Below are 57,671 nucleotides of genomic sequence, written 5' to 3' on the forward strand. Positions count from 1 at the left end.
CAAGCCTTTGTTCATATGGCAGTTACCGTCGGTTTGTTTCCGACAACTGGGCAACCTTTGCCACTTGTGAGCAGGGGAGGGACTGCAATTTGGATGACCTGTCTTGCTATCGGTATTGTTTTAAGTGCAAGCGATAAAAAGCAGGAAGACCCAAATGTTTTGAATATAGATGAAAATAATCCTTTAGAAGTATTAAGTGGGCAATTATAAATTCATAATTTCTGGAGGAGGCACAGGTGGGCATATTTATCCGGCCATAGCCATAGCAAATGAATTGAAAAGAAGATTTAAGGATGCTGAGTTTTTATTTGTTGGCGCTAAGGATAAAATGGAAATGGAAAAAGTACCACAGGCAGGATATAAAATTGAGGGCCTCTGGATAAGTGGATTACAACGGAAACTAACCTTTAAGAATTTAATGTTTCCTATAAAATTGATAAAAAGTTTGTTAAGAGCACGAAACATAGTGAAAAAGTTTCAACCTGATATTGCAATTGGCACAGGTGGATTTGCTAGTGGACCATTATTAAAAATGGCGGCTATTAGCAAAGTGCCTTATGTACTGCAAGAACAAAACTCTTTTGCAGGGCTAACAAATAAAGTGTTGGCAAAAAATGCTGAAGTTATATGTGTGGCTTATGATAATATGGAGCGTTTTTTTTCAAATGGAACTATAGTAGCTAAAACGGGTAACCCTGTACGTTCAGATTTAATAGAGATTAAAGTTGATAAGGACGAAGCCTCTGATTTTTTTGGACTTCATAACAACCAACCAATTTTACTAATTCTAGGTGGTAGTTTAGGGTCCAGACGTATAAATCAGTTTATAGAAAAAGAACTAAGTTTCTTTAAAGAACTAGGTGTTCAATTATTGTGGCAATGCGGAAAGCTTTACTACGAGGAATATAAGAAATACGATTCTGATATTGTAAAAGTAAAGTCTTTTTTAAATAAAATGGACTTTGCTTATTCCGCAGCTGATTTTATCATTTCTAGGGCTGGAGCTGGTTCAGTTTCAGAGCTCTGTTTGGTGGGTAAACCAACCCTTTTTATTCCATCTCCAAATGTGGCAGAAGACCATCAAACTAAGAATGGAGAAGCATTGGTAAAAGAAGATGCGGCAATACTAATTAAAGAGAAAGATTTGGATACAAGTTTTGAGGCCACTTTTAAAGCTCTAATGAAATCCAAAGAAAAACAACAAATTTTAGCAACAAATATTAAGAAATTGGCTTTGCCATATGCAACATTAGATATCGTTAATTTAATTGAAGGTATACTAAAACTCAATAAAATATTACAAAATAAAAAAAAAGAAGCCGCGATGCGTTGGCCAAGATTTAATAAATGGAGATTTTAAATCTAGTTTTAAGTCGAATTTTTAAAATAGAATAGGACACTAAATTTTGAATTTAAAAAACATACATAACGTCTACTTTATTGGTATAGGTGGTATCGGTATGTCTGCACTTGCCCGGTATTTTAGGTTCCTCAATAAAAATGTTGCCGGTTATGATAAAACTCAAACTCCACTTACAAATGAATTAATTGAACTTGGTATTTCAATACATTTTGAGGATGATATAAGTCTTATTACAGAATCTTTTAAAACAACCTACAATTCCTTAATTGTTTATACACCTGCTGTACCAGAAGAACATTCAGAATTACAATATTTCAAAGAGAATAATTATGAAGTCAAAAAACGTTCAGAAGTTTTGGGAATCATTACAGAGGATACTTTTTGTTTTGCTGTGGCGGGTACGCATGGTAAAACAACTACATCGAGTATACTTGCCCATTTACTTAAAGAAACGAACACACCACTAACCGCTTTCTTAGGCGGAATCTCCGAAGACTTTAATAGTAATTTTGTTCTTGAAGGAACAGAATTTTCTGTTGTTGAAGCTGATGAATATGACCGTTCTTTTTTACAGCTTTCCCCAAATGTGGCATGTGTTACATCCATGGATGCTGATCACTTAGATATTTATGGTACGGATAAAGCTCTTCAAGAATCATTTAAAGACTTTATAAATAAAATAAAACCGAGTGGAAAATTATTAATCAGGAATGGCCTTCCACTTGAAGGAACTACATACGGAATTGAGGATGACTCCGATTATGTAATCAATAATATTAAGATTGAACAAGGTACCTACATATTTGATTTGAAGACTCCGGAAGAAACGATCAGCAATGTGCGTTTCAATAAACCGGGTAAGCACAATTTGCTTAATGGATTAGCTGCTTTTGCAATGGCGGTACAGGTCGTTTCCCAACCATACCGCCTAGCTGAAGCTTTATCTACATTTAAAGGTGTTAAACGTAGATTTTCATATCAAATAAAGGAAAAAGATTTTGTTTTTATTGATGATTATGCACATCATCCAACTGAGATTAATGCAGTTTATCAAGCAGTTACCGAGATGCATCCTGATAAAAAGGTAGTTGCAATTTTTCAACCACATTTATTTTCTAGAACAAAAGATTTTATTGATGGTTTTGCAACAAGCCTTGCAAAATTTGATACCGTGCTATTACTAGATATTTATCCAGCAAGAGAAAAGCCAATAAAAGGGGTTAACTCCTCTTGGTTGTTGGAACAAATAGATAATCCTAATAAAAAATTAATCAAAAAATCAGAATTGATTAATGAGATTAATGAATGTAGGCCCGAAGTATTGATTACAATGGGTGCAGGGGATATCGGGCTTGAAGTGAATAATATTAAAAATGAATTGGCATATGCAAATTAATTGGAACTTTTTAAAATTTACAGGGTTGTTATTGACTGTAATAGCTCTATACGGATTTGCAGATTACAGAAGTAGGTCTAAAAATATTGAGACTATTTCTATTAAGTTTTTAGGAGACAACGATTTATATCTGACAGAAGATGCAGTTAATAAATTGTTAATACAAAATTATGGGGGCGTCAAAAATACGGCAAAAGAACAAGTAGTTTTGAATACCATAGAGACGATTATTGCGTCTAATGAAATGGTGAAAAGTGCCCAAGTCTATCTCTCAATAGAGGGAGAACTTATTTCTAAAATTGTTCAAAGAAAACCAATTGGTAGGGTAGAAGGAATCTCCAAATTTTATTTGGATGATACTGGTCGTCGCATGCCATTATCTCGTTATCATTCGGCAAGAGTGCCAATAATAACAGGTAAGGTTACAGGTAAGAGTTTAGAAGATGCTTATGTTATTTTGGATTATGTGAATAAAGATGACTTTTTACGAAAAAATGTGATTGGAATTCATATTGAAGATGAAGGAAAGTATCAATTGAAATTTAGGATTGAGAATTTTGTAGTGAATTTGGGTGGTGTAGAAAACCTTGATGAAAAATTTAAAAATTTTATGGCCTTCTATATAAAGGCAGCGAAAGATAGAACTTTAGAGAACTACGCAGTAGTAAGTTTAGAATTTGACAATCAGGTTGTTTGCACAAAAATATAACATATGGAACAGGGTAATTATTCAGTTGGTTTAGATATTGGCACTACCAAAATAGTGGCAATAATTGGTAAAGAAAATGAATACGGGAAAATAGAAATATTAGGTACCGGTCGCTCAAAAAGTCTTGGTGTTCACCGTGGAGTAGTAAATAATATTACGCAAACCATATCTTCAATTCAACAAGCCGTTGAACAAGCCGAGGTTAATGCTGGTTTACAAATTGGTTCAGTGGTAGTTGGCATTGCTGGTCAGCATATTAGAAGTTTACAGCACAGCGATTACATCACAAGGCCAAATGCTGAAGAAGTAATAGATGATGAAGACTTAGATAAACTATGCAACCAAGTTTATAAGTTGGTTATGCTGCCAGGTGAAGAAATTATACATGTATTACCTCAAGAATATAAAGTTGATGGTCAATCGGAAATTAAGCAACCTATTGGCATGTACGGTGGACGTTTAGAGGCAAATTTTCATGTTGTCGTGGGCCAGGTAACTTCTATTAAGAATATTGGGCGTTGTATCAAAAGCGCGGGGCTAGATTTAGCCAATATAACCCTTGAGCCTTTGGCATCTGCAGAGGCTGTTTTAAGTCAAGAAGAAAAAGAAGCTGGTGTGGCATTGATTGATATAGGAGGTGGTACTACAGATTTAGCCATTTTTAAAGATGGTATCATACGTCATACTTCTGTGATTCCTTTCGGTGGTAATGTAATTACGGAAGATATTAAAGAGGGATGTTCTATAATAGAAAAACAAGCTGAATTATTGAAGATGAAATTTGGTTCCGCTTGGCCAGGTGAGAATAAGGATAATGAAATTGTTTCTATCCCTGGTTTAAGAGGTCGTGAGCCTAAAGAGATAACACTAAAAAACCTTTCGAAAATAATTCATGCCCGTGTAGTTGAAATTATTGAACAAGTCTATGTAGAAATAAAGAACTATGGACATGAAGAACAAAAAAAGAAACTAATTGCAGGTATTGTTTTGACTGGTGGCGGTAGTCAATTAAAGCATTTAAAACAATTGGTTGAATATATTACTGGTATGGATACCAGAATTGGATACCCAAATGAGCATTTAGCTGGTGATTCAGATGAAGAAATTGCAAGTCCGTTATACGCTACTGCTGTTGGGCTATTAATGAATGCTTTAGAAACAAATTCAAAGAATTTTGAACTTGAAGAATCTTCTGAAGAAAAGACACTTGAACATGAAGAAGTTTTGGCAGGTCATGAAGGAATGCAGGCTAATTCGGTTTCAAGCGTTACCCAGAAAGAACGTAAATCCATATTTGACAAATGGTCTGAAAAATTAAAAGATTTTTTAGATAACGCAGAATAAAAACACCCACAATAAATAAGAGCACCATGAGTAAGAACAACGAATTTGAAAATATATCCTTTGATTTACCAAAGAATAAAAGTAACGTCATTAAAGTAATTGGAGTCGGTGGTGGTGGTAGCAATGCTATCAACCACATGTTTCGAGCAGGTATTAATGGTGTAGACTTTGTAATTTGTAATACTGATTCTCAAGCCTTAGAAAACAGTTCAATTCCAAATAAAATTCAACTAGGGGTTTCGTTAACTGAAGGTTTAGGTGCTGGTGCCGACCCATCGGTTGGTGAGCAAGCTGCAATGGAAAGTATGGAGGATATTAAGACCCTGTTGGAGCAAAACACAAAAATGGTCTTTATCACGGCTGGTATGGGAGGTGGTACTGGTACAGGAGCTGCTCCAATTATAGCAAAAACAGCAAAAGAATTGGGTGTTCTTACTGTTGGTATCGTTACAACTCCATTCCAATTTGAAGGTGCACATCGATGTGGTCAAGCGCAACAAGGTATTGCTAAACTTCGTGATAATGTTGATTCTCTAATCATAATCAACAATAATAAATTAAGAGATATTTACGGAAACCTAGGCTATAAGGCAGGTTTTTCCAAAGCAGATGAAGTGTTATCTACAGCTGCAAAAGGCATAGCTGAAGTAATAACTCATCATTATACTCAAAATATTGACCTTAGAGATGCAAAAACAGTACTCTCTGATAGTGGTACTGCGATAATGGGCTCATCTACCGCTTCTGGTTCTGCAAGAGCGAACGAAGCTATTACAAAAGCCCTAGATTCTCCATTACTTAACGATAATAAGATTACTGGAGCTAAAAATGTACTACTACTTATAGTTTCTGGAGGTCAAGAAATTACAATTGATGAAATAGGTGAAATCAATGATTTCATTCAAATGGAAGCAGGTCATTCAGCTAATATTATAATGGGTATTGGTGAGGATGATGAATTGGGTGACGCTATTGCAGTGACAGTTATTGCAACAGGTTTTAATAGTGATCAACAAGATGAAATAGTCAATACAGAAACAAAGAAGATAATTCATACTTTGGAAGATGAGCAAAAAGCAGTTCAAAACCTTGGAGGAGAAGAAACTGTAGATTCTTCTATCACACAGCCAATATTTGAAGAACCAGTCATCAAGCATCAATTAGAAGAAGAACTTGATGAACAAGAAGTACAGTTACCAGAATCTGATTTAATACCGACTACAAATTATATCAAAAATTTCAATGTTTTTTATGAGGAGGTAATTCCTGAAACAGTTGAAGAGGTTATTGCTACAAATGTTGAAGATGAATTTATTATTATTGAAGCAAAGAATATTCTTAACGATATTGAAGTTGTTGAACCAGAAGAAGTTTCTGCTGCTTCTCAAGAAGAAGACCAAATTGCGTTTTCTTTTGATATGCCTTTAAATAAAGATAAAACTGATGATAAAGTAAAAGAAAATACTATTGTATTTGATTTAACAGATGAAGCTCGAGAAGTTGATGTTAATGAGTATGTTGAGGTAAGCCCTGTATTAGACTTCAATAAGGAAGGTGAGACGCGCTATAACCTTGAAGAGTATATGGAGCTAGAATCTCAATTGACAGGAGCTAGGTCAGTAGCCGAGACTCATGAACCTAAACTAGTAGAAGATGAGTTGGTTTTTGAGAAAAAGACAATTAAAGTAGAAGCAGCAACTGGTGGAGAAAACTCTACAGGCAGCGCTGACCCGATGAATAGTTCTATAGATGATATGCTAAAAGATAGAGCTGACGAAAGGCGCAAAAAATTAAAAAACTTCAATTACAAATTTCAGAATAGTAGAAACAGTATTGATGAGATAGAGAAGCAACCAGCTTACAAAAGACAGGGTATTGATTTAGATGAGAATCCTACCGAGCAAAAAGTATCAAGAATGAGTTTAGGTGAAGATAGTAATGATGAAATTCAATTACGATCAAACAACTCTTTTTTGCATGATAATGTTGATTAGTAGTGTTTAAATTGTTTCCATTTTAATGGAATTGCTAAACCCGAAAGTGATATCAACTTTCGGGTTTATTTTTTATCTTCGCAGCCCTAAAACAAGAGAAAATGAGTTTGCAAGAAAAAGTTATGACTGAAATGAAGGCTGCTATGAAAGCTAAGAATACTGTAGCTTTAGAATCATTGCGAGCAATTAAATCAGCAATTTTATTAGCGCAGACTGATAAAGGTGCTGGAGGACAACTTTCAGAAGAAGATGAAGTGAAATTAGTCCAAAAATTGGTAAAACAAAGAAAGGATAGTGCCACCATATTTACAGAACAAGGTAGAGTTGATTTGGCAGAACCTGAGTTAGCGCAGGTTGCGGTGATAGAGCAATTTTTACCTGAGCAGTTAACAGCAGAAGAAATAGAAAAAGTAGTTTTACAAACTATTGATACTACAGGTGCAACCGGCATGAAAGATATGGGAAAGGTTATGGGTATGGTATCTAAAGAATTAGCAGGTCAAGCTGACGGTAAAACCATTTCTTCAATAGTAAAGGCTAAACTTAGTTCATAAAAATAAGGCCACGTAGCTCAGCTGAATAGAGCACTGGATTTCGGCTCCAGCGGTCGGGGGTTTGAATCCCTCCGTGGTCACAGAATAAATATTTTCATAAAAACGCCAAGTTTACTTGAGCGTTTTTTTGTTACTAATACTTTCAAATAGTAGATAATTAGAAAGGGATTTTAAATTCTTTGAAAATATTTCATAAAGTGTTGATATTGAATATTTTTTCAAATTTTTTAGGCAGCTCAGCGGTGAATCTTAGCTTTTCTTTGGTCATTGGATGGAGAAATTCCAAAGAGTAGGCAAATAAATACATTCCTTTACCCTTTAATATTTTACCTTCATCCCCATAAGTTGCGTCTCCTAAAATAGGATTACCAATACCTGATAAATGTTTACGTATTTGATGTTTTCTACCCGATTTAGGCTTTAGTTTAACTAGATTGAGCTTACCAAATCTTTTTGACAAAACCGAGTGACACACTTTAAAAGTGGTCTCTGATTTCTTACCATCAATATCATGTGAAATTAAGCCATTCATGCTCATTTCACCAATAGTGACCGCGTAATATGTTTTCATTACTTTTTTGTTTTCAAACTGCTCATTTAATAAACGAATGCTACTACTTGTTTTACCAATTAATAAAACACCGGATGTAGCATAATCTAAACGATGTATTGGTTGTGGTTTAGTAGTATCAACAGCATTACTTGGTTTTAAATTCTGTTCTAAGGCGTTAGCGATAGTTTTAAAACCATTACCACTAACCAGAATACCTGCTGGTTTATAGATAACTGCGAAGAAATCATCTTCAAATAAAATGTTAAGAGGTAATATCAGTCTTCGAGAAGAACTAATTTTTTTAGGAATGAATAACTCAATAGTTTCTCCTCCCTTAATCATTGTTGCCGTAGTGGCAACGAATCCATTAACAGTAATTAGTTGTTTTTTTAATACTTTCTTTAAGGCGGATTTAGTTTGAATAGCATTGAAGATTCCTACCCCATATTCTTGTAAACGTATAGGATTCGAAATTACTGGAGTAATATGTATTTCTGATTCAGGAATGTTTTTGATTTCTGATACTCAATTTATAGTATTTGATTTAGAATATCAAGACGAATAATATTTAAAAAAACACAAGAGGCTTGCAATCGCAAGCCTCCTGGTTTTCTATATTAAATTCAGAGTTTATTCTAATCGTAAGATTATAAATTCCGATCTTCTGTTTACATTATGTTTTTCGTTACTACATTCTGAAGAATTATTACACTCATTGACCAGTTGTTTTTCGCCATAACCAATAGCGCTTTCTATTCGGTTAGCTGCTATGCCATTTGAAATAATGTAGTCTCTTGTAGCCTTTGCTCTTCTATCTGATAGTCTCTCGTTATATGCATCATTACCTCTCGAATCTGTATGTGATTCAATTTTTATAATCATATTTGGATATTCTTTCATTAAGAAAACAATTTTGTTTAATTCAATTGATGCGTCGTATCTTATGTTGTGTTTATCAAAATCAAAATAAATCATTCCGATTTTAATTTTTAATAGGCCGCCTTCTCGGACAATAAGTGGATTTAACTTTTTAAGCCCTACAGGAACCTCATTTATGAAATTTGGTTCTATAGAAGTTTTAAATTGACTTTCTGAGTTCTCAAAACCTTCTTTACTTGCCTTAATTAAAAATATTTGCTCACAAGGCAGGTTTAATTCAAAATAATATTCACCTAAATTATCACTGGTAGTCTCAGCCAAAACTTTACCTGACTTATCCTCTATAGTAACCATGGAATACGAGAGAGGACGATTGTTTTCTTGACTTGTTACTTGACCAAAGACTGATTGAGTGCACGGTACTTCTATTCTTTGAAATGAATAAATATCATCATCTCCTTTTCCACCTTTTCGATTTGAGGAAAAGTATCCCTGTTGTGTTTGCTCATTCACCACATAGGCAAAATCGTCAAGATTGCTATTTAGAGGCTTACCTAAGTTAATTGGTTTAGAGAACGATTCATTTTGCAAGCTTTCAAAAACGTCCAAACCTCCCAAGCCGAGATGTCCATCTGAAGAAAAGTAGAATTTCCCTTCTGTTACATATGGAAACATTTCTCTTCCACTAGTATTTATTGTAGGACCCAAATTTTTTGGATTGCCATAGGTGTCGTCAGCCAATATGTCTACTACAAAAATATCTGTTGAACCGATTGAACCTGGCATATCAGATACGAAATATAGTTTCTTTCCATCTGGGCTCAAGGCGGGTTGACCCACAGAGTAATTCAAATCATTAAATGGCAACTCTATTGGAGTGCTCCATGCGTTATCAACCAATTTTGATTTATATAATTTTAAATGATTGGTACCGTCATCATCTCTTTTAAGGTCTTTGTTTGTGTAATTGTTACGTGTAAAATACATGGTTTTACCGTCCGGACTAAAAGCGACAATCGCCTCATGATATTTGCTATTTATGGTTTTTGAGAATGCTGTTACATTTTTTAAATCTAATCCACTACTTATGGTATCCGCAGTAAATAAATTTAAATAGGGTTGTTCGTTCCATTTATAAATTCGAGTATGAAGGTTCATCGTATCTCGACTGGACGCAAAAACAATTTGATTCTGGTAATAGGCTGCACCAAAGTCTGCCAGTTTCGTATTTATAGATAAGTTAGATACATAAAACTGTGGTTGCATTTTTAATAGCTTTTCTAATTGGTCTTTATTACTTTCTAAAGTACTAATATCGTATTCGGCTTCTTTTAAAACCTCTTCATATCTTTTCGTTAATAATTTTGCCATGCCATAATTGCCAACCCCTTTTAAAGCATGTATATATCTGAAAATATAGGCAGGTGCTAAAACTTGCTCATAGTTGCTGAATAGTTGCCCGTACCATTTAACCGCATTTTTCATATCGGTATTAAAGTAGTAGGCATCTCCAACTTTTTGAAGTGCCTCTTTAGAATCATCGCCTCTTTCCACCTGAGCTTGAAACTGCTTGGCTGCTTTAACATACCAAAGAGAATTAAAGCTTTTTTCGGCTGAGGTATTGGTGTTTTGAGCGAACAACAAGTTTGCTATAAGAACAATACTGTAAAAGAATATTTTTTTCATGCTAATATTTTAATAGAATCTTGGAGATTTTAATCTTTTATCTAGTGATTTAAGTTCAAATCTTACAAAGATTTCGTGGGTACCGTTATTGTAATTTTGTAATTCAGTCGTCGTAAAGTCATAAGCATAGCCTACATGAAATTTTGGAGAAATATCAATACCTAATAATCCTGAAAACGAATCGTCCCATCTGTAGGCTGCCCCAAGAGTTAAGGTTTCTTTTATTAAAAAATTAGCAGACAAATCAGCAATTATTGGTGCACCAGGCACCCATTTTACAAAGACAGCTGGTTTAAATAAAACATCTTGATTAAGCTCAAAAACACGCCCTCCGGTAATAAAATAATGTAGTCTCTCTGTTGCTATTTTTTGAACAGAGCCATCATAATGTTCCTCTGAAAAAAAGTTTGGTATAGCTATTCCAAAATATCCTTTATCAGTATGATAGTAAATTCCTGCTCCAATGGTTGGGAAGAATTTATTTTCAATATTATTTTGAAAGGCGACATCGGTTTGGTCTTCAAACAACCCTTTTGAAAAGTCTACGTTAAATAATCGGCCGCCACCTTTTAAACCAAAAGATAGTCTCTTGTCATCACCATTTAACCTAATAGTATAGGCAAAATTGGCGTCAAAAAATGTTTCGTTAGCAGGGCCTAATTCATCATTAGTTAGAATTACGCCAAGCCCAACGTTGTTACCTACCGGTCCGTCAATTGCTAAAACTTGACTTGTTGGTGCACCATTTAATCCAACCCATTGCGTTCTATACATTCCTAATATGGATAAATGACCTCTTGATCCTGCATAAGCCGGATTAACACTTAGGGTATTATACATGTATTGTGTAAACTGAGGGTCTTGTTGTCCAAACATGGAAGAACCAAAACCGGTACATATCATTAGTAAAATATATTTTAAATAACTTTTCATTATTGAAGCTTTTATTAAAATTATGTTATCGGTTTATCTGTTAATATATAGCCAGTCTGAAACTGGTTCTGAGCCGTCTCCTAAATCAAGTATGTAATAATAAGTGCCGACTGGTAGAAGTTCTTGATCACTTATTGTAGCTCGTCCGTTAGAGAGCCCATCCCAAGTATTATCATAGTTCTGTTGCTCAAAAACAATGTTTCCCCATCTATTATAGACTCGAAGTATATTATTTGGATAGCGAGAAATACAATCTATTTGAAAAAAATCATTCACGCCATCATCATTTGGTGAAAACTCATTGTAAATGGTCAAACAAGTTGGGTCAATAGAGGCTTGGCTTGAATCATTGCTTTCATTTAAATCAATTTGGTCCACAAATGCGAGACTTGCGATGTTGATATAGTCATCCTCTTCTAAAACTTCCACGGTAATGACTAAAGTGGCTGTTTCAGAATTTGCTAAGATTGCAATTTCCCAGAATCCATCAACTTCATCATATGTTCCGATAGAGGCCTCTGAACTTTGATAAGCATATCCGTTGGGCAGAACTTCTTCAATACCTATATTAGTGGCATCTGACATACCTGAATTACTTACGGTAATTGTAAATTGAATTTCATCTCCAATTTTAGGACGTTCATTACTTACCATTTTGTTTACAGCAATATCAACTGATTGCGGTACCACAGTAACACTAGCCTCATCATCATCAGTAATCCCATCGGCCAAATCATCAATAGTAGCATCTTCATTGACATTACTATCAGGGTCAGCTTGGTCGCTAGCAGTTATTTCAGCGATATTAGTATACTCATCAATTACTCCTGTCGGTGCATTGACTTGTAACAACACAATAAGGGTTTCAGTAGTACCATTTGGTATAACTCCATTGGTATTCCATACACCGGTGTCGGAGTTATATACCCCCGCTGTACTTAGGTGTGATTGATAGGTATAGCCAATTGGTACAATATCTGTAACAACGACTCCGGTTGCATCACTATCACCACTGTTGGTAAGGTTAATAGTGAATTCAACAATATCACCAACATTAGGGTTTAATTCATCTACCTCTTTTGTTAGGCTCAAATCAGCTAGGCCTGTAGGTACAGGGATTACAGTATCTTGATCATCTTCAGAGTTTAAATTGTTATCTGGTGATGAATCTGGGTCAAAAGTATCAAGTGCTATTAATTCCGCAGTATTGGAATAATCACCATTTGTTAGCACCGTGGCAACAATTTCTAAGGTTTCAGAATCCCCATTTAATAAGCTTGCAATATCCCAAGAACCGATTACTTCATCGTAAGTGCCTGCTGACGGAAATGCATTGACAAAATCATAGCCAGAAGCTAGAATATCTTCAACAACAAGACCAGTGGCATCACTTGGCCCATCATTGGTTACAGTAATTGTAAATGTTATTTGAGAACCAACTGATGGATTTAGATTATCAACGGTTTTTAATACCGATATATCAGTAATTACTCTTGGAATAGTTACTTGTTCATCTTGATCATCCTCATTGATGTCGTTGTTGTTAGGGGTTGAATTTGGATCTAATTCGTTAACTGCAATAACTTCTGCAATATTTGCATAACTTCCAGTAGTATTTATACTAACTATAATATTTAGTTCTATTACGGCATCGGCAGCAAGGCTCGTAACATTCCAAATTCCCGTACCTGGATCATACAGACCCCCGCTGTCATCAGAAATATAAGTATAACCTGAAGGTAATGTTTCATTGATTTGAACCCCTGTTGCTGCGCTTGGGCCTGCATTATTCAAGGTCAATGTAAAGGTTACATTGTCTGAAACATCCGGAAATTCGTTATCCACGGTTTTAACCAACGAGAGATTAGCTAATGGTATAGGTGTGGTGCCGGCATTATCTTGATCATCCTCCGAGGCAATATTATTTGCAGGTGTAGAATCAATATCATTGTTATCAGAATTTGTAATTTCAGCACTATTACTATAATTACCAGTAGGATTAACCAGAACTACAATGTTCAAGGTTTCAGTTGTTCCATTTGGAATTACACCATTCAAAGACCATAAGCCTGAAGCTTCATTATAGACCCCAGCTGTACTATTGTTAGAAACATAAGTATAACCATCAGGAAGTAAATCAACCACTTCAACGCCACTAGCGTCACTTGGACCGTTATTGATTAAACTCAAGGTAAATATGACTTCATCACCAACAAATGGTGTTGCCACATTTACTTCCTTGGTTAATTCCAAATCAGAAACCAAAACGGGTGATGGCTCTATAGTTTCTTGATCGTCTTCAGTATCATCATTATTAGATGGTTCTGAATCAATATCAAACTCGTTCAAATCGGTTAGCTCGGCAGTATTGGTATATGTGCCATTGGCTAAAACATTTGCAGTAATTGTAATAGTTTCGGTAATTCCGTTATCCAAATCTCCAATAGTCCATGAACCATTCAACTCTTCGTAAATCCCATTTGAAGGCGTAGCATTTACAAATTCATAGCCAGATTCTAATAAATCTGTCACAACGATATTAGTGGCATCACTTGGCCCATCATTGGTTACAGTAATAGTAAATTCAATTTGACCACCAATGTTTGGGGTCATATTATCTGCAATTTTTGTTACTGAAATATCGACCAATTGTCTTGGAGAAACTACAACATCATCTTGGTCGTCTTCACTCAGAATATCATTATTTGGTGTTGAATCAATATCCAATTCTGTATGTGAGATAATCTCGGCTACATTGGTAAAGACCCCCGTGGTATTGACGTTGGCAATAATATTTAATATAACTGTACTTCCTATACCAAGATTTCCAATATTCCAATTTCCTGTGGTATCATCATAAGCCCCTGCTGAGTCATCTGATACATAAGTATAGCCAGAAGGTAACTGATCTAATACTTGAAGATTAGTAGCCTCACTGGGCCCTTCATTGGTAATAGTTATTGTAAAAGTAACGTCTGTATTTACATCAGGTGTATCATTACTCACCGCTTTGTCTAAAGAAACATCTATGGTGTTTATTGGTGTTACTGTTACCTCATCTTGATCATCTTCCACCAAAATATCATTATCAGGTGTAGAATCAATATCAAAGACGTCTGAAGCAATAACTTCTGCTACATTAGTATAACTTCCTGTAGGATTTACTAATACATCAATAACTAGTGTTTCAGAGCCTCCGGCTGAAATATCACCTACTAACCAAATACCGGTGCTTTCGGTATATACCCCAGCAGTGGAACTATAAAGTATAAAATCGAAACCTGAAGGAAGTAAATCTCGTACTACGACATCATTAGCATCTTGAGGACCGTCATTGAAAACGGTAATTTCAAAACTGATTTCTGTTCCTACTTGGGGACTAGTATCTCCATCAACAACTATTTTGGTTAATGATAAATCAGCGACGTTAGGGGTAATATTTAAGGCATCTTCATCATCATCGTCACCTTGACCATTACCATCTTCATCGACCGTGTTGCCAGTAGTAGGATCACTATCTGGGTCAAATTGGTCAGATGCGGTAATACTGGCTACATTTAGGTATTCATCGACTGCTCCTGTAGGTGCATTTACAGTTGCTTCATAGGTTACTGAGGTTGAACCGCCATTAGCGAGTACCGTTAGACCCGTCCAGCTTGCAGTATTACCTGCTGATGAACCACCATTATTTACTGTAGTTAAAGTAAAGCCTGAAGGTAAAATATCTTCTAAAGCAACATTTGTTGCAATATTAGGCCCTAGGTTGTTAATCGTCAATGTAAATATTACAGTCTCTCCAACGTTTGGACTTGAGGTATTTGCGGTTTTAGTGAGGCTTAAATCTGCGACCTGTGGTGTAATTGAAATGGTATCTTCATCGTCTTCACTTTGATCACCATCATCGTTGTTTGGAGTGCTATCTGTATCAAATTGGTCAGCAGTGGTAACCTCAACTCGGTTTTTATACTCATCAACTGCACCGGTTGGCGCTAAAACTTGCGCATTAAATGTCAAGGATATGCTATTAGAACCTAATGGAATGTTTAACCCAGACCAAGAAACAACTCCAGCTCCAAACGAACCACCATTACTAATACTGGTTACATTGCTATAACCAGAAGGAAGAATATCTTCAACAGTAACCCCTGTTGCAGGTACATTACCTAAGTTGCTGACTGCTATTGTGAAGGTAACAACGTCACCAACATTTGGATTGCTTGTACTAACTGTTTTTTCAAGGCTTAAATCTATAAGTTGTGGTGTGATTTCAAAAAAGTCTTCATCATCCTCGTCTTGATCACCATCATCATTGAAGGGCTCACTATCTGGGTCTAATTGGTCGCTTGCCGCAACCTCCGCAATATTTAAATATTCATCAATATCACCAGAAGGTTGATTTACAGTAACTTCATACGATAAGGTAATGTTGCCAATTGGCAGTGAGGCAATATCCCAACTTAAGAAAGTACCTGCAATGGAAGTACCACCATCGTTGACGGTTCCTAAAGTGTAGCCTCTTGGCACCTCATCTTCAATAACTAAATTAGTTGCAGTGTTTGGACCTGCATTTGTTATTGTAAGTTCAAAAACCACGGTATCACCTATGTTAGGAGTCGCACTGGATCCAGCACTAATATCTTTCACTAAACTAAGGTCGGCGGATTGCAAAGAGAAAGGAGAAATTGCTTCATCATCTTCACTTTGGTCTCCATCGTCATTGTTTGGCGTACTGTCGACATCCGGTAAATCGGAAGCCGTAATTTCTCCGGTTGTATTATAATTTCCAGACCCATTTACGGTTACGTCGTATGTGAAGTTGGAAGTATCTCCGTTTGCCACATCAATATCGCTCCAAGTTATGGTCCCGCTACCGGGGTTGTACACACCGCCACCACTAATGCTACCTGGAACAATTGTAAACCCGGAAGGAACTACAACCACAATTTCCACTCCAGTGGCATCACCAGTTTCAATGGTGTCGTTATTGGTCAATGCTACGTTGTATGTAACGGTATCGCCCGCATTGCCCGAGGTAGGTACGCTTGAGATATCTAGTTCAAGGTCTACTTGTTCGAGAGTAATGCCAGAAGCGCTTTCATCATCCTCACTTTGGTCTCCATCGTCATTATTTGGTGTACTATCTGGGTCGGCCACATCACTTGCCGAAATTTCAGCGGTATTGTCATACTCACCTGTATTTCCGGAAGGAGTATTTACAGTGGCTTCAAAAGAAACTGAGGTAGATCCAGCGTTGGTTACGTTGAGACCTGTCCAAACAATTTCGTTGCCAGAAGCTGTTCCACCATTGTTAATAGTTCCGATGGTGTAACCATCGGGTACTAAATCGGTCACTTCAACTCCTGTGGCATCCGCTGTTCCTGCATTGGAAACAATTAGGGTAAATGTTACGGTTTCACCAACGCTAGCCGTTGTAGGGCTCACTGATTTAGCTAAACTTAAATCCGCGGTTTGTATGGTAAATGTAGCATTTGCTTCATCATCTTCACTTTGATCACCATCATCATTATCTGGTGTACTGTCTGGATCTGGAGTATCAGAAGCTGTAATTTCTGCAATGTTGGTATAATTTCCGCTCCCATTTACGGTAACGTCATATGTTAAATTCTGTGTATTTCCATTAGTAACCGCTAGATTATCCCATGTGATGGTCAAACTCCCTGCATTGTAGAATCCTCCATCGCTTATGCTGCCGCCAACAATATCAAACCCGTTTGGCAGTACATCCACAATTGAAACACCGGTAGCATCTCCGGTTCCATTGTTTGAAAGGGCGATAGTAAAAGTAACTGTGTCACCTAAATTACCAGTAGAAGAAGATGCTGATTTAGTCAATTCTAAATCCGCTGACTCTATGGTAATACCGGCGTTACTTTCATCATCTTCACTTTGATCTCCATCGTCATTATCAGGAGAACTATCAGAATCTGCTTGATCACTTGCCGTTACTTCGGCAATATTATTATATTCTCCGACCGATCCTGTTGGTGCATTTACAGTAGCCTCAAAAGAAACGGACGTTGAACCCCCACTAGTTACAGTAAGACCAGTCCATGTAATTTCATTCCCAATTGTAGCTCCACCGTCATTAATTGTTCCGATTGTATATCCTATTGGAACGATGTCAGCTATTGAAACCCCCGTGGCATTATCTGTACCTCCATTAGAAATTGCAAGGGTAAAAGTTACTGTTTCACCAACACTAGCCGTTATAGGACTAACTGATTTTAAAAGACTTAAATCTGCGGATTGAAGAGTGACTGATGTCGTACTTTGATCATCTTCGGAATCAATTGCATTGTTTACAGTTGAATCAGGATCTGGTTGATCACTTGCGATTATTTCAGCAGTATTATCATAGTTACCGCTCGCAGTCACAGTGGCATCAAAAGTAAGTTCAAGTGTTGATCCAAAAGTGATGCTTAGGTCAGACCAGATAATGGTTAGATTACCTGGATTATAAACACCACTATTACTTACAGTACCAGGTATTAAACTATAACCATCTGGTATAATATCTTCCACAGAAACTCCAGTAGCATCAGAGTTTCCGAAAGTAGAGACGTTATTATTAAAAATTGATATAGTAAAAGTTACCGTATCTCCTTCATTTACAACTGTTGGACTAACCGTTTTGGTAAGTTCAAGATCAGACATACCTATTATTGTGATTGTCATAGTATCCGAAACATCAGAACATATTCCATTGGAGATTGTCCATTCAAATTCATAAACACCAATGTCTGTTCCAAAAACACCCGTATTAAATGCATTTTCATCAACAAAACTTGCCGTTGTTGGCCCTGAAATTTGGGTCCATATTCCACTTCCTATTGAAGATGGTGTTGCTGCCAGCGTTATTGGCGAGAATTGCTGTATAATTTGATCCGGTCCGGCATCAGCAACCAATGGTTGTTCAATAATTTGGACTTCCATGGTGTCAGTAAAATCGCATCCACCATTAGTAGCGGTCCATGTAAATTCATAAGTCCCTGCCTCTAAATTTGAAACTAAAGTATTAGGATTATTATCGTCAGCAATTGTAGCGGAGTCTCCAAAATCTGTAATTCCTGGGCCTGCAGTTTGACTCCAAGTTCCGGTTCCAACAGATAGCGCAATAGCATCTAAGTTAGTTTCCGTCGCATTACAAAATTCTTGATCTGGTCCTGCATCTGCATCCGAAGGGGAAACATCCGTAAATGTTATTTCTACTGTATCTACTGATGGAGCACAAAGTGAAGGATTTGTAAATGTAGTGCCGTTCGTAACTGTCCAAGTAAGTTCATAAGTACCTAAGGTTGTTATATTTGATAAAGTGGTTGTAGGTGAGTTAGGGCTATCGATAATGGCTGTACCTGCTGATGGGTCATTAGAGAATGTCCAAGTTCCAATACCTGCTGTTGGTGGTACAGCATTCATCTGAACGTCTAACTGACAGGCATCGGTCTGATCTGTTCCTGCATCCGCCGTGGAAGGTGCCTCGAACACTTCAATTCTTAGAACATCGGCGGTATCTGAACAATTTCCTGATTCAAAGTTCCATTCTAAAATATATATACCAGGCACCGAAAGATTAGAGACTGTTGAGGTAGGACTATTTGGTGAGTCAATAGTAGCCACACTGCCAGAGGGTTCATTTGCAAAACGCCATTCTGCATTAGAAACATCCACTGGTGCGCTATTACCTGCCAATGTTGTTTGAAATGGTGCTCCGATATCGGCGGTACACAGAATTTGATCAGGTCCAGCTAAAGGGTCAATTGAAGGTGCAGCACTCGAAACTACTGTAATTTGGTCTGAAGTTATTGGACACGTTGAATAATCCGTTGTAAATTCAAAAACATAAGTATTTCCTGGTGTTATACTAACTTCAGCAACACTGCCATTAATAGGGTTTTGCGTGATTACTGCGTTCGGTCCAGTTGTACTTATTTGAGACCATGTACCTGTCGAACCAAATGTGGCTTCTAATAAAAAGTTGCTCACTTCACAAAGTTGGAGATCACTTCCAGCATTTGCTGGAACAAAGACATCAAAAGTAACATCAGCAAAGGTAGTTGGACAATTGGCGTCACCTGCTATGGTCCATCTGAACGTATAAGATCCCGATACTAAGTCCGTCACTGTGGAATTTGGATCATTAACATCTGTAATTGTAGGGGTGTTCGGAGCACCTGACAATAATGTCCAAAAACCATTTTCTGTATTATTATCGAAAGCATTGCCTGAGAGTACCGCATTTGTGGCATTACAAATAGTTTGATCTGCACCTACTGTAGCTACTGTTGCAGGAATGCCCACATTTAAAGTAATTTGGTCAGAATCTGTTGAGCAAGTTCCGCTTTCTACAGTCCATTCAAATATATATTGTCCAGAAAAGGTAAATGTAAATTGTGCGGTAGGGCTTGTTTCGTCATCTATTGTAAAGCCGCCAGGTCCTGAAATCTGTGTCCAAAATCCATTTCCGGTAGAACTAGTTGCAGCCATATTAACTGTTGTAGAACAGACTGCTTGATCTATACCGGCATCGGCAGTTGCTGCAGCATCTACTGTTATTTCAGCATCATCAGAAGTTGATTGACATCCAACTTTAGAAATAGTCCAAGTCAATATATAGCTTTGATCAATTGTGATGTTAGCTGTTGTGTTAGATTGTGTATTGTCAGCAAAACTGATACCTGTGTTTGGAATTGATGTCCATTCTCCTGTTTCTCCAACTCCAGGAGCATTTCCAGCAAGCGTTACCGAGCCAGTACCAGCCGAAAGACATTGGTCCGAACCAGCATCGGCTGTTGAAGGGCCTTGGGTCGAATCAGTTGTTATTGTCACTGTATCAGTACCCGGAGGAGGACAAGTATTATCATTAGGGTTGGCAACAGTCCATCGGAAAATATAAGTTTCATTAGCCACATCTAATCCGGAAACCGTGGTATTTGGATCATTTTCATCTTCAAAAACAATAGTTGCCCCCCCCGGAGCCGTATCTACAGACCATGTACCTACTAGATTAGGAGCAGGTGGGTCTTGTGCTGCCAATGCTACTGGTGCGCCAAAACACAACAAAGGTTGGTCAGGTCCAGCATCAGTTGTAATTGGTGCATCTGAAGATACTACTACACTTACCGTAGATTCGGCTGATGGAGAACAAGCATTACCCCCATTAATGGCATATTGAAAAATATATTCACCGGAGATTAGTCCAGTAACTGCAGTAGTTTGAGCATAAGGACTTCCTATGGTTGCCGCATTAGGGCCGCTTAATTGTGACCACAAAGAATTGCCTATAGATACCCCATTACCAGCAATTGATGTGGATGTTACGTTACATGCTAGCGTTTGTCCTGTTCCTGCATTTGCTCCTGTCGGGGTTAATGAAATATTAACATTAATAGCATCAGTAGCCACATCACAACCTGTTTGAACTGATCCACTAACTGCTTTTCTTAATAAAACAGTATAAGAACCCTCTACATCAAAGTCAATTGTTAATGGAGAACTACCAGTGTTATTAAAATCATTTGGGTCCACTAGAGATGAGGATGAAGGTCCGCTTATGATCGCATAGGTATTGGTACCGTCGCCACTTGTTGAAAAAGGAATATCAACCTGTGTTTGTCCGCAAGTTGCATTGATATCTGCGCCACCATTTGCCGAAATGGTGATGGGGTCTACAGAGTATTGTATGGTTACTGTTTCTGAATCATCACAACCTGTTGTAGCATTTGTAATAGTGTAGACAAATGTATAGGTGTTCGGAGAACTAAGACCAGAAATTTGAGTTGTACTGTTGATATCATCTAAAATTGATGCTGCTGGGCCACTAGTTTGTGTCCATTCTACAGTTTCGCCAGAAAACTGAGGTTGTGAACCTATTAATGTTGTAGTGGTAATACCAGAATCGCAAAAACGAATATTATTTTCTTGTACATTGGCTGTACTAATATCTTGTGTCGCTTCGTCGACCGTAATCGTCATAGTATCTTGACCCGATGCACAAGGACCGGTAACTGTCCATCGTAATACGTATGTTCCTTCTATTAAATTAGAAACATTAGAATTATTGCTGTTTGCATTAGAGAAACTCGGAGTGCTGGGTCCACTTACAAATGACCACGTTCCTTGTTGCCCATTAATATTATTACCACCAAAACTTGCGTTCAAATTTGTGGATTGCGTTACAGTGTAACAATTATCAAGACTTTGATCTCCTCCAGCGTCTACGGGTAACTCACCACCATAATTAGTTATAGTAATTGTGTCTGAAGATTCACAAGATTGTCCTGGGGAATATTCAGGACCAGTAATGGTCCATACTAAAGTGGTTGTGCCGGCGCTGGTATCCGCTAAATCTAAAGTTGTTGTAGCAGTAGTTGGAGAATTGATTGTAACCCCAGCATTATTAGCCCCATCAACACTCCAAACCCCATTTTCCCCCGCGTTGATAGGACTATTACCTGTAATGCTTATTGCACCAGTATTGTCAGGGCAAGAAGCTAAGTCACTTCCAGCATCTGCAATTGTAATTGGTTCAACTGTAATGTCAACGTCTTGAAATTGCGTAGTGCCATCAGTACAATCAGCAGAAAGTCGAAAAGTATAAATATTTCCTCCAATCAATCCAGTAATTGATGAATTTGGATTATTTGGATCATCGATGATTACTGAAGGTCCTGCTACTTGAGACCAAATGGGGCCATTTTGTATCAAACCTGATGAGGAACCAGATAAAGTAAAACCGCCATCATTAACACAAATGGTTTCGTTAATACCAGCGTTCACTGAACAGTTTTGTGCATGAATAGAATTGAAACCAGTGATCAGCGTAATTAGTGTTATACTTATTAGTATGCTTCTCTTTTTTAGTTGATACATTAAGAAAATATTTAAAAATTTGTAAGAAAATTCAAACATATAGTTATTGTTAAGTAAAAAGCCTTTTATGTTGCAGTTTGCGCAATACTTGTTGTGAATCAATGCTTTATTGTCATTTTTAAAACTTGGTGAAATTGCTTTTTCCATTTTTTTTGGACTTAAAACGGGTAAATAATAAAAGTAATCGGGGGAATTAATAAGTACTTTTAGATTTACCCGTCCACAAAACACCAAAATGAAAACAACCAGTTTTACATTTAATTATAAAGCTACCTCTGCTTTTGTTAATTGTAAGATTCGTAGAGTGAATTAGCGAGAAAAACATCGATTAAAAGTATATTTTTATCGACGAAATGTATTTTAACAAGAAAAAAGCTTAAAAAATTATGTTAAAATTGAATTACTCCTTATCGAGGTCTGCTAACTACACCTTTTTGTGGGTTAAATAAAGGTGTTAATTGCATTAATTAAATCTAATTTTGTAAATGGTTTGGTTAGGACAGTATTAATACCTGAGGAATAACATCTTTCGATATTTTTTTTATAAGCGTCCGCTGTTATGGCTATAATCGGGGTTTTGTTAGTCTTTTTATCAGGAAGATTTCGAATTAGGCTGGCGATTTCATAGCCATTAGTCTCCGGTAGATGAATATCAACAATTATAAAATCTAATGGTTCTTTTGTAATTATAGGATTTAAATCTTCTTTACCCGAAAACGCTTCAATTGAGTATTTTTTTTCTTCTAATAAGTACTTGAATAAGATTAATTGAGTTTGCTCGTCATCTTCAACTATCATGACACGCTTCTTTGCTTTATTTAATGCTGTACCTGTTGTTTTAGAAACACTTTTATTCAAATAAGTCGGGAGATTAATGTAGGATTTTCGAATACATGTTAGACTCAAATCGAAGTAAAATACAGAACCGCCTTTTGAGTTTGAGGTTACTTTTATATCACTTTTAAGAGCATTCAGTATTTTTTTTACTAATGGCAAACCTAAGCCTAAACCTCTATGTTCTTTGGCATTATCTAGGCGATGAAAATATTCAAAAATATGTGGTATACTAGTCTTTTCAATGCCTCCACCCGAATCGGAAACATGAAAGCTCAAATTAATATTTTTACCCCAGCGTTGATTCAGTATAACCTTTAAGACTATTTCCCCTCTATTTGTAAACTTAATGGCATTATCTAAAAGATTGGTTAATATTTGGAACAAGCATTTTTCGTCAGAGACTAATACCTCAGGTATATTTTCATTAATTTCCATTATTAAAACAAGACCTTTTTGCTTTGCTTTTAAACCATATACTAGGCGGAGACTCTCAAGAAGATTAACGATGCTAAAAGCTTCTTTTTTTATAATTAATTGTCCTGTATTAATTTTTCCAACCTCTAAAATATCTTCTACCATCGAAGTCAATTTATTACTTGAGCTTTTTATAAAATTGACGTAATCTCTTTGTTCTTGAGTTAAACCCGTATCAGAAAGAAGGGAAGTAAAAGAGATAATATGCATTAAAGGATTTCGTAATTCATGACTAAAATTCTGAATAAAATTCTCTTTGAATTGCTCTCTTTCTTGAAGAATGAAATTTTTTTCGCTAACTTTTTCTAAGCTGATATTTAATTCGTTCTTTTCTTGGGCAACTAATTGATAATTCTCATAATAACTTGTCAAATCTTGAATAACAATAGAAAGAATTTTCCTGCTTTTATTAATTTCAATATCAGCAACAATTTCTTGGTCTTCAATACACAAATTGACACAAGTAAATATTAGTCCGTTGTCACTTATTGGTAAAAATTCTATGTTGTAAAAAAAAGGGTGTTTTTCACTAATCAAGCTATTTTTTTGAAAATTATAGATAGCTTGATTGCTGTTAACGATTTTTCCATTTAAATCTGTAATAATATGTTGAATTCTCGGCCCCATTCTATTTACGATTTTGGGAGAATACAATTTTTTGCAAGATTTAAAAATGCAGTATTAACGTGTTCACCTGTTTTTGCGCTGGTTAGAAAATCATAAGTAAGCTGATTTTTTTTATCAAGTTGGTTTAAGACTTCTTTTTCAATCAAATCTAATTTGTTGCCAATGATTTGTATGCTTGCTTTAGGGCATTTTTGTTTAATTATTTTTAAATCGTCTTGGATATTTTCATAACTCTTAGGACGGGTTATATCAAAGACATATAGCACACCATCAGTACCCAATAGATAAGTATCTCTGACAGAAGTTAAATCTTTGGTTCCTTCTATATCCCATATAATAAGTGAAAGTGGACCTAGTGTTTCGATAATGAGTTCTTTTTTTGAAATATGAACACCAATGGTTACTTTATAAGATTCTGAAAAAGAGCTATTTACAAATTGCCTAATTAAAGAGGTTTTACCAACTCCAAAATGTCCCAGAAGTACAATCTTTTTAGATTTCTGCATTACTGAAATAACTTGCTAATTTTTTATTAAGGCTCTTTGTTTCTATTATACTAGTTTTTGTAAACTCTTCATAAAAGTCAAAAATCATGTTTTGTAATTTGTCTTTCGAAGAAGGATGATAATTTCCTGAAATTACAACTGCAATATAATGAGTCATAAAACTTTGAATATGTATTTTAAATAACTCATATTCAATGAGCTCCAGGTGTTGTTGTTTTTTTAGGTATGCGTCTTCAACAAACGATTTTATTGCTGTAAGCATTCCTGAAATCATTTCTTCATCAATGGTTAGTTTGTTTGAATAACTTCCAATCAAAATTCCGGACTCTTGCTCAATAAGTAAAACCTGTTCGATTTTAGTGGGGATTAAATGTTTTGGTGAAGCATTATTTTTAGTTCTAATGCTATTCTTAAATCTCTTTTTCCAGTTAAGTCGATCATTAATTTTGGCGGATAGAACTTTTATTTCTTGTGAGATATACTTTTTGATCATTTTCCCTAAAATGGGGTATAGGGCATCTACTACTTCATTACGTGAGTTTTTAATTTCTTTTTTGAGTGTTTCTGTGATTGTACTGCCTAATGTTTCGGGAATACTTCGAGTGTATTCGTTCAAACGCTCAGTAATTATGGGGTCGACTTTTTTTGAAAGCTTCTTTTGTTCGTTTATAGTCTTTTCAATTTGTTCAATTCTAATTGAAATTTTTTCTGCAAACTCTCGTTCGTCCGTTAAAAGAATTTCTTTGAATAATGTAAGCTTATCTTTCTCATTCATATAAAAGGGCTTTTATTTTTGGCCCTTGGCTATTTTCTCTCCTAATGATATTAAGAGCTGCCCTAGAGAGTTCTTATCAATCTTGTTGTTGTCTAAATCTTTGAGTTTATCAGAAAAACTATCTTCAATATCTGTTAGTCTTATATTGATGTCTGTACTTAAATTATCGATAGTAGCATCTAAATCATTTTTAATTTCGTTAATTAGATTCTCAAGTTCTACTTTTTTGCTTTGTATTTCGCTTTTTATTTTTTCAAATTCGGAATCATATTCTTGAATGTTCTCGCCAAAAATAATATCCTTTAATTGTTCGATTTTTGAATTGGTGAGCTTACCATTTTCCTGTGCCTTATCCTTTGGGGAACTAATTTGAGTCATTTTTATTCTGAAATTTAATTGTAAGGTAATTAAAATATGTTTCCTTGGTAATAAGTTTACAACCTTTATTAATTATTTGTTAATAAAAATTATTTCCGTAGTAATTTTGAATTTTTTTGAGCCGCAATAAATGATTAAATAACGCAAATTCCATTAATCTAAAATCCATTATTATGGAACAAAAGATGAGTCCCGAACAATCAAGTTTGTTTTAATTTCAACTGTTTTTGTAAGAAGGGTTTCTTTAGGATTTTCAATCTCATCAATTAAATAGCTAATTGCAGTTCTTCCAATTTTTTCGCCAGGCTGATCTACCGTTGACAGCGAGGGATTTATTATAGTTGAGTTAATATTATTACTAAAACCTACAACTGCAATTTCATTTGGTATTTCTACGTTAAATTTATTTAATGCTTTTATAGCACCAATTGCAGCACTATCAGTAATTGCAAAAATTGCATCTGGACGATTTTTAAGACTCAAAAGATTATTAGTAAGCATTTTTCCTTTATTAAGAGAAATGTCTTCTGTACTTAAAATGATTTTTTCGTCTATGGGTAAATTATGCTCTTTTAGTGCCCTTAGATAGCCTTCAAATCTTTTTCTAGAATTAAATGATTGTTCTGTTTCTTTAATTATGGCAATTCTTGTTTTTCCTGTATTTATTAAATGTTCAACCGCATTATATGCTGCTTCTTCATCATTGATTACCACCTGGGTGCACGGTATTTTATCTGATACTTTGTCAAAAAGAACTAAAGGAATACGGTTTTGAATTTGAAGAATACTATCAATTGATTTTGTCTTACGTGCCAATGCCATGAGTATACCATCGACTCCGAACTGAATCATAGTTTCCAACATTTCAGTTTGTTTGATTTCATCATTTTTTGATTCAGAAATAATCACTCGATATCCTAAATTTTCACTTTCTGAAAGAACACCCTTCAAAATAGTTGTTGTGAAGTAATGTGAAATGTTAGGCACAATTACCCCTAATATATGAGTTCGATGAGTTCTGAAACCCTTAGCGAAAAGGTTTGGAGTATAATGCAGTTTTGTTGCTAGTAGCTTTACTCTTTCTCTGGTACTAATACTTATATCAGGATGGTCATTTAAGGCTCTTGATACTGTTGAAATTGATAACTCAAGTGCCAGCGCAAGATCTTTTAATGTAGTGTTTTGTTTTTTACTCATTCTTTCAAATGTAAAATATTATTCAAACGATACTGTAAATAAAATCGCAAACGTTCTCGCAAACGTTTGCGTAGATAATTGATAAAAAAACAAAGTTTTCATTAGGATATTCAAATAAATTTAGAAAAATATTATAGATATCACATTTATAATGTAAAGCTCAATTAACAAATAACTAAATCATTATGAAAAATTTACTCTTTGCGGTAATAGTACTTTTTGGCTTAAGTTCTATTATAGCACAAACAGAAATTAGCGGAAACGTAAAAGATGCATCAGGTATTCCTATTTTAGGAGCCAATGTTTTAATTAACGGCACAACTGAAGGTACTACATCAGATTTTGATGGAAATTTTTTACTTTCAACAAGTTTAACAGGTACTCAAACTGTTCGTATTTCTTTTATAGGATTCACTCCTTCTGAACAAACTGTTGAATTAAACGGATCTCCTATTGTATTGAGTGTTGTTTTAACTGAAAGCGGGCAACAACTAGATGAAGTTGTAATAACAGCTTCCAGTACTTTTAGGTCTCAAAAACAAGCCCCATTATCTATTAGTTCTAAAAAAATGGCTGCAATTACAAAGTTATCTGCAAATAGTCAAGCAGATATCTTGAGAGATGTTCCAGGTATTACAGCAGAAGGTGGGGGTGGTGAAACGGCTACAAACTTATTCGTTAGAGGTTTACCATCTGGAGGACAGTATGTTTTTAATCCATTACAATATGATGGAATGCCATTAATGAGCACTTTTGGTTTGAATTCATCAGCACATGATGTTTACGCCAGACCTGATATTGGATTTAAAGGCGTAGAATTTGTTCGGGGTGGGGCAGCCGTACTTTACGGAGCTGGTTCAGTTGCAGGTATTATTAACTATACCAGTAAAACCGGAGATACAAACCCTGGAAATATTATTAATATGGAATATGGGTCGAGAGGAAGATTAAAAACTGATTTTTATTCTGGAGGTAAATTAGGTGGTGAAGATTCCAATACCTTTTATTCATTTACTGGCTTTGTACGTAAAGATGATGGACCAATTGAAACCGGTCTAGCGACAAGGGGTGTTCAGTTTAGAGGGAACATCAAAAAACGCTTTGAAAATGGTTCTTTCACTTTACACGGTCAGTTTATTAATGATCGAGCACAATTCTTTTTACCCTTACCGCTACAAGGGGGGTCTAGAGAGCGTATTGCTGGTAATGATGGCGAAGATGTTGAACAATTATTAAGTGGTGAGTTAGCAGAGACTTCATTTTTGACTCCAGGTGGTGTGTATAAAAGTCCTATAGAAGATGGGGTATATACTAAAGGTGGCTATTTAATGGGTGATTTTATTTATAATTTATCAGACAATACAAGGTTCAAAGCAAAAGTGAAATATGCAGATTATCAGCATAGTTTTGCCTTATATGTTGGTGGTAATGGAAGTTTTGGAAATCCTATTTCACTCAATGATTATGTTGCCGCAGTAGCTCCAGGAAATACAGCTTTTAATGCCCAATATCAAGGAGGCAGTGGTGAGCAAATAAATGGTAATGATTTGGTTGTTGAGAATTTACACGTAGATCGTTTAAGACCAATGATGGATTATTCTGGTGAAGCTAGTTTAATTTTTAAATCAGCCGATAATGCACACACGTATACTTTAGGAACTTATATGGCTAGAACAGAGGCAGAAGATGTCAATTATCAGTATAGAGTTCTTTCTGAGTTTAACAATAACCCAAGACTTGTCAATTTAAGTTATACGGCAGCTGGTGGTAATAACGTGATTTACTCTGATGGTGGTATATATAATAGAATTGGTATGGCTACTAATCGTTTTCTAACTCAAAGTAGAACAGCTTTTTATTTAACTGATGAAATGGTATTTGACCGTTGGAGGTTTGATGTTGGAGTCAGAATTGAATCTACAGCTGGAACATTTAATGATGGTAACCCAGGCTTGGAAGAAACTCAGGTTTATGATAACCCAGAACTAACACCAGAGTTAGCCAATGTAAGGTTTACAAACGGTAGCTTTGTTACCGGAACTATTAAGGATACCGATTGGGCCCTTTCTCTTGCAGGTCTTTATGAGCTAACAGAATCTACTAATTTGTATGCCAACTTTTCAAGAGGATTTTTCTTTCCTCAACAAAGAGGTTTTGCTCCGACTCCTGGCATTAGAGAAACTAACTATGAAGCTGAAACAATTATCCAAGGAGAACTTGGAGCAAAATTTGGAACTTCAAGCTTTTCAGGTTCTGTTGCCGGATATTTTGTTAATCTAAGTGATCGTATAAGAATTGATCAAGCCATATCTGGCGGACAATTAGTGGATCAGGCAAGAAGTGAGCAAACCACTAGAACCTTTGGATTGGAAGCCACAGGTAAATATTTAATTTCTGATGTATTTAATGTCAATGCTACAATTACCTATCAAAGTCATGAGATTACGCAGAATCAAACCACAGATTTGATAGCAAATACCACTACAACTATAAACGAGGGAAATGAGATTGCTAGACAACCTAATTTTTTAGGTAGCCTAGGTCTTAACTATGATGATAAAAGTTTTGATGCGAATTTTACCCTTAACCATACAGGGAGTAAGTTTACAGATGACACTAATAACGTAGAATTAGATGCTATTACAATAGCTAGATTAGGAGCTGGTTATACTTTTAAAACGCAAGATGTGAATTCATTGAGATTGGGTCTTTCTGTTTTTAATCTTTTTGACAGCGCTGGGCTTACTGAAGGTAATCCAAGAGCTGGTATAGCCGGTCAATCTGCAGACGGTGAGTTCTTTTTTGGACGACCTATACTGCCAAGAAGATTTTTCTTAACAGCTACATTTAATTTTTAATTAGCGCAAAAAATAGTTTAAGTTAGTTTTTTAGTTCAATGAATCATTGGTGGTTTACCCGCCAATGATTCTATTTATAATTATACTATTACTATGAAAGAGCAAATGATAGATAAGGCTATCCAAGTATTAGATAGCAACTTTCAAGATGGAGGTTTTACAATTCCAAGTAAAGGTTTATATCCTTTTCAATGGAAATGGGATTCTGGTTTCATCGCACTAGGTTTTGCTCATTACGATATTAGTAAAGCAAAAAAAGAGGTCGAAACAATTTTAGATGCTCAATGGGAAAATGGTTTCATACCACATATTGTTTTTCATAACGATAGTGACACCTATTTTCCTGGGCCCAATTTTCATGAGTCCAATTTACATCCTTTAGCATCAAAAAAGTACAGGTCAACAGGCATGACCCAGCCACCCGTATTCGGATTTATCTTAGAGCGTCTTTATGAAATAGCAAAGGATAAAGAAGACATGATGAACTTTATTAAAAAGCAAATTGATAAGGTTTATGAAAATCATGTTTATTTCTATGAAAACAGAGATTTAAATAATGATGGGTTGGTATATATCTACCATAATTGGGAGTCTGGTACGGATAATTCTCCGTTATGGGATGATATTTGGGAAACAATGAATCCACCCGAATATACTTTTGAACGCCGAGATACTTCGCATGTTGATGCATCTCAAAGACCTTCAAAAAGAGAATATGATCATTATTTATATATTATAGAGATTGCTAAAGAGCATAATTATCATGATGCGAAAATAGCAGAGCTTTCGCCCTTTTTAGTATTAGATCCGTTATTTAATTCTGTCCTTATAAGGTCCAATGAATCTTTAATTAGGTTATACGAGTCAATTGGAAATAATGAAGAAAAAGTTGATTATTTAAAACAACATCAACTTAAAAGTGTGCAAAGTTTAAACTCAAAATTATTTCATAAAGATTTAGGTGCCTATGTGCATTTTGATTTAAGAAACAACAGACAAATACCATATATCTGTTCTTCATCATTTGCTCCATTATATTCCAGTGCTCCGACTAGATTAATAGCTGAATCTCTTGCTAAAACTATGTTAGAAAAATTTGGTGATGCGGGTAGATACCTTTGTGCGTCTTTTGATCCTACACATGAAAAGTTCAATCCTAAGAAATATTGGAGAGGGCCGGTCTGGATTAATATGAATTGGATTTTATATCATGGATTGAAAAGACATGGATTTTACGATTTAGCAAGCAGAATAAAGTCTGATTCACTTGAGTTAATAGAAAAAAATGGATTTTTTGAATATTTTGATTCTAGACAATCAAATCCAGATGCAGATAGTAATGGTTATGGTGGGAATAATTTTTCATGGACTGCAGCCTTGCTTATTGACTTTTTAAAAGAGGAAGTTTAAATAAAAAAGTATGTCATTTGATTTTAAATCTAATTATATTCTGGAAAACAAAAGGGTTAGATTAGAACCACTACAAAAGAATCATTTTTATAAATTAAAAGACATTGCTCATGAAGAATATATCTGGACTTACTTTTTAGGTCGTTCAAATGGTAAAAAGAATTTTAAAGGATATGTCAATGAGGCTGTTGAATTTCGAGAAAAAGAAAAGGAATACCCTTTTGCTATTTATGATAAAATAACTCAGAGGTACGCCGGAAGTACTCGTTTATTTGAAATATCGAATGAATTTAATGTTGCGCGTTTAGGTTATACATGGTATGGCAAAGATTTTAGAGGAACTGGACTAAACAAAAATTGTAAGTTTTTACTTTTTGACTTTGCTTTTAAGCAAATACAATTTGAACGATTGGGCCTTGGCGCTCATGAAGAAAATGATGTTAGCCTTATGGCTATGAAAAGTGCTACTTGTTCTGAAGAGGGGAGATTAAGAAATTTATTTCCATCAATACACAAGAAAGGTAGGTCGGACGCTATTTTATTCGGAATTCTAAAAGAGGAGTGGTTAACTGTTAAACGAGAAATTTTAAAAAATAAATTATGAACTACTTAGATTATATAATCATCGTAGCCTATCTAATAGGATTTTTAGGGATTGGTTACTTTTTTAAAGAAAATAAGAGTTCAGGAGACTATTTTTTAGGGGGCCGAAGTATGGGCTGGTTGCCACTTAGTCTTTCAACAATGGCAACTCAATTATCTGCAATTAGTTTTATATCTGCTCCTGCATTTGTTGGTCTAAAAGAGGGCGGAGGACTTCAATGGCTTACCTATGAGTTTGGAGTACCCTTAGCAATGGCTTTTTTACTAATAGCGGTCATACCCACACTATATAAATCTGGGATAGTAAGTGTCTATGAGTATTTAGAAAACCGTTTTGATGCTTCTTCACGTTTATTGATAAGTTTTGTTTTTCAAATAAGCCGTTCTGTGGCTACGGGTGTTATGGTTTATACTATGGCATTAATTTTACAAGCAACTGTGGGGATAGATTTTTGGATATCAATCCTAATCATAGGGGTAATTACTTTAGTCTATTCATTTCAAGGTGGAATGAAGGCAGTGATTTGGGGAGATGTTATACAAATGGTAATTCTATTTTTTGGAATACTGATTTGCCTCTTTTATGGTATCAGTGAATTGGGTGGATTTGAAAATTTCCTTACTAATGTTGACCAAGATAGATTGACGGCTGTAGACTTTAGTAAATGGGGTTTTGATAACGCTGATGGTAAAGATGAGTTTGGATTTTGGCCTATGGTTATTGGAGGTTTCTTTCTTTATGCTTCTTATTATGGTACAGACCAAACACAGTCTCAAAGATTGTTGTCGGCTAAAGGAATGCCAACAATAAAAAAGTTGTTATTAGCAAATGGCTTGTTTAGATTTCCGTTAACATTAACTTATTGTATTATGGGATTGGTATTAGGAACACTTTTACTACAAGACCCAAGTTTTCAAAGTTTGATGGATGCTACATATCAGACAAACATTGGATCATTAGAAGGAAAAAAGGCGGATTTAATGGTTCCGGTTTTTATAATTAACTATTTACCTAATGGAGTTATTGGAATTTTGATTGTGGCTATTATGTCGGCGGCAATGTCTTCTTTAAGCTCAACTGTGAATTCTCTTTCTGCTGTTTCAATGGAAGACTTTGTGAAGAGATTTAAACCGAATATGAGTGATAAGAGTTATGTTATGAACTCACGTTTATTATCACTTTTTTGGGGTTTAGTCTGTTTGTTTTTTGCGTTTTTTGCAGGTAATATAGAGGGCACCGTAATTGAAGTCATAAATAAGGTAAGTTCTGTTTTTTATGGTCCTATTTTAGCTGCTTTTATTTTGGCTATTCTAACCAAAAAAACACATGCCTTGGGAGCAAATATTGGTATTGTCGCGGGTGTGCTATTTAATATGTATTTATGGTTGTATGTTCCAGAAATTTTTTGGTTTTGGTGGAACGCTATAGGTTGTTTACTTACAATAGCCGTAGCTTTAGTTGTAAGTAGTTTAATTAAGAAAAAAGCTAACGAGGGCCTCGAGGTTGTTTTTTATTCAGGAAAAAAAGAAGTTGTCATATTGGTAAGCTTTTTTATTACGATTATTCTAATAAGTCTGTCACTGCCATCCATGTTTAGTTAATTCAATAGCATATGAAGTTTGTCCTAGCTCCTGATAAGTATAAAGGTTCACTTAGTGGATTTGAATTTTGTGATGCGGTAGAAAGTGGTATAAAAAAAGTTTTCCCTAATTCGATAATTGTTAAAAAGCCTCTAGCGGATGGTGGAGATGGTACCTTGGAAGTAGTGAAGGAGTATCTTAAAGCTGATGAGGTTGAAGTATTGGTCAAGAACCCCATGTTCAAAGAAATTAATGCCAAGTATCTTTATTCTTATAAAAAGAAAACTGCGTTTATCGAAATGTCAGAAGCATCAGGTTATAAACTATTAACTAATGCTGAACTAGACTGCAAGCGAGCAACAACATTAGGGACGGGAGAATTAATTTTGGATGCGCTTGATAAGGGTGTCGAACAGGTCATTTTAGGTATTGGTGGCAGCGCTACTAATGATGGAGGAATGGGAATGGCGTCTGCCTTAGGTTATGAATTCTTAGATTCAAATCGTCAAGTTCTTAAACCTACAGGTGAAAATTTGATTCATGTTCAACATATTTCTGCTCAAAAGGTTAATAAAAGATTGTCTGATGTAGAGTTTAAAGTGGCTTGTGATGTTGATAATCCATTTTATGGTGCCAATGGTGCGGCTTTTGTTTATGCTCAACAGAAGGGAGCATCAAAAAATGATATTACTCTTTTAGATGATGGACTGGAGCATTTTGCTAGCATTATAAAAAAAGAGTTTGGAATTGATGTACAAAAACTCTCAGGGTCTGGTGCCGCAGGGGGAATTGGTGGTGGCTCAGTTGTTTTTTTAAATGCTATTTTAAAATCTGGGATTGAATTGGTTAAAGAAATTGCTGATTTTGATATGGCTATTAGTCAAGCAAATTGGATAATAACTGGTGAAGGAAAACTTGATAGTCAAACATTTTCCGGCAAAACGATTTTTGGTGTGGTACGGTCCGCTAAAAAAGAAAATGTTCCTGTAGCAGCATTATGCGGATCAATTGACTTATCATATGAAGAGCAGGAAGATATGGGACTTACTTATGCATGTTCAATCTTAAAAAATATTAGTTCTTTTAATGAAGCCCTTGCTTCTAGTTATGTGAACTTAGAATATGCGGCTTATAATTTTGCAAAAATTCTTAAAAGAGATATCACATTAGTCTAAATCACTTCTTTTTTCAAAGCTTTAATATCTATAATAAGTTGAGCAATTGAAGCCCTATTTAAACCGTTATAAATGCCCCGAATATGCTTGTTTTTATCAATTAATAAAAAGTTTTCGGTATGTAAAAAATCATCAACACTTTTTAGCTCACCTAAATCATTTTCAACAAAATAATGTTCTCGACCTAGCGTATATATTTCTTGTTTATTTCCGGTAACCAAGTGCCATTTGTTATTAATAACATCATATTTCTTTGCGTAGTCTTGTAATACAGAAACAGAATCTATTGTTGGTGTAACAGAATGTGATAAAATGGAAACTTCTGAGTCATTTTTGAATTCATCTTGTATCAACGTCATGTTGGCCGTCATTTTAAGACAAATTCCTGGACAACTCGTAAAAAAGAAATCAACTACCATTAGTTTGTCATTAAAGGTATCCAGAGTTACTTCTTCTCCAAGCTGATTTGTTAAATTAAATGGAGGAATTTTATGAAAATTCTTTTCTTGTTCGCTACCAGGGGTAAGCCATTTTGGTGTAAAAGTTTTATCTCCAAAATAGGGTAGACTCTCAACACGTGCAGTTTCAATTACTTTTCTTTTTTCCTTTTTGGTTTCTGATTTACAGCATATATTGCAAATCAAGAATCCAAAAAATACTAATTGTAAGCCTTTAATTTTTAGATGATATAACCACTTCATTTTCTAGTTTATAACATGAATTCGCTCGCCTCATACCAAAAATTCTTCCATTTTTGGCTTCGTAATTTACATACAATGTCCCATTTTTTAGCCATGCTTGTTGCATTCCTACTTCTTGTCCTTCTGATAAGTTTCGTGATTTAGACAAAACTCCATTTGGATACCATTCTTTTGATACTCCATCTATTTTTCCATTTTTATAAAATGACTTAGAAGCCAAATTACCGTTGTCCCACCAAGATTGATAAAGCCCAACTAAAGTATTCTTATTATAGTGAGATTGAACCTTTAGTACACCATTCGGATGCCATATTTTAGCAACACCCACTTTCTTACCATTTAAGAAACCAACCTTTTGTTGTAAAGTACTATTTGGGTAATACCTTACTGAATAACCGTTAAACAGTTCGTTTTTATAATACCAATTTCCTTCATTTCCGTTAAGTTGAATGCTATCTTTTAAAACTTCAATATTTGGAATAACAGCGATGAGATGATTAGTATCATTTGAAGTTTGCTTAGTCTCTTCACATGAGCTAAAAAGCAGAACTGAAAGAATGAAAATTAGAATATTCTTTTTCATTTAATAACCTTGAAAGGGACCGGCAAAAGCAATATAGGAGCCGGTTGTTGAATAAATCTCATTGATGATATGATAGTGATATTCTCCATCAGGATTGTGAGGTGTGGGTCCAAAATGACCACCAGATTCGTCTAAGTCTGCTGGGTATTCATTTGACGGATAATCTCGTCTTCCATAAAGGAAAACGCCATCTAACAATACTCCAACCAAATTATCATCATCATTAGTAAATGCCACAGGTTCCAGATGATAATGATATACACCCGGACCAATATGTGCTCCAGTCCAATCTAAGCTTCCGGCAGCTTGATCTAGGGTGCCACCACCTTCTTGGTCATTAAAAATAGCAGAGCCACTAACTGCTATCCCGATTGTTCCCAGCTGAGTTTGACTTGTGCTGCCAACCAAATTTGGAACGGCGTCAACTATTATGGTAGACGCATTGTTGTTACTGCTCATAATTGAAGGAGTAAGTCTTACGTCGGGTTCTTCTCTATACAAATCATTACCTTCTCCCCAGTATACGGTTTCGTGATTGGGTAAACCAGTGGTCTCAATCGTAACTGTTGTTCCGTTATTTGATAAGTAAATTTCCGTGGCCTCACTATTGAATTCTTCAAAAGCTGCATGTAACTCGGTTACGGCTACTTCATCATCGGTGGCATTTTCATCGTCGGTAATATCGTCACCATCGGAGCTGCAAGCAATAAATAAAGTAGTGAATATTGCCATTAAAGCGAAAAATGGAAAAGTTTTCATATTTCTTTTTTTAGTTAAAATTGAATTAATAATTAGATAAAATCAAAGCTCATATTTCATTTTTGATTGGTGAGCTATATCTTAAGATGAGGTATCGAGAAAAAACTTGCGCTCTTTTTCAAAAAATAATTAGGTTACTTTGTATTTGAAAAACTAAATAAGCTTTTGGACGAAAGGCAATTCTTGTTAGAACTAAAAAACCAAAGCCAAGCAGCTTATGGAAAACTGTTGGATGATTATCAAAAAAAAGTTTTTAATACATGCTTATCCTTTGTGCCGAATTTAGAAGATGCAGAAGATATAGCTCAGGAAGTTTTTGTTGAAGTCTATAATTCTGTTGGAAATTTTAAAGGTAATTCCAAGTTATCAACTTGGATTTATCGTATTTCTGTAAATAAATGCTTGGAGTTTATTAGAAAAAAGAATACCAAAAAACGATTTGGTTTTATGCAATCAATTTCTGGTAATGCCATACCTGTCGATAGGACTTTATATTTTACGGAATTCAATCACCCAGGAATTCAATTAGAAAATAAAGAGCAAAAGGAAATTCTTTTTAGAGCAATTAACGAACTTCCAGAGGCTCAAAGAATAGTGTTTACATTAAATAAAATTGACGGGCTTAGCTATAAAGAAATCAGTGAGATTACTAAGAAAAGTGTATCATCAATTGAATCACTATTATTTAGGGCTAAAAGAAAACTAAAAGAAATTTTAACTGTTTTTTATAAAAAAGAAGGATGGTAAGCAAGTTTTAGAACATTTTGACATCTAATTAAAACAAGACCATCATTAAAGACCATGAATGATAAAAAAAATACTTCGAAATTTATAGATGAACTTCTCGATACGCCTTTGGTGCTAGATAAAGTTAATACTCCAGCTTTTTTTAAGGATAAGGTATTGAATAAACTATCTCAAAGTTCAACTGAGAAATCTGCAACAGATTGGTTGTTTTGGTTTACGCCAAAATATCAAATTGCTGCAATGGTTTTATTTGTTATGCTTAATTTGATAGCGCTTTATAATTATAGTGCCTCTAACAAGGAAGTTGAACTTCAAAATTATGCCCAGGCTTATGGTCTTTCAAATACTATTCAAGACTCAATTTTAAATTAAACTAGAATGAAGAAAAATCTACTTCTAACAATATTTCTGGTTTTTTTGATGGTTATGAATGGTGTTTTATTGTATTTGTTTATTGTGAAACCAGAAGGTAATAATAGACCTCCTAGAAAGTTTATTGCAGAACAACTTAATCTTGATGATAACCAATTGCTAAAGTTTAGAGTGATTGATAAGGAACATCATCAGAAAATGCGGGAAATGGAAATGGATTCCAGAGAATTAAAAGGTTTACTTTTTTCAAATCTTGATAATCCTGCTTTCACAGAGAAAAAATTAGATTCTATTACAATTTTAATAGGTGATTTAGCCCATAACAAGGAAAAGGAAGTGTTCTCCTATTTTAAAGAACTAGAAAGTATCTGTAATGCCAAACAAAAAAACAAGTTGCAAAAAATTGTTTCAGGTGCTCTAAGACCTGGATTGGGTGCTGGTCACGGACCAAATCAAGGCGGTCCTCCACCTCCAAGATAGTTTGTCCAAAACAAACTTTTTATATATTTTTCAATATTTAGTATTTCGTCGTAATGTCGAAGTTTTTTACTTTAAATTACGGTAGTAAAGCTCTTGCTTTATTTTCGACAAACAAGTAAAACGACTAAAAGACCAATACGATGGGCAATAAACTAGTTGAAATTGCAAAGATTTCAGAACTTCAAGAGAAACAACCAGCATACGCACTTGTTAAGAATACTGATTTAGTAATTATAAAACATGAGTCTGGAATATCTGTGTTATATGGAAGATGCCATCATAGAGGAGCATTATTAGCAGATGGCCACATTGATGGTCATAACCTTATTTGTGGCGTTCATGGCTGGGATTATCGTTATGATACTGGTATTAGTGAATACAATAATGATGAACAGCTTCATAAATTTAAAGAACATATTATCGGCGATTCACTTCAAATTGATGAGAATGAGATAGCTGATTTTGAAACCCAACACCCACAACCTTTTGATAGAGAAGCTTATCTCGGTTCTTATCAAGATACACATCCGGAAGAAACAGAACCTTATACTGGGTATATAAAAGAACTAGCTGTAAATGGATTGAAAAACTTGGGACATCATGGATTTAGTGCTTCCATGGGTGTTGATAGAACTACTTTACCACAATGGAAAGACATTCAATTTCTTCCTGCTCAGTTAGCCTCACGACCCCTATTGGACAATGAAGACGTCGCCACCAAGGTAACCATTGGGTCAAAGGCTAAGAAACCTTTGGTATTAGATATTCCTTTGTTCGTTAGTGATATGAGCTTTGGGGCGCTTTCTAGAGAAGCCAAAATAGCTTTGTCTAAGGGAGCAGAAATGTCAGGTACAGGAATTTGTTCTGGTGAAGGAGGAATGCTACCAGAAGAACAAAAAAATAATTCAAAATACTTTTATGAATTAGCCTCAGCCCAATTTGGGTTTAGTTGGGATAAATTAGATAATGTACAAGCCTTTCATTTTAAAGGTGGACAAGGAGCAAAAACGGGCACTGGTGGTCATCTACCTGGTAGTAAGGTTAGTAAAGAAATAGCTGAGGTACGTGAATTGAATGAAGGAGAAACGGCTATTAGTCCGGCTACTTTTCCTGATTTTCATGTGGTTGATGATTTTAAAGATTTTGCGGCGAAAGTCAGAGAACGAACTGGAGGGATACCTATCGGCTTTAAAATTGCGGCAAGTCATATAGAAAAAGATATTCAATTCGCCCTAGATGTCGGAGTGGATTATATCATTTTAGATGGTAGAGGAGGAGGTACCGGTTCTGCTCCAACAATTTTAAGAGATAATATTAATGTTCCGACGATTCCTGCATTAGCCCGAGCAAGAAAATATTTAGATAAAGTTGGGGCAACCGATGTTACCTTGGTCATTACTGGCGGACTTAGAATAGCTGAGGATTTTGCAAAAGCTATGATGATGGGTGCGGATGCTATTGCGGTTTCAAATTCAGCAATTCAGGCAATAGGTTGTTTAGGTATGCGAGCTTGCGGATCTAATAACTGCCCAGTGGGCATTGCCACACAAAAGGAATCATTAAGGTCTAGATTAATTATTGATTCTTCTGCTAAACAGTTGGCTAACTTTTTTGGAGCAACAAATGACTTAATTAAGGTTATTGCTCGTGCTTGTGGTTATGATGATATTACTAAGTTTAATCATAATGACCTTTCTACTTTCAAAAAAGAAATGCATGAATTAGCGGGAATACCTTTTGCTGGACTTAGTTGATTCCAAGATATTGATGGAAGGCTTCATCAAGAAATTGTAATGCTTGTTTTTGAGTAGTGTTAGAGCTTGGTAATATGGCACCTTTAAAACCATTATTTTTCCACTCGCCGTGTGTTAATTTTGAGAAATTATCGGGGTTCAAGCTATTATGACCTTTGTATCCACTTATGTAAAAGTAATGGTCGTCAATTAAAGAATCAGGAATGGCCATACCCATTCCTATAGATTTTCCTGAGTCGTCCTTTAATACAAAAAAAGCTCCTGTATCTAAATGATGTGGCCAAATTCGAATATCTGATTCTAATTTTTGCTTATTTAAAAAGATTTTTAAAACATCTTGAGCTAAGATGCGTAGCTGTAATAAATTATTCAAAATCTCTTTATCTGATAATTCAAAAACATAGTTATCATTTTGATTAAAAGGCAGGTCATAGTGTAAATCGTAATTGTAGGGCTTGTCAATTTTTGAAGCAACGGCCATTTTAGAAATCCAACTTATAATATCTGCGTGAGATTTTCCTTTAAGTGCAAATGAAACTTTAGCCTCATCAGTGCCCCATTGCAAGGCGAACGAGTCAAAACTAAATGCTAAATATGTGCCCGAATTGTCCAACGACCATGTTCTTATGGTATTGTCCTCTTTAAAGAAGCCTAAATTTGTATGACTATCGTCATCCTTTGCTTCTAAAAAACTTTTGCCTGCCATGGCAAGATATTGCGAAGCCAAATGAAATTCTGCTAACACGTTCATATACTAATTTATGTAATTTAAATGACGAGATAAATAAAATGCAAAAATGGGTGGAAATTATTTGCTTATGTTTTCTAAAATTGAATCAAAAATTAAAGGAGCATGAATTCTTGAGTTTTCAATGAACCATTTATGCGTCTCCATTCCACCGCAAATGACACCAGCTAAATAGAGGCCCTTAATATTTGATTCCATCGAATCAGGGTTATAATTCGGTAAAAGCTTTTCGTCATCAGAAAGTTGGACACCTAATTTTTTAAGAAATTCAAAATTTGGCTTATAGCCCGTTAAGGCTAAAACAAAATCATTTTCTAAAGTAATAATTCCTTTATTGGTTTTAATATCAATTTCTGATTCTCGAATTTCATTGACCGTAGCGTTGTAATAAACTTTAATACTGCCCTCATCAATACGATTAATGATATCAGGTCTTACCCAATATTTAACTCGTTTTCCAACTTCAGAACCGCGAATTACTAGGGTAACTTCAGCTCCTTTACGATAACATTCTAAAGCTGCATCAATAGCAGAATTACTTGCTCCAATTACTGTTAATTTTTGACTAGCATAAAAATGAGGATCTTTGTAATAATGAGACACTTTGGGCAAATCTTCACCTGGTACTTCAAGCTTATTAGGTAAATCATAAAAACCTGTTGCTAGAATTAAGTTAGATGAGGTGTATGTTGATTTTGAGGTTGTAACCGAAAATAAATCTGTTTTTTTATGTACATCTTGAACTTTTTCAAACAACTTTATATTTAGTTTATTTGAATCAACTATTCTTCGATAGTACTCAAGGGCTTCATTACGTTTTGGCTTGGATTCATTGCTTATAAAGGGTATATCATCAATCTCTAGCTTTTCTGAAGAAGAGAAAAATTGCATATTAATAGGATAGTGGAATAATGAATTTACAATTGGCCCCTTTTCAATAATAAGATAAGAAAGGCCTTTTTTCTTAGCTTCTAAACCACAGGCAATACCAATTGGTCCACCACCGACTATAATCACATCATAATCTTGCATTAGGCAATGATTTGTTTTAGGCCTTGAATAGTTCTGGTAGGATGCTCACTTTTAAAAACAAAACTCCCCGCAACAAGCACATCTGCTCCGGAATCAACTAAACTTTTTGCGTTGTCAGAATTGACTCCGCCATCAATCTCAATAAGTGCATTGGAATTCTTTTTTATGATAAGGTCTTTTAAGTCAGAAACCTTTGGATATGTATTCTTAATAAAAGATTGTCCGCCAAAACCAGGGTTAACACTCATTAGGCATACTAAATCAATATCTTGAATAATATCTTCTAATAAATGAATGGGTGTATGTGGGTTCAGGGCCACACCAGCTTTCATTTTAGCAGCTTTTATAGCTTGTAAGGTCCGATGTAGATGTGTGCATGCCTCATAATGTACTGTTAGAATATTGGCGCCTAGTTCAGCAAAGGCATCAATATATCTATCAGGCTCTACAATCATTAAATGTACATCTAATGGTTTGGTAGCATGTTTTGCGATAGCCTTGATGACAGGCATGCCATATGAAATATTCGGTACAAAAACACCATCCATAACATCAATATGATGCCAGTCGGCCTCACTGTTGTTGACCATTTCAACATCTCTTTGTAGATTACCAAAATCTGCCGCTAATAAAGATGGAGCAATTAACTTTTGATTCATATAATAAAGCTATACTACAAAAGTACAAAATTGAAACTCGGATGACCATCGCAACCGTTACTGGAATTTAAGATTTAACCATTATTTTTTTTCTGAGGTATCGATAAGGCGAGCTGTTGGATTCCTTTTAAAAGTGGATAGGTTTGAGGTCATTATTCTAATATTTCTCCACTTTATTTTTTTGCCATTATTAATAGAATCCATGCCAATACTATGAACTTGAAGACCAATAAAACCTGTAGAGGTTGCATTATCTTTTAGGTTAGATGTATTAATATCATTTACCCAAATAGAAAGGTTATCCTCAACAGCCTCAATGCGATAGTGGTTCCATTCATTATTCTTAAAAGCTTTTTGACCTTTCTCGTTGTTTTTTAAATCATATAACCACCCTCTTTTTCCTTCCTCGTAGATTCCACCGCTCCATGCTCTGGTGCTAGGGTCTATTTCGGCTTGGTAGCCATGAACTTGGTTATTATTGAATTCAGGATAATTATTACTTCTAAATTGCACTCCCGAATTAATTGAAGTGTCAACCATGACTTCAAACTCTAAAATAAAATTATCGTAGATAGTCTTAGAACAAAGAAATGTATTCGGTGAATTTAGTATTGTTGTTCCCGTAATTTCGTTGTTTTCAACAGTATATGCAGCAAGCCCGTTTTTAACTTCCCAGCCTTCTAATGAATTGTTCTGAATGAGCTGAACCCATTCTTCAATAGGTCTTTGATTACAGCTCAATAGAAGTAGGCAAGAAATAACAATAAAATTAATTTTCTGTATAAGTTTCTTTAAGCTCATTTTCTGTGTACATTTTATCTAAAGGTCGTGGTAAATTTCTTAAACTATCAACAACCTGACTAGTTAAAGATTGTGGTGAGGTAGTAAAAGCATTTCTAATGTAATTTCCAATGTCTTTAATATTTTCATCAGATATATTTTTATCAATACCAATGCCTGGCATTGCATTTGACATATTGAATTTTTCCCCGTTTACTGAAATCGGTCCTTGTAATCCATAAAGTATAATGGAAGCTAATTTTCCAGGCTCTTCTGATACATATTCAGAATTTAATAAAGGCGGGGCTAGGCCCTTATTTCCTTTTCCATCTGGACCATGGCAAGTGGCACATTGCTTCATATAAAGAATTCTTCCTTTTGTTAACCCATCACTTTCATTTGTTGCAGGTTTTTGATTTTTAGCTAATTGCTTCAATAGCTCAATTTCAGCTCCAATATTTGTAAGGTTTTTATCGCTAGAAATACTGAATGTATTTTCACTTAATTCAATTCCTGAAAGTATAGGTTCTTTAAACCAATCTTCATTTTTATAGCGTCCTATAAGTTGACCTAGATGTGCTTCATTTTTTTTATTTAACCTTGCAGAAAGATAATATGCCAGGTGATAATCTATCATTTCATTTTTCTCAGCCATTAAAGCTTTTACTTGTTCATCTTTTAGTTCCGTATCCATTTCAACACATAACTTAATAATATGAGAAACCAATTTTGGTTGATGAAGTAACTTTGTTAAGTTGATATTAGACAACGATAATTTTTGAAGACCCTCCAAGACATAAAGAGCATGTAATTTACTAACTTCACTATCTCCATTTTCTACAACCTGAAAGAGTTGATCGGCGATTGAAATATCTTTTCTTGAAATAAGTAACTGTTGTGCTCTATTTCTTATCCAAATATTTTTTGATGAAAGGGAATCTATCAGATTTAAGGGTTTTAAAACCGAAAGGTCTATATTTTTATGTAACTGCTTTTTGTTAGAAACCTTTAATATTCTTCCCATGCCAACAATGGTATCAAGACCTTTTTTGATGTAGTTTTCTCTAAGGTAACTGGTCATATATGTTTTATGTTGAATAATGCCCTTGTGCATATCAACAATATACATGGCCCCATCTGGCCCATTATAAAGATTTACAGGTCTGAATGCTTCATCACTTGAACTAATAAATTCTTTACCCATCCAGGCTTGTCTTCCAGTAATCTTTAATTTGTTGAAATCTAAAATATTACGTTTAATAAGATTTGCTTCTGGTGCACAGACCATTACGTTACTTTGATAGTCGTCGGGGAATGATGTTCCTTCTAAATACACTGGTCCACAAGCACTTGTGAATCGTTTTAATTTACCATCTTCATGTAGCATATTTGGCAGGTAGCCTCTATTGACAGCAGTGGCGGTTAGGGGGTAAACATTTTGATTGCTAACCAAATTATTTCCAATAGCAAGCTTAGGTTGAAAAGCAGGATTTTGATTTAGTAGGTTTGGTGTTACCCAATCTCCTCTTATTTGATTTGAGTTATCATTATAAAGTAAACGTCCTGTGTCATCACTAGAAATACCCCATTGACCTCGAAAAGAGGTATTTTCAATAATCCAATTATCATCTTTAAGGCGATATCTCTTAGAGGCTTTTGCACTATAAATCCAATTATCAATATTGACTAAAAGACCATTAGGTTGATGTTCCACATTGCCGCCAACTGCATATGTGGAGTCTACTATAGTTGTCTTTCCAGGGGTCATGTCTGTATTAATCTGGGTAAAATATAAAAAGGGCGGCTCGGCATATAATAATCCACCATTAATATGAGCTAAGGCGCGTGCCAATTTTAGGTTATCTAAGAATACCTTAGAATGGTCTATTACGCCATCATTATCCTTATCTTCTAAAATGACAATTCGACCAATTGGGGCTTCTTCGTTAATACCTTCTAATGACTGCATATAACCTGTCATTTCTAAAACCCACATGCCGCCTGAATTATCAAAACTAAGAGCAATAGGAGCGTCAATTAGTGGTTCAGCAGCTAGGGCGTCTAAATAAAAGCCTTTTTCAATTTGATAACTAGAAAGGTCAACTATGGTTTCATGATAGTTATCTGCACAAGAACAGAATAGGATTGCAGGTATTAACCTTAATAAAAATTTCATCATACGATTTTATCTTTATCAATTTAAGAAACTCTGATGATTATTATAGCTTTTGAATTTAAATACTCATTTGCCTTAATCCTTCGTATACAACAATACTGACAGCATTAGCTAAGTTTAAGCTCCGAATATGTTTGCTATACATTGGGATTTTAAAAAGTTCTTCTTGATGGTTTGAAATAATTGAATTTGGCAAGCCAACTGATTCTTTACCAAAAACCAAAAACATATCATCCTCAAAAGGAATATTCCAGTGATTTTTAGCACCATGACTTGAAAGGTAAGCGAACTTTTTGTCACGATGTTTAGTCATAAGTTGATTGACATCTTCATAAATAATGACTGAAAGATGTTGCCAATAATCTAAACCTGCTCGTTTTAGTCGAGTGTCATTTAATTCGAAACCAAAAGGTTTTATTAAGTGTAAAGTAGATCCAGTGGCAAGGCTTAGTCTGCCAATATTACCAGTATTATTAGGGATTTCAGGTTCAACTAAAACTATGTTTAATGGCATCTTATTTTTTAATAGTTCTCAAATATAATTGTTCCACTTTTTCTCTTGCCCATGGTGTTCTGCGCAGAAATTTTAAACTTGATTTTATTGAAGGGTTGCTTTTAAAGCAATTAATATTAATTTGATTTGCAAGGTAATCCCAGGAATGTTCTTTTGTCAATTCTTCCATTATATCTGCAAGTTTAACACCGTGAAGAGGATTATTAGCTTGTTCCATCTTTTCTAAATTATATTGAACAAATAGTTTGTATTTCAAGAGTTTAACAAAGAAAAATACAAAGTTTATAAAATGAAAAACTCCGGTAATCAGCCGGAGTTTATTCATCAATCAAAAAACGAACAGTCATGATAAACTGTTGTAGTGAACTAAATTACAATATTCTTGCCAAAAAAACAATTTAAGGTTTATTTAACTGTAATTTGTCAGGGTTTTACCCTAAGTATGTTTTTAAAATCTTACTTCTAGAAGTATGTTTTAATCTTCTAATGGCTTTTTCTTTAATTTGACGCACACGTTCGCGGGTTAAATCAAAAGTTTCACCAATTTCTTCTAAAGTCATAGAATGTTGACCAGCAAGGCCAAAATATAATCTTATTACATCAGCTTCACGAGGCGTTAAAGTCTCTAAAGCTCTCTCAATTTCTGTGCGTAAGGAATCATGAAGTAATTCTTTATCAGGATTTGGAGATTCTCCACTTCGAAGTACATCGTAAAGATTTGAATCTTCCCCGTCAATAAGCGGTGCATCCATGGATACGTGACGACCAGAATTTTTCAAAGATTGTTTGACATCTTCTACCGTCATATCTAATTCTTTCGCAATTTCTTCAGGGGAAGGCATACGTTCGTGTGCTTGCTCTAAAAACGCAAAAGTCTTATTGATTTTATTTATAGATCCAATTTTATTCAATGGCAAACGAACGATTCTTGATTGTTCGGCCAAGGCCTGTAAAATAGACTGACGAATCCACCATACTGCGTATGATATAAATTTGAATCCTCTTGTTTCGTCAAAACGTTGTGCAGCTTTAATCAAACCAAGGTTGCCCTCGTTAATTAAATCCGGTAAGGTAAGTCCTTGGTTTTGGTACTGTTTGGCTACAGATACCACGAATCGAAGATTGGCCTTTGTAAGTTTTTCAAGAGCGATCTGGTCGCCTGCCTTGATGCGTTGTGCCAATTCTACTTCTTCATCAGCGGTAATCAAGTCAACTTTTCCAATTTCTTGTAAGTACTTGTCCAAAGATGCGGTCTCTCTATTAGTGACCTGTTTTGTAATCTTAAGCTGTCTCATTAAAAGAATTTAAGTTTAATTCGCATAGACTGCATATACTTATACGTATAAAAACGAAAAAAGTTACAATTTGGTAAAATTTATTTCAATTATTTTTTGTAAAAAGAAGCCCTTGCATGAAAATAACATACAAGGGCTTCTTAAATATTGAATAGAAAAGTACTAGTCTCTTCTTGGTTTTCTATCGCGATTGTCTCTTCCACCACGACGGTCACCGCGATCATTTCTAGGTGGACGTTCTACGTAACCTTCAGGTTTAGGTAAAAGTGCTTTGCGTGATACCTTTTCTTTTCTTGTACGTTTATCAAGTCCAAAGTACTTGACATCAAAGACATCACCCATGTTTACAACATCAGAAACATTTTCAGTTCGTTCCCATGCTAATTCAGAAACATGAAGTAAAACTTCATTGCCAGGGGCATCCATATATTCTACAACAGCACCAAAATCAAGCATCTTAATTACCTTTACTTCGTAAACGCTACCAACTTCAGGTTTAAATAATATAGAATCTATTTTTGCCATTACGGCATCAATACCTTTACTACCTACACCTAAAATTTCAACAATACCTTCTTCCGTAACCGGATCTTCGTTTATAACGATAGTCGTTTCCGTTTCTTTCTGCATTTCCTGAATTACTTTTCCACCAGGTCCGATTAATGCTCCAATAAATTCGTTAGGTATACGTCTAGATACCATTGTTGGTGCATGTTCTTTTACTTCTGCATTTGGAGCTGTAATAGTGTCAGTTAATTTTCCTAAGATATGTAAACGACCATCTCGAGCTTGATTTAATGCATTTACTAAAATCTCATAAGATAGACCTTTCACCTTAATATCCATTTGACAAGCAGTTATACCATCAGATGTACCGGTTACTTTAAAATCCATATCACCTAAGTGATCTTCATCACCTAATATATCAGATAAAACAGCATACTTACCAGAATCTGCATCAGAAATTAGTCCCATTGCAATACCTGAGACAGGTTTCTTTAATTGAACACCAGCATCCATTAACGCCATGGTACCGGAACAAACGGTTGCCATAGAAGAAGAACCATTAGATTCTAACACTTCAGAAACAACACGAACGGTATAAGGACAATCTTCTGGAACCATTCCTTTTAAGGCGCGTTGTGCTAAGTTTCCGTGACCAACTTCTCTTCTTGATGTTCCACGAATTGGTCGTGCTTCACCAGTTGAAAAAGGAGGGAAGTTATAATGTAAGTAGAAACGTTCTTCGCCTTCGAAAGATGGCATATCTATTTGGTTAGCCTCTCTTGAAGTACCTAAAGTTACTGTTGCTAAAGCTTGTGTTTCTCCACGTGTAAAAATTGCAGAACCATGTGTAGAGGGTAAATAATCAACCTCACACCAGATTGGCCTAATTTCATCAGTTTTACGACCGTCTAATCGTAAACCTTCATTTAAAGTAAGGTCACGAACTGCGGCTTTTTCAGCTTTGTAAAAATATTTTGAAATTAATCCGCCATATTCTTCTTGTTCTTCTTCAGAGAATGTTGCTTTAACTTCCTCCTTTATTTCACCAAAAGCCGCACTACGTTCATGTTTTGCTGAACCAGCTTTGGCTACGGCATAAACTTTGTCATAAGTTAGGTCATGAACTCTCTTTGCTAAATCTTCATCTTCTCTTTCCGGCTCGTATTCACGAACTTCTTTTTTGCCAAAAGCCTCTGCTAGTCTAATTTGTGCAGCACATTGAACCTTAATAGCCTCGTGAGCAAATTTGATAGCTTCAGTCATTTCTTCTTCAGAAATTTCATCCATCTCACCTTCAACCATCATTACAGAGTCAGCTGAAGCACCAATCATCATATCAATATCAGATTCTTCTAATTGTGCTCTCGTCGGGTTGATTATAAATTCTCCATTAACGCGACCAACTCTAGCTTCTGAAATTGCGCACTCAAATGGAAAATCTGATAATTGGATTGCAGCTGAAGCGGCTAAGCCTGCCATTGCATCTGGCATTACATCTTCATCATGAGACATTAATTGAATCATAACTTGAGTTTCGGAGTGATAGTCTTTTGGGAATAGTGGGCGTAAAACCCGGTCTACTAAACGCATAGTTAAAACTTCCCCATCACTAGGTCTTGCTTCTCTTTTAAAGAATCCACCTGGATAACGCCCAGCGGCCGCAAATTTTTCACGATAATCTACAGTAAGTGGCAGAAAATCTACATCAGCTTGTTTGTAGTTAGATACAACTGTACATAGTAACATACACTTGCCGGATTGTACAACAACAGAACCGTGAGCCTGTTTTGCCAATTTTCCTGTTTCGATAGAAATTTCTCTACCGTCACCGAGGTCTATGACCTCTTTAAAAGTTTTTGGAATCATAAAATTTTGTGTTGCCTTTTTATAAAAAAGGACTTGTTAAACATTTGGTCTACCGCCATCCGGACGGTCGGGTTGTGTTGTTGTGTTGGTGCGAGTAGCACTGTGACCAATGAAAAACTAAATGTAGCTTTTTGTGTTCGCCTGAAATTAAACTCAGGACTTTGCAAAAGTAAGGGGAAGCAATGCTTCCCCCAACAATTATTTTCTAATACCAAGCTCTTTAATTAGCTCACGGTATTTTACAATATCTTTTTTCTTTAAATAATCTAAAAGACTTCTTCTCTTACCTACTAATTTCACCAAAGAACGCTCTGTATTAAAATCTTTGTGATTTCTTTTTAAATGCGTAGTCAAATGGTTGATACGATGTGTAAATAATGCAATTTGTCCTTCAGTAGAACCCGTGTTCCCTTCTGATCCGCCGTGTTTCTTAAAGATTTCGGCTTTTACTTCTTTTGTTAAATACATTCCAATATTATTTTAAATGATTTTTATGTATAAGACTGTCTTTCAATCAAGCTGCAAAGATAATTCTTTTTTTGAAGAAAAAAATTTTAGCAAAGATTAAACCTTTTTGTTTTGAATTGGTCATACTATAGGACGTTAAAAAATTAACATTTAAGTGCTTACTAGATAAATACTAGTTCATTTGGTGATGCACTTATTTAGCCCCATTAAAAACAATTAAAATTTATTAAGATGAAAAAGAATTTAAAAAAAGTACAGAAGTTAATGCTAATTTCATTGGCATGTTTGACACTGTTCTCATGTGATAAAAATGAGGAAGAATCAGATGAAATTATATCTAATGAACTGGTTATTACCCAAACCGAGCTTCAATTTAGCGATGAATCAGAAATGATATCAGAGGAAATTACTGCTATTGCAGAAGATGTATACGCTACGGATGAAATCATATATACTTCTAAAGGAAGTTATTTTTCAGACTATTTACCGGAATGCGTTACAATCACTACTGTTGTTACCGAAACTTCTAGGGAAAAGACCATAGATTTTGGTGAAGGTTGTGAATTGCCAAATGGTAATATATTGGGCGGAATAATCAGTTTAAGTTATGCTAGAGATATGGAACTTGCTGAAAAAACTATAACCTTAAATCTCGAAAAATTTACCTTTAATAGTGTGTCAATTGAGGGTGGTGCCAACATTCTAAGGGTGCGTAGCAATGAAAATGGTAATCCTCAGAGTACTGCCGATGCTTCATTTAGTGCAGTTTGGCCTGAAGGGGAAACGGCTACTTTTGAAGGAGAAAGAACTCGTGAATGGATTGAAGGCTATGGCAGTGGATTTTGGGGAGATAATGTTTTTCTAATAACTGGAAAAAGAACCTTCAATAATAAAGTTGGAAATACTTTTGAAAAGGAAGTGCTTTCGCCGTTACGTAGAGAGCTTTCCTGCAGGTTCATCGTAAGTGGAGTCCTAAGTATTTCTAGAAATAATGCAAACGTAAGCCTTGATTTTGGCGATGGTGAATGTGATGCAAAAGGAACTCTAACTTATACTGATGGAAGTAGTGATGAAGTTTTTTTAAGACGATTTTTAAAAAATTAGTGGAGTGAAAGTATTTGCTAAAAAAAGAGCTTGTTTTAAACAAGCTCTTTTTCTTTTCTTACAGGTAAATTTTGAATTAAATCAATATAAAGATTAATCTTTTTCTTTAATTCCCTTCTGTGTGTTATAAAATCTAGGAAACCATGTTCTTTTAAGAACTCCGAAGTTTGAAATCCTTCCGGTAATTCTTTACCAGTCGTGTCTTTAACGATTCTTGGCCCAGCGAAACCTATTAATGCACCGGGTTCAGAAATATTAATATCTCCAAGCATAGCATAAGAGGCTGTTGTACCACCTGTTGTTGGGTCCGTACATAATGAGATATATGGCAATTTTGCTTCAGCTAGCTGTGCTAATTTGGCTGAGGTTTTAGCTAATTGCATCAACGAAAGTGCTGCTTCCATCATTCTAGCTCCACCCGATTTTGAAATCATTAGAAAAGGAGTCTTTTTCTTTATAGCCATGTCTATTCCTCTTGCAATTTTTTCACCAACTACGCTACCCATAGAGCCACCTATAAAACTGAAATCCATACAACAAACTACTAGTTGTTTTCCTTGGGACTTTCCTATTGCAGAACGAACAGCGTCATTGAGACCTGTTTTTGCTTTAGCAGCTTTTAAACGATCTGAATATTTTTTGGTATCCTCAAACTTGAGTGGGTCCTTTGAATTTAATTTTTCATCAAATTCCTCAAATTTATTATCGTCAAAAAGAATTTCAAAATATTCTTTACTACCAATCCGCACGTGGTAGTCATCCTCAGGACTTACATAAAAGTTCTTCGCAAGATCTTCAGATTCAACAATTTTACCTGTGGGCGACTTATACCAAAGACCTTTTGGTGTGTCTTTTTTTTCTTCTGTTGCGGTTTGAATTCCCTTTTCTTTTCTTTTGAACCAAGCTGTCATAAAACGAGGGTGTTTAGATTAAAGCGTGTTGATGTTGTTTAAATCTTCAAAAGCTTTTTTCAATCGATCAATAAATGTTTTTTCACCTTCTCGCAACCATACTCTTGGGTCGTAGAATTTTTTATTTGGAGAATCAGCTCCATCAGGGTTTCCAATTTGAGCTTGTAAATATCCTGATTTATTTTCTACATAATCACGAATACCTGACATGAAAGCGTATTGTAAATCAGTGTCAATATTCATTTTAATAACTCCATAACCAATAGCTTCACGAATTTCTTCTAGTGTTGATCCAGAACCACCATGAAAAACAAAATCAATATGATTATGTGCTACTCCATATTTTTCAGAAACGAACTCTTGAGAATTCTTTAAAATTTTAGGAGTTAGGCTTACATTACCAGGCTTGTAAACTCCATGAACATTACCAAATGCAGCTGCTACAGTAAATCTTGGACTTACTTTAGAAAGTTCTTCGTAAGCATAAGCCACCTCTTCGGGTTGTGTGTAAAGTTTTGAGCTATCGACATCAGTATTATCTACACCATCTTCTTCACCACCAGTAACACCTAATTCAATTTCTAAGGTCATGTCCATTTTGGCCATGCGCTCGAGGTAATTTTTGCAAATTTCAATGTTCTCTTCAATAGGCTCTTCTGATAAATCTATCATATGAGAACTATATAAAGATTTACCTGTTTCCTTAAAATGTTTTTCACTAGCATCTAGTAAACCATCAATCCAAGGCAGTAATTTTTTGGCACAATGATCGGTATGTAAAATTACAGTTGCCCCATATGCCTCAGCCATTTCATGAACATGTTTTGCACCAGCAATAGCACCTTTAATAGCTGCTTGTTGATTTTCATTAGAAAGTCCTTTACCTGCGTTGAACTGTGCACCTCCGTTTGAAAATTGGATGATAACAGGTGAGTTTAATGAAGCAGCTGTTTCTAAAACTCCGTTTATGGTATTGGAGCCAATTACATTAACTGCCGGTAAGGCAAATCCTTTTTCTTTAGCATATTGAAAAATAGCTTGTACTTCATCACCTGTGGCAACGCCAGGCTTAATATTATGAGACATATTGTTCGTCGGTTAAAGGTTTAAACAAGAAACAAAAGTAATAAAAATATTAGCTTAAAAAGGATAATTAATACCTATGTTATATACTGCTTTTCCAAAGTTATAATCTCTAAACCAACGTTTAGAACCTCTTAGTGACGGATCATGGGTTTTAAGTCCCATATCTAATCGGATTACGAAATAAGTGAAATCATATCGGAGGCCAAATCCTGTGCCTAAAGCAATGTCAGCTAAAGAATTAAACCCATTAAAAGTTGCTTCTTCATCTTCTACATTGTCAAAGACATTCCAGATATTGCCTGCATCAGCGAAAAGAGCTCCTTTTACATCTCCAACAATAGGAAATCTATATTCTAGGTTGAATGCTAATTTAAAATTAGCTTCATTAAAGTCATTGAGACTCTGAGTACGACCAGGTCCCAATGAATATACATTCCAAGCTCTATTATCATTGGCACCACCACCGAAGTAACTTCGAACGAATGGAATATTATCTGCATTACCGTAAGGCAAAGCTAACCCAACAAAACCGTGAAAGGCTAAAACCTGTTGATTGCCTGCACGCCAATGTCTTATATAATCAAAATCTGTTTTGAGGTATTGAGAGTATGGAACTCCGTATACAAGTCTTTGTCCATCTTTAGTTTCAAAGGGTATAATATTGGAAAAGGCTGATAAAAGATTTCCAGCACTTTCCACTCTTACGCGGTACTGATAAAAATTATTATCATTAATATCCTCACGATTGTTTTTTTGAAAAGTAAAATTAGAAGCAAAAATGAGGTTATTCTGAGTCAATCGAACTCTACGTTCTTCTATACTCGTAACAAGTCTTATAGTGTCATTATTAGCGGGAAGGGTGCCATTTAAAATACCGGTTATAAAATCACGTGTACCATTAAGACTATCTCTTTTTCTATTGGGGATTATAAGACTGGGGTTTTCTGACCCCTCACTTGTTATAAAAGCGTTGTCCAAACTAGGGAACTGACTGCCATTATCAAAAGGATCATTTGGGTCTAAATAACCATCATATCTATCCGCAATCCCATCTAAGTTATCGTAAGTATTATTATAAACACGAAAATAGTCTTCTGGATCTGTATTTCTTACAAACTCAATATTTATTAGTTCTAAAGTGTTTTTTGTGAAATTGGTAGGTGACCAGTTGTACGACAAAACAGTATTTACGGTTTGACGATCTAGACCAAGATTTTTTTGAAAGTTTGTTCCAGCAGAAAGCCTTGTTTGTGGGAGCATGTAATAAGGAATAATTTTCTCAGTGTTAAATGGAAACCAAATTCTTGGAAAAGTGAGATTGATATCTCCTCCTATTTCAGATGTAAAATCCTCATCATTTGTTGGTTCGTCTAATAAACCAACGGAACCTCTAGCTGAAACACTTAAAGTCTCAGCACCACCAAAAACGTTCCTAGTGATAACTGAAACAGAGAATGCGCTACCTATTTGTTGAATATTAGATCGAGATAATTCAAGTGATGTATCTAAGGAATACTTTGGTCTTGGTGCCAGAAATACATTGGCCACTAATAATGCATTTTCATTATTTTCATCGAATCTAATAGATGGATATTTGAAGGTATTAAGGTTGGTTATTTGACGATTTGTATTTACATAATCTAAATCTCTATAAATGCTATCTTTTTCAAAAAATATAGCATCTGTTAGTGCTTTAGGTTTATACTTTAATTTATCTTTAAAATAGATAGTATAATCCTTATATGACACGGAATCCAAAGCATTAACATCATCTGCGAATTGATAATCAGAAAATATTTTTATTTTTTCAAAACGATTGACTTCGTAATCCTTGCTTGGTAAACTATCATTAGAATTTAAAAGATTTTTGATATTCAATTGAATATCCATTTTTTGGTCATTTCCGGTAATTGAGGTGTCACGAGAAATATCATAACTTATGGAACTTTCTTGAAAATTATAAATACCTGAGTTTCTAAAAAGATTAGTTAATCGTTGCCTTTCTTTTGTAAAAGTTTCTAAATCAAATTGTGAATCTTGCTTAATTAAGACTTCATTTAGTTTATTTTGATAAATAGAATCTAAATCTTTTGAGGCAATTGTTTTAGTTATAGAATCTATCATGTAGGGCTCGCCTAATGTAACATTGTAATTTATTTCAGCCCTTTTTTTCTTCTTCAATGGAACTATGTTGTAGCTAGCAGAGTTGTTGAAATAACCCTTACTTCCATAATATCCTTTTAAACGTTCTATCGTTTTGTTTGTTCTTAGACTATCAATTACTGCGGGTGGTTCACCAATTCTTTTAAATAAATTGCTGTAACCTCTAACAACAAATGATTCTCCAAGTCTTTTAACTTGTTTTTCAGATAAAAAACTATTTAATCTTTTTTGGCGTCCTTCCTTTCTTGTTAGCCAGTCTTGGTACAAAGAATCAGGATTGTCTTTGGCAAGATTATATAAGTTAAGTCTAAGAGGGTAACCTAGTAAAGTACTATTAGGTTTTTGTGCTATAAGACCTTTTATTGCCTCACTGTTAGTTTTTTGACCATCAGCATAGACGGTGTTTTTTGTTAAAAGTAATTCGTCTTCGTTTACTTTTTTTATGGCATTGCATGAAGCTAGGACAATCATTGCTAATAATAAACCTATTTTTGCCCTAAATTTTTTAAGCACTAAAAGTAACTTCATAAAAGTCAAAATTACGTGATTTCATATGGTTAGCAAAAACCAATTAAAACTGATTAAAAGCTTACATCAAAAAAAGTACCGAAATCAACATGGTCTTTTTTTTGTTGAAGGACTTAAAACAGTCAAAGAACTTTTGAGCTCAGACTTTGAACCGGAATATATAATTGTAACCGATGAATTGAAAAAACATTTTGAGAATTATGAATTTTTATCAATTACCAATAATGAATTAAAAAAAATAAGTGCATTTCAAAACCCAAGTGGAGTACTTGCCGTTTTTAAAATACCAAAAAATAAACCGGTAGACTATGAGGATTGGATTGTCGCATTAGACGATGTTAGAGATCCCGGAAATTTAGGTGCTGTGATACGTTTATGTGATTGGTTTGGAATTTCAAATTTAGTTTGTTCAAAAGCAACTGTTGATTGTTTTAACCCTAAAGTTTTACAAGCAACAATGGGTTCTATTACTAGGGTGAATGTACAGTATACGGATTTAAATACCTTAGTGACTTCGGCCCACATGCCAGTTTACGGCGCATTTATGGATGGTGAATCAGTTTATACAGAAAATATTCCCAAGAAAGGAATTTTAATGATGGGTAATGAAGCTAATGGAATTTCTGATGATTTAGAAAATCTAATAAAAAATAAAATCAGTATTCCACAATTTGGAAATGTAACCACCGAAAGTTTAAATGTTGCCACTGCTACAGCAATTCTATTGAATGAAATAAGAAGAAGCTAAATTTAAAATATGTACTTCAATTTTTTATTATTCAAAAGTCAGATTAACAAAAATACCCCTGGTTCGCATACCTGCGATATTACCGGTCCATGGACTATTAGGGTCATCATCTCTAATTAATTCATCATTTAGTGCAAAAACCCCTCGGATAGAAGGTGTAAACTTGAAATATTCTGTGTAAAAATCAATACCAAATCCTAGTTCATAACCATAAACACTTTTTTTCATTCTAAATTCTCCGCTACTATTATCATCAAGACTATCTTCTTTTGCACCTAGATTCAAAGAAGTGTAAAACCCTCCAATAATAAAGGGTTTAATATTGTTAAATCTTTTCGTACTTACTTTAAGTAATAAAGGAAAACGGATATAAGTTGATCGTACTTCTCTTATAGCATCAGCTTCAGATGTAAATCCTGGAAAGCCCAGATTTCTTGAAGTATATAAGAGACCTGGCTCAAACCTAACATCAAGAAATTCATTTATTCTGACTTCACTTAAAACACCAACATTAAAGCCAAAACTCTTTTCTACTAGAATATCTTGGCCAATATCATTTTCATATTCAAATTGAAAATCATATTGATTAAAACCTAGATAATACCCAAAGTTAATTAGCTTTTTATCCTCGTTCTGAATGTTGAGAATGGGGTCTCTACCAATTTGTGCGATAAGATGATTACTAGTCAATATTACTATGACAAGCAGAAATAGGGCGTTTTTCATTTAATTACTTTGTAGCTACATAAATTGTTGCAACCCCAAATGTTTGGGGTTTGTGTTCTATAGCTATAAACCCGATTTTACTTAAAATATTGTTGAACTCCTGACCATAAGGAAATACTGCGGCCGATTCTGAGAGGTAAGTATATGCAGATTGGTCCTTTGAGAAAATTTTTCCAATGAGAGGAAGCATATACTTTGTGTATATTTTATATCCTTGTTTAAAAGGTGTTTTGGCAGGTACT

General features: G+C 35.0%; 46 protein-coding genes and 1 tRNA gene (2 of these 47 running past the window's edge). 20 read left to right on the top strand and 27 right to left on the bottom strand.

Annotation, left to right across the window (positions count from 1 at the left end):
* From RM542_RS05990 to RM542_RS06025, 8 genes are all read left to right on the top strand, one after another.
* Positions 1-210: the 3' portion of an FtsW/RodA/SpoVE family cell cycle protein gene (locus RM542_RS05990; protein ID WP_311384806.1), read on the top strand. It extends 993 nt beyond the left edge of the window; only the last 210 of its 1,203 coding nucleotides appear in the window; the start codon falls outside the window, past its left edge; its stop codon occupies positions 208-210.
* Positions 197-1,360: an undecaprenyldiphospho-muramoylpentapeptide beta-N-acetylglucosaminyltransferase gene (gene murG / locus RM542_RS05995; protein ID WP_311384807.1), complete on the top strand. Its 1,164-nt coding sequence runs from the start codon at positions 197-199 to the stop codon at positions 1,358-1,360. The genes RM542_RS05990 and murG overlap by 14 nt, the downstream gene beginning before the upstream one ends.
* 46 nt (positions 1,361-1,406) lie before the next feature.
* The gene (gene murC / locus RM542_RS06000; RefSeq protein ID WP_311384808.1) at positions 1,407-2,759 is read left to right on the top strand and encodes a UDP-N-acetylmuramate--L-alanine ligase; all 1,353 of its coding nucleotides are present in this window, start codon (positions 1,407-1,409) and stop codon (positions 2,757-2,759) included.
* Positions 2,749-3,468, top strand: a complete 720-nt coding sequence (locus RM542_RS06005; protein ID WP_311384809.1) for a hypothetical protein — start codon at positions 2,749-2,751, stop codon at positions 3,466-3,468. Before murC ends, RM542_RS06005 begins: the two co-directional genes overlap by 11 nt.
* A 3-nt stretch (positions 3,469-3,471) precedes the next feature.
* Positions 3,472-4,812: a cell division protein FtsA gene (gene ftsA, locus RM542_RS06010; RefSeq protein ID WP_311384810.1), complete on the top strand. Its 1,341-nt coding sequence runs from the start codon at positions 3,472-3,474 to the stop codon at positions 4,810-4,812.
* Between the two features lie 26 nt (positions 4,813-4,838).
* Positions 4,839-6,806 carry a cell division protein FtsZ gene (ftsZ, locus tag RM542_RS06015; RefSeq protein WP_311384811.1) on the top strand — a complete coding sequence of 656 codons (1,968 nt, stop codon included), beginning with the start codon at positions 4,839-4,841 and terminating at the stop codon, positions 6,804-6,806.
* Positions 6,807-6,907: 101 nt separating this feature from the next.
* Positions 6,908-7,360, top strand: a complete 453-nt coding sequence (locus RM542_RS06020) for a GatB/YqeY domain-containing protein (RefSeq protein WP_311384812.1) — start codon at positions 6,908-6,910, stop codon at positions 7,358-7,360.
* 6 nt (positions 7,361-7,366) lie between these two features.
* Positions 7,367-7,440 (top strand) — tRNA-Arg (locus RM542_RS06025).
* 110 nt (positions 7,441-7,550) lie between these two features.
* On the opposite strand, the gene RM542_RS06030 is transcribed toward RM542_RS06025, so the two are convergent.
* Complete coding sequence (locus RM542_RS06030; protein WP_311384813.1) at positions 7,551-8,255, bottom strand: RluA family pseudouridine synthase; 705 nt, start codon at positions 8,253-8,255, stop codon at positions 7,551-7,553.
* 85 nt (positions 8,256-8,340) lie between these two features.
* On the opposite strand from RM542_RS06030, the gene RM542_RS06035 reads away from it, so the two are divergent.
* The gene (locus RM542_RS06035) at positions 8,341-8,478 is read left to right on the top strand and encodes a hypothetical protein (RefSeq protein ID WP_311384814.1); all 138 of its coding nucleotides are present in this window, start codon (positions 8,341-8,343) and stop codon (positions 8,476-8,478) included.
* Between the two features lie 65 nt (positions 8,479-8,543).
* Here the strand turns inward: RM542_RS06035 and RM542_RS06040 are convergent, their stop codons facing one another.
* The 8 genes from RM542_RS06040 to RM542_RS06075 form a co-directional block, all read right to left on the bottom strand.
* A complete protein-coding gene (locus RM542_RS06040) occupies positions 8,544-10,478 on the bottom strand; it encodes an OmpA family protein (protein WP_311384815.1) in 1,935 nt (644 codons plus the stop codon).
* 9 nt (positions 10,479-10,487) lie between these two features.
* The gene (locus tag RM542_RS06045) at positions 10,488-11,411 is read right to left on the bottom strand and encodes a type IX secretion system membrane protein PorP/SprF (RefSeq protein WP_311384816.1); all 924 of its coding nucleotides are present in this window, start codon (positions 11,409-11,411) and stop codon (positions 10,488-10,490) included.
* Between the two features lie 33 nt (positions 11,412-11,444).
* On the bottom strand, positions 11,445-22,301 hold the full coding sequence (locus RM542_RS06050) for a PKD domain-containing protein (protein ID WP_311384817.1): 10,857 nt from the start codon (positions 22,299-22,301) through the stop codon (positions 11,445-11,447).
* Between the two features lie 441 nt (positions 22,302-22,742).
* On the bottom strand, positions 22,743-24,239 hold the full coding sequence (locus RM542_RS06055) for an ATP-binding protein (RefSeq protein ID WP_311384818.1): 1,497 nt from the start codon (positions 24,237-24,239) through the stop codon (positions 22,743-22,745).
* Positions 24,240-24,244: 5 nt separating this feature from the next.
* Positions 24,245-24,745, bottom strand: coding sequence for a Rab family GTPase (locus tag RM542_RS06060; protein WP_311384819.1), 501 nt, complete (start codon positions 24,743-24,745; stop codon positions 24,245-24,247).
* Positions 24,732-25,520 carry a cell envelope biogenesis protein OmpA gene (locus tag RM542_RS06065; protein ID WP_311384820.1) on the bottom strand — a complete coding sequence of 263 codons (789 nt, stop codon included), beginning with the start codon at positions 25,518-25,520 and terminating at the stop codon, positions 24,732-24,734. Before RM542_RS06065 ends, RM542_RS06060 begins: the two co-directional genes overlap by 14 nt.
* A gap of 12 nt (positions 25,521-25,532) precedes the next feature.
* Positions 25,533-25,898, bottom strand: a complete 366-nt coding sequence (locus RM542_RS06070; RefSeq protein ID WP_311384821.1) for a fructose 1,6-bisphosphatase — start codon at positions 25,896-25,898, stop codon at positions 25,533-25,535.
* A 171-nt stretch (positions 25,899-26,069) separates the two neighbouring features.
* A complete protein-coding gene (locus RM542_RS06075) occupies positions 26,070-27,095 on the bottom strand; it encodes a LacI family DNA-binding transcriptional regulator (protein WP_311384822.1) in 1,026 nt (341 codons plus the stop codon).
* A 185-nt stretch (positions 27,096-27,280) separates the two neighbouring features.
* Here RM542_RS06075 and RM542_RS06080 point away from each other — a divergent pair, with 185 nt between their 5' ends.
* From RM542_RS06080 to RM542_RS06100, 5 genes are all read left to right on the top strand, one after another.
* The gene (locus tag RM542_RS06080) at positions 27,281-29,953 is read left to right on the top strand and encodes a TonB-dependent receptor domain-containing protein (protein WP_311384823.1); all 2,673 of its coding nucleotides are present in this window, start codon (positions 27,281-27,283) and stop codon (positions 29,951-29,953) included.
* A gap of 93 nt (positions 29,954-30,046) precedes the next feature.
* Positions 30,047-31,363 (top strand): MGH1-like glycoside hydrolase domain-containing protein, encoded by a 1,317-nt coding sequence (locus RM542_RS06085; protein ID WP_311384824.1) that lies wholly within the window; start codon positions 30,047-30,049, stop codon positions 31,361-31,363.
* A gap of 10 nt (positions 31,364-31,373) precedes the next feature.
* Complete coding sequence (locus RM542_RS06090) at positions 31,374-31,967, top strand: GNAT family protein (RefSeq protein ID WP_311384825.1); 594 nt, start codon at positions 31,374-31,376, stop codon at positions 31,965-31,967.
* Entirely contained in the window at positions 31,964-33,568 is a 1,605-nt protein-coding gene (locus tag RM542_RS06095; RefSeq protein ID WP_311384826.1) for a sodium:solute symporter, read from the top strand. The genes RM542_RS06090 and RM542_RS06095 overlap by 4 nt, the downstream gene beginning before the upstream one ends.
* 11 nt (positions 33,569-33,579) lie before the next feature.
* On the top strand, positions 33,580-34,722 hold the full coding sequence (locus RM542_RS06100; RefSeq protein WP_311384827.1) for a glycerate kinase: 1,143 nt from the start codon (positions 33,580-33,582) through the stop codon (positions 34,720-34,722).
* Here the strand turns inward: RM542_RS06100 and RM542_RS06105 are convergent.
* Genes RM542_RS06105 through RM542_RS06115 form a run of 3 tightly spaced genes read right to left on the bottom strand, consistent with a single transcriptional unit; the run spans position 34,719 to position 36,765 of the window.
* On the bottom strand, positions 34,719-35,423 hold the full coding sequence (locus tag RM542_RS06105; RefSeq protein WP_311384828.1) for an SCO family protein: 705 nt from the start codon (positions 35,421-35,423) through the stop codon (positions 34,719-34,721). The two genes, RM542_RS06100 and RM542_RS06105, sit on opposite strands and share 4 nt — an antisense overlap.
* Positions 35,395-36,006 carry a hypothetical protein gene (locus tag RM542_RS06110; RefSeq protein WP_311384829.1) on the bottom strand — a complete coding sequence of 204 codons (612 nt, stop codon included), beginning with the start codon at positions 36,004-36,006 and terminating at the stop codon, positions 35,395-35,397. The genes RM542_RS06105 and RM542_RS06110 overlap by 29 nt, the downstream gene beginning before the upstream one ends.
* Positions 36,007-36,765, bottom strand: coding sequence for a YHYH protein (locus RM542_RS06115; RefSeq protein WP_311384830.1), 759 nt, complete (start codon positions 36,763-36,765; stop codon positions 36,007-36,009).
* 165 nt (positions 36,766-36,930) lie between these two features.
* On the opposite strand from RM542_RS06115, the gene RM542_RS06120 reads away from it, so the two are divergent.
* From RM542_RS06120 to RM542_RS06135, 4 genes are all read left to right on the top strand, one after another.
* Positions 36,931-37,512: an RNA polymerase sigma factor gene (locus RM542_RS06120; protein ID WP_311384831.1), complete on the top strand. Its 582-nt coding sequence runs from the start codon at positions 36,931-36,933 to the stop codon at positions 37,510-37,512.
* A gap of 54 nt (positions 37,513-37,566) precedes the next feature.
* A complete protein-coding gene (locus RM542_RS06125) occupies positions 37,567-37,884 on the top strand; it encodes a hypothetical protein (RefSeq protein ID WP_311384832.1) in 318 nt (105 codons plus the stop codon).
* 6 nt (positions 37,885-37,890) lie between these two features.
* The gene (locus tag RM542_RS06130) at positions 37,891-38,364 is read left to right on the top strand and encodes a hypothetical protein (protein ID WP_311384833.1); all 474 of its coding nucleotides are present in this window, start codon (positions 37,891-37,893) and stop codon (positions 38,362-38,364) included.
* Positions 38,365-38,504: 140 nt separating this feature from the next.
* A complete protein-coding gene (locus RM542_RS06135) occupies positions 38,505-40,118 on the top strand; it encodes a glutamate synthase-related protein (protein ID WP_311384834.1) in 1,614 nt (537 codons plus the stop codon).
* Here the strand turns inward: RM542_RS06135 and RM542_RS06140 are convergent.
* From RM542_RS06140 to rpsO, 10 genes are all read right to left on the bottom strand, one after another.
* The gene (locus tag RM542_RS06140; protein ID WP_311384835.1) at positions 40,111-40,869 is read right to left on the bottom strand and encodes a hypothetical protein; all 759 of its coding nucleotides are present in this window, start codon (positions 40,867-40,869) and stop codon (positions 40,111-40,113) included. The two genes, RM542_RS06135 and RM542_RS06140, sit on opposite strands and share 8 nt — an antisense overlap.
* 57 nt (positions 40,870-40,926) lie before the next feature.
* A complete protein-coding gene (locus RM542_RS06145) occupies positions 40,927-41,898 on the bottom strand; it encodes a YpdA family putative bacillithiol disulfide reductase (protein WP_311384836.1) in 972 nt (323 codons plus the stop codon).
* Positions 41,898-42,557 (bottom strand): ribulose-phosphate 3-epimerase, encoded by a 660-nt coding sequence (gene rpe, locus RM542_RS06150; protein WP_311384837.1) that lies wholly within the window; start codon positions 42,555-42,557, stop codon positions 41,898-41,900. Before rpe ends, RM542_RS06145 begins: the two co-directional genes overlap by 1 nt.
* Before the next feature lie 81 nt (positions 42,558-42,638).
* Entirely contained in the window at positions 42,639-43,358 is a 720-nt protein-coding gene (locus RM542_RS06155; protein WP_311384838.1) for a DUF1080 domain-containing protein, read from the bottom strand.
* Positions 43,327-45,513, bottom strand: coding sequence for a c-type cytochrome (locus tag RM542_RS06160; protein ID WP_311384839.1), 2,187 nt, complete (start codon positions 45,511-45,513; stop codon positions 43,327-43,329). Before RM542_RS06160 ends, RM542_RS06155 begins: the two co-directional genes overlap by 32 nt.
* 58 nt (positions 45,514-45,571) lie before the next feature.
* Positions 45,572-46,027, bottom strand: a complete 456-nt coding sequence (locus tag RM542_RS06165) for a tRNA (cytidine(34)-2'-O)-methyltransferase (protein ID WP_311384840.1) — start codon at positions 46,025-46,027, stop codon at positions 45,572-45,574.
* A 1-nt stretch (position 46,028) separates the two neighbouring features.
* Complete coding sequence (locus RM542_RS06170; RefSeq protein ID WP_311384841.1) at positions 46,029-46,244, bottom strand: VF530 family protein; 216 nt, start codon at positions 46,242-46,244, stop codon at positions 46,029-46,031.
* A 214-nt stretch (positions 46,245-46,458) separates the two neighbouring features.
* Complete coding sequence (locus tag RM542_RS06175) at positions 46,459-47,322, bottom strand: sigma-70 family RNA polymerase sigma factor (protein ID WP_311384842.1); 864 nt, start codon at positions 47,320-47,322, stop codon at positions 46,459-46,461.
* Between the two features lie 162 nt (positions 47,323-47,484).
* Positions 47,485-49,695: a polyribonucleotide nucleotidyltransferase gene (locus RM542_RS06180; protein ID WP_311384843.1), complete on the bottom strand. Its 2,211-nt coding sequence runs from the start codon at positions 49,693-49,695 to the stop codon at positions 47,485-47,487.
* 198 nt (positions 49,696-49,893) lie between these two features.
* Entirely contained in the window at positions 49,894-50,163 is a 270-nt protein-coding gene (gene rpsO, locus RM542_RS06185) for a 30S ribosomal protein S15 (protein ID WP_311384844.1), read from the bottom strand.
* Between the two features lie 231 nt (positions 50,164-50,394).
* On the opposite strand from rpsO, the gene RM542_RS06190 reads away from it, so the two are divergent.
* Positions 50,395-51,267, top strand: a complete 873-nt coding sequence (locus RM542_RS06190; RefSeq protein ID WP_311384845.1) for a hypothetical protein — start codon at positions 50,395-50,397, stop codon at positions 51,265-51,267.
* Positions 51,268-51,302: 35 nt separating this feature from the next.
* Here the strand turns inward: RM542_RS06190 and accD are convergent, their stop codons facing one another.
* The 3 genes from accD to RM542_RS06205 are packed head-to-tail and all read right to left on the bottom strand — an operon-like array spanning position 51,303 to position 55,955.
* On the bottom strand, positions 51,303-52,178 hold the full coding sequence (accD, locus tag RM542_RS06195) for an acetyl-CoA carboxylase, carboxyltransferase subunit beta (protein ID WP_311384846.1): 876 nt from the start codon (positions 52,176-52,178) through the stop codon (positions 51,303-51,305).
* 18 nt (positions 52,179-52,196) lie between these two features.
* Entirely contained in the window at positions 52,197-53,264 is a 1,068-nt protein-coding gene (gene fbaA, locus RM542_RS06200) for a class II fructose-bisphosphate aldolase (protein WP_311384847.1), read from the bottom strand.
* Between the two features lie 54 nt (positions 53,265-53,318).
* On the bottom strand, positions 53,319-55,955 hold the full coding sequence (locus RM542_RS06205; RefSeq protein ID WP_311384848.1) for a BamA/TamA family outer membrane protein: 2,637 nt from the start codon (positions 55,953-55,955) through the stop codon (positions 53,319-53,321).
* Between the two features lie 25 nt (positions 55,956-55,980).
* Between RM542_RS06205 and RM542_RS06210 the strand changes: the two genes are divergently transcribed.
* Entirely contained in the window at positions 55,981-56,703 is a 723-nt protein-coding gene (locus tag RM542_RS06210) for an RNA methyltransferase (RefSeq protein WP_311384849.1), read from the top strand.
* A 27-nt stretch (positions 56,704-56,730) separates the two neighbouring features.
* Here RM542_RS06210 and RM542_RS06215 read toward each other — a convergent pair whose 3' ends face one another.
* Positions 56,731-57,429, bottom strand: a complete 699-nt coding sequence (locus tag RM542_RS06215; RefSeq protein WP_311384850.1) for a porin family protein — start codon at positions 57,427-57,429, stop codon at positions 56,731-56,733.
* A gap of 4 nt (positions 57,430-57,433) precedes the next feature.
* Positions 57,434-57,671, bottom strand: partial view of a bifunctional demethylmenaquinone methyltransferase/2-methoxy-6-polyprenyl-1,4-benzoquinol methylase UbiE gene (gene ubiE / locus RM542_RS06220; RefSeq protein WP_311384851.1) — the end only. The gene runs 491 nt beyond the window's last position; 238 of the gene's 729 nt are visible here — the last part of the coding sequence; its start codon lies beyond the right edge, outside the window; it ends in the stop codon at positions 57,434-57,436.

Source organism: Croceitalea sp. P059 (assembly GCF_031846365.1).
Classification (GTDB): Bacteria; Bacteroidota; Bacteroidia; order Flavobacteriales; family Flavobacteriaceae; genus Croceitalea; species Croceitalea vernalis.

Coding starts and splice junctions, on each gene's coding strand:
- RM542_RS06005 (WP_311384809.1), top strand. CDS start 2,749: ATGCAAATTAATTGGAACTTTTTAAAATTTACAGGGTTGTTATTGACT.
- ftsA (WP_311384810.1), top strand. CDS start 3,472: ATGGAACAGGGTAATTATTCAGTTGGTTTAGATATTGGCACTACCAAA.
- ftsZ (WP_311384811.1), top strand. CDS start 4,839: ATGAGTAAGAACAACGAATTTGAAAATATATCCTTTGATTTACCAAAG.
- RM542_RS06020 (WP_311384812.1), top strand. CDS start 6,908: ATGAGTTTGCAAGAAAAAGTTATGACTGAAATGAAGGCTGCTATGAAA.
- RM542_RS06030 (WP_311384813.1), bottom strand. CDS start 8,255: ATGATTAAGGGAGGAGAAACTATTGAGTTATTCATTCCTAAAAAAATT.
- RM542_RS06040 (WP_311384815.1), bottom strand. CDS start 10,478: ATGAAAAAAATATTCTTTTACAGTATTGTTCTTATAGCAAACTTGTTG.
- RM542_RS06045 (WP_311384816.1), bottom strand. CDS start 11,411: ATGAAAAGTTATTTAAAATATATTTTACTAATGATATGTACCGGTTTT.
- RM542_RS06050 (WP_311384817.1), bottom strand. CDS start 22,301: ATGTATCAACTAAAAAAGAGAAGCATACTAATAAGTATAACACTAATT.
- RM542_RS06055 (WP_311384818.1), bottom strand. CDS start 24,239: ATGGGGCCGAGAATTCAACATATTATTACAGATTTAAATGGAAAAATC.
- RM542_RS06060 (WP_311384819.1), bottom strand. CDS start 24,745: ATGCAGAAATCTAAAAAGATTGTACTTCTGGGACATTTTGGAGTTGGT.
- RM542_RS06065 (WP_311384820.1), bottom strand. CDS start 25,520: ATGAATGAGAAAGATAAGCTTACATTATTCAAAGAAATTCTTTTAACG.
- RM542_RS06070 (WP_311384821.1), bottom strand. CDS start 25,898: ATGACTCAAATTAGTTCCCCAAAGGATAAGGCACAGGAAAATGGTAAG.
- RM542_RS06075 (WP_311384822.1), bottom strand. CDS start 27,095: ATGAGTAAAAAACAAAACACTACATTAAAAGATCTTGCGCTGGCACTT.
- RM542_RS06080 (WP_311384823.1), top strand. CDS start 27,281: ATGAAAAATTTACTCTTTGCGGTAATAGTACTTTTTGGCTTAAGTTCT.
- RM542_RS06085 (WP_311384824.1), top strand. CDS start 30,047: ATGAAAGAGCAAATGATAGATAAGGCTATCCAAGTATTAGATAGCAAC.
- RM542_RS06090 (WP_311384825.1), top strand. CDS start 31,374: ATGTCATTTGATTTTAAATCTAATTATATTCTGGAAAACAAAAGGGTT.
- RM542_RS06095 (WP_311384826.1), top strand. CDS start 31,964: ATGAACTACTTAGATTATATAATCATCGTAGCCTATCTAATAGGATTT.
- RM542_RS06100 (WP_311384827.1), top strand. CDS start 33,580: ATGAAGTTTGTCCTAGCTCCTGATAAGTATAAAGGTTCACTTAGTGGA.
- RM542_RS06105 (WP_311384828.1), bottom strand. CDS start 35,423: ATGAAGTGGTTATATCATCTAAAAATTAAAGGCTTACAATTAGTATTT.
- RM542_RS06110 (WP_311384829.1), bottom strand. CDS start 36,006: ATGAAAAAGAATATTCTAATTTTCATTCTTTCAGTTCTGCTTTTTAGC.
- RM542_RS06115 (WP_311384830.1), bottom strand. CDS start 36,765: ATGAAAACTTTTCCATTTTTCGCTTTAATGGCAATATTCACTACTTTA.
- RM542_RS06125 (WP_311384832.1), top strand. CDS start 37,567: ATGAATGATAAAAAAAATACTTCGAAATTTATAGATGAACTTCTCGAT.
- RM542_RS06130 (WP_311384833.1), top strand. CDS start 37,891: ATGAAGAAAAATCTACTTCTAACAATATTTCTGGTTTTTTTGATGGTT.
- RM542_RS06135 (WP_311384834.1), top strand. CDS start 38,505: ATGGGCAATAAACTAGTTGAAATTGCAAAGATTTCAGAACTTCAAGAG.
- RM542_RS06140 (WP_311384835.1), bottom strand. CDS start 40,869: ATGAACGTGTTAGCAGAATTTCATTTGGCTTCGCAATATCTTGCCATG.
- RM542_RS06145 (WP_311384836.1), bottom strand. CDS start 41,898: ATGCAAGATTATGATGTGATTATAGTCGGTGGTGGACCAATTGGTATT.
- rpe (WP_311384837.1), bottom strand. CDS start 42,557: ATGAATCAAAAGTTAATTGCTCCATCTTTATTAGCGGCAGATTTTGGT.
- RM542_RS06155 (WP_311384838.1), bottom strand. CDS start 43,358: ATGAGCTTAAAGAAACTTATACAGAAAATTAATTTTATTGTTATTTCT.
- RM542_RS06160 (WP_311384839.1), bottom strand. CDS start 45,513: ATGAAATTTTTATTAAGGTTAATACCTGCAATCCTATTCTGTTCTTGT.
- RM542_RS06165 (WP_311384840.1), bottom strand. CDS start 46,027: ATGCCATTAAACATAGTTTTAGTTGAACCTGAAATCCCTAATAATACT.
- RM542_RS06170 (WP_311384841.1), bottom strand. CDS start 46,244: ATGGAACAAGCTAATAATCCTCTTCACGGTGTTAAACTTGCAGATATA.
- RM542_RS06175 (WP_311384842.1), bottom strand. CDS start 47,322: ATGAGACAGCTTAAGATTACAAAACAGGTCACTAATAGAGAGACCGCA.
- RM542_RS06180 (WP_311384843.1), bottom strand. CDS start 49,695: ATGATTCCAAAAACTTTTAAAGAGGTCATAGACCTCGGTGACGGTAGA.
- rpsO (WP_311384844.1), bottom strand. CDS start 50,163: ATGTATTTAACAAAAGAAGTAAAAGCCGAAATCTTTAAGAAACACGGC.
- RM542_RS06190 (WP_311384845.1), top strand. CDS start 50,395: ATGAAAAAGAATTTAAAAAAAGTACAGAAGTTAATGCTAATTTCATTG.
- accD (WP_311384846.1), bottom strand. CDS start 52,178: ATGACAGCTTGGTTCAAAAGAAAAGAAAAGGGAATTCAAACCGCAACA.
- fbaA (WP_311384847.1), bottom strand. CDS start 53,264: ATGTCTCATAATATTAAGCCTGGCGTTGCCACAGGTGATGAAGTACAA.
- RM542_RS06205 (WP_311384848.1), bottom strand. CDS start 55,955: ATGAAGTTACTTTTAGTGCTTAAAAAATTTAGGGCAAAAATAGGTTTA.
- RM542_RS06210 (WP_311384849.1), top strand. CDS start 55,981: ATGGTTAGCAAAAACCAATTAAAACTGATTAAAAGCTTACATCAAAAA.
- RM542_RS06215 (WP_311384850.1), bottom strand. CDS start 57,429: ATGAAAAACGCCCTATTTCTGCTTGTCATAGTAATATTGACTAGTAAT.